Consider the following 57,671-nt stretch of genomic DNA (forward strand, 5'->3'; position numbering starts at 1 on the left):
AAATAGTTTGATTTTTTAGCTGTTGGTTATTTATGTATTAACGCATGCTATGTTTAAGGTATTAATTTAAATCATTAATGTATCATTTTTTATCGCTGTTTTGCTATTAACATTATAGTGGTTCAATTTTGTTCATTCTTATCATTAATTGTTTATCAGTAGGTTTTATATGGATCTTCATTAATAATGAGAGTTCTTGTTCAGGATTTTCTTGGTTGTAGCTATATTGAGCTAAATCAATTGAAATATTTATGTCAAAAGTCGTGAAAAACTATAAAAAATGTTACAAAAATAAGAAAATTTAAAAACTCCTAAGCTATGTAGTGAATGGTCGCTTATTAGACATTAGCTGAGGTTAGCTTTTGTGAAACCATGAGCATATTTAGGGAATATTATCCAATATTTTCTGCCACTTGTGGAGATGATTTAAGCTCATAGCTGACATTAATGTTCAAATTTTAACGTTGACTATGAGCTTTAATACATTAACTTTATAAGAGGTTCACTTCTTCAACTTTAATGATAATAAAGATGCTATCGCCACAAATAAACTTGATATCCATAAGCAGGCTTCTAGCCCGTAATTTTGATATACCCAACCTGAAAGCACAGTACCAATCAATCTCCCCATAGCATTAGCCATATAGTAGAAACCAACGTCAAGGGACACACCATCATTACCTGCATAACTTACAATTAGGTAGCTATGCAATGAAGAGTTAATAGCAAAAACAGCACCAAATATTAACAATCCTATAATGATTGAAGCTTGAATGTGAAAATTAAAGTGTAACGCTAAGGCTATCGTCGCAGGTATTACGGTTAGGTAGCTTGCCCACAAAAATGCAGATTTACCTGTTGGTACTTTTCCCTGATTTTTACCGGTAAAATAAGGCGCAAAGGATTGTACTATGCCATAGCCAATAACCCAGCTCGCCATAAATCCACCAACCCACCAATGATCCCAATTAAAGGTTACAGCTAAAAACACAGGTAATGCCACCACAAACCAAACATCCCTTGCGCCAAATAAAAACATTCGTGCCGCAGAAAGTAGGTTGATTGATGAACTTTTTGAGAAAATATCTTTAAATTTAGGTTTGTTTTTCGCTTTCCCTAAATCTTCTTTTAAAGTGATTAAACTAAATACCCATACAATGGCTAACAGTGCAGCCATTAAGATGATTGCCCCTTTAAACTCTAGTAAGGTTAATAGCAATCCACCTAAAAAGAACCCTACTCCTTTTAGTGCATTTTTAGAACCCGTAAGTATAGCAACCCACTGATAGAGCTTACTTTCAGCTCCTTCGGGCACGAGTAATTTTATAGAGCTTTTGGCACTCATTTTATTTAAATCTTTGGCAATACCCGATAACGCCTGTGCGATCATCACATAAATAACCGTTAACATTTCAGCAGGCACAGCTAACATACCAAGAGCGACTATCTGCATGGCCAAACCAATATTCATGGTTTTATTTAAGCCAAGTTTTGCACCTAACCAACCACCAACAAGGTTGGTAATTACACCAAATATTTCATAAAACAAAAACAGCATGGCAATATTTAAAGGGCTGTATCCTAATTGATGAAAATACAGCACTACCAGCATACGTAGCGCACCATCTGTTAAGGTAAAAGCCCAATAATTGCCTGTTATCACCAAGTATTGTTTAATCGCTGGAGGTAACGTTTTGAGTGATAAAAGCCCCATAAGAATTAACCTTTATCTGCCAAGCCAACCATACGTGCTAATTCTGCGGTTCTATTGGCATAACCCCATTCATTGTCATACCAAACATAAAGTTTTACTTGCGTATCATTTACGACCATTGTTGATAATGCATCAATGATGCTTGAACGTGGATCCGTTTTATAATCAATCGACACAAGTGGACGTTCCTCATATCCCATAATGTTTTTTAATTCACCTTGGGCTGCTTGTTTAAGTAATTTATTTACTTCTTCAACGCTTGTGTCACGTTCAACCTCAAAAACACAGTCAGTAATTGAAGCATTAGTTAAAGGAACTCGTATTGCATGACCATTTAATTTCCCTTTAAGTTCAGGGAAGATATGCGTAATTGCAGTAGCCGATCCTGTTGTTGTTGGTATTAAACTGATGCCACAAGAACGTGCTCTACGCAAATCTTTATGTGGTGCATCAATGATCGTTTGAGTATTGGTGATGTTATGAATGGTGGTCATTGAACCATGTTTAATGCCTATTTTTTCATGAATAACCTTAACTACTGGTGCTAAACAATTTGTGGTGCATGAAGCTGCAGTAACAATTGGATGAATAGCTTTATTGTAAAGGTTCTCATTAACTCCCATAACAATGTTCAATACACCTTCTTCTTTTACAGGAGCGGTAACCACCACACGCTTAACACCTTGGTCTAAGTAAGCCTGTAACAATGCTTTAGTTTTAATTTTTCCTGACGCTTCAATAACTACATCACAACCAGACCAATCAGTATCTTGAGTCGCTTTGTTGTGTGTACACGGTATTGCTTTACCATTAATAACGATTGAATCATTTTCATGAGTCACTTCATGGTGCCAACGGCCATGGACTGAATCAAACATCATTAAGTGTGCAAGTGTTTCAGCATTGCCTGCAGGATCATTAATGTGAACTATCTCAATATCATCCCAATCGAATGCTGCGCGCATTGATAAACGCCCCATACGGCCAAAGCCATTAATGCCAATTTTAATCGTCATAAGTGTGTCCTAAATATGTTGTTTAAATTTATAAATATGAATTAAAGTAATCGAGTTGAGCTGGATTTTTTAGAGCTTTAGGTCGTATTTTTTGAACTTCTTCAATAACCTTTTCACTAGGCCATCCAATCGCTAATAAAATCAGTCCAATCACTAAACCTGTTCTCCCAGAGCCACCTTTACAGTGGACTGCAATGGTGCCTTTGTTATTTATCACTTCTAATATGTTTGCCTTTGTGGCTGCCCATTCAGATTCAAAGGCTTGGCTTGGAGCGGCATCATCTAAAATAGGGAGTTGAACCCATGCAATGTCTTGTTTTTTACATTCTGTTGGTAAGGTGAGTGCATTGTTCTCTTCCATTTCATCATTAAACATCAAGGTAATAAGCATGCTTGTGCCTGCCTGTTTAAGTGTTGAAATAGATTGAGATAAATTAACTTCTTTCGTACCAGGGCAAGGGGTAAATATAAGTTGAGCACCGTTTTCAAGGGCTAAAATATCAAATGGATGTGTTGGCATAATATTTCCTAAAAATGAGTTTATATGGTTATGCTTTACTTAAACCAATGTTGCGTTCGATTAATAAAATAAACTAAAGAAAGCATAACAGGCACTTCAACAAGCACACCGACTACAGTGGCAAGTGCAGCTCCTGAATGTAAGCCGAAAAGTGATATAGCAACTGCAACAGCTAGTTCAAAAAAATTAGATGTACCTATTAAACATGCTGGTGCCGCAATGTTATGGGGTAGTTTCATCCATTTAGCTGCCACATAGGCAATAATAAAAATACCGTATGTTTGAAGCATTAATGGAATAGCAATTAAGCCAATGGTTTCAGGTTCAGAAATAATAGTATTTGCCTGAAAACCAAATAACAGAACTACTGTTGCTAACAAACCGATAACTGACCAAGGTTTTAATCTTGATAAAAGCTGATGTAATGACTTTTCACCGTGGCCATTATTCAATACTTTTCGAGTCAAAACGCCCGCAATTAAAGGCAGCAAAACATAAAGTACAACAGAGATTAGTAAGGTTTCCCAAGGTACTTGAATATCGCTCACGCCAAGCAATAATGCAGAGATAGGTGCAAAAGCAAAAATCATAATCACGTCATTTACTGATACTTGAATTAAGGTATAGTTCGGATCACCTTTAGTTAACTGTGACCATACAAACACCATAGCCGTACATGGGGCAACCCCTAATAAAATCATCCCTGCGATATATTCTTGAGCTGAAGCAGGATCAACTAAATCAGCAAAAAAGAAATTAAAGAACAACCAACCTAAACCGGCCATAGTAAAAGGCTTGATCAACCAGTTTATAACGATAGTTAACACAAGCCCTTTAGGGTTTTTACCCACATTTTTTATCGCTGAAAAGTCAATTTGTACCATCATGGGATAAATCATCACCCAAATAAAAACAGCGACGACAATATTTACATGTGCAATTTCAAAACCGGCAATTATTTGAAATGCATCAGGTTGCCATAAACCTAAAACCACCCCAAGCACAATGCTTAAGCCAACCCATACCGATAAATAACGTTCAAAAATTCCCATCATTAAATCCTTTATTCATTATTTATAGAAAACTTATTTACAGAAACTTGCTCGAGCAGGTCTATTTTGCATGCTAGCTAAACGCTCAAGCTCGTTACTGATCATGGGAATATTATTTTCTGTAGTTTGTGCAATAACTGACTTAGCCCATAGCGGAAGTTCAGGGGTAATACGATAAAACACCCATTGACCATGTTTTCTGTCGGTTATTACCTTAGCTTTCTTTAAAACAGCAAGGTTACGTGACATTTTAGGTTGGCTATCTTCATCCATCGCTTGCATTAGTTCGCAAACACAAAGCTCACCGTGGTAATGAGTTAACATTAATGTTTTCAGCCTAATTTCATCGGTTAGGCTTTTATAAAAAGAGAGGGGTTCAAAGCCATTAAGTTGATCATTTTCTGTGTGAACTAATGCTTCGGTAGCACCACTACTAATACTGATGTTTTTTTCTTCAACCAAAAGAAACATAGATAAGCGGTTATTAAGCTCATTTAATGTAGTAGAGAAAGGGTTACTGCCAAAGCGCTCTTTTGGATCGGGAAAATCCCATGCTAATTGCTTAACTGCATTGGGGTAGCTGCGACATTCATTATTAGCTTTGTCGCATAAAGTAATAACATAATCAAAAGCTTGACCTTCAAAGACACTCATATTTTTAGAAACTAAATTATTAGTATCTAAACCAAACTTCTCCAGTGCATTAATTGTACGAGGATCAACTATATCAGGCTGAGTACCAGCGCTATAAACATCATACTTATCACCCGCTTTATGTCTTAATATAGCTTCCGCCATTTGAGACCTAGCCGAGTTTCCAGTACATAGAAAAAGGACTTTTTGTTTACTTATTTTTTTCATGGTAATCAATAAAAATAAAATATACGAATAATTATATATATGAAAAACAATATATACAATACGGTTATTATATTTTACTAATTCATGAGGCTAGAAAAGAACGTTGAAATATTAGGTGGATTAATTTTAAGAAGTATTAGTAAATATTTTGTTAAATTTTCTTATAGGTTGAATTTCTTCTCGCGCGTCTAAAAAAGCTACACAAGTAAAAAGAAAGTTATGGTGATTATACATTAAATAATGTGAGACATGTCTTACATTGGCGTAGGACATAAAGCTTTTTTCTTAGGGGGATTTATTTGTGGTTTTTATTATCTTTATGATTTTGTTAGTTTATATTTGATTTGTTTTTTTAAAAAGTAAATGCTACTGAAGTTTTTTTAAAAGGGTATCTTCGAAAAGTAATTGATGAGCGTATCATTACCTATGTCAGGAGACACTCAGTCAGGAAGATTGATAAGTAGTAGGACTTACTGCAATGGAAGCTTAATAAAGTAGATAGACGGATCTAATGTAAAAGGATTTTTATATGGATATGTCGATATGCAGTAAAACATGGATGTAAGCATTAGGAAGATGCTAAAAATTTAATATTTAAGTAACTAAAGGGTAGTTGCTGCCATGGAAAGGTTTGAAGGACAACGAAAGATTCGTTTAAGGATTACTAAGGATAGTTATTAAGGATGATACAGGACCACTAATTGCAGGATGCAAAGGGAAGTAAGGTAAATACGGATGTGAGCATTAGGAATATGCTATAAACTTATTTGTGAGTAACTAAAGAGTAGTTACTGCCATGGAAAGGCTTGAAGGACAGCGAAAGATTCGTTTAAGGATTACTAAGGATAGTTATTAAGGATGATGCGGGACCACTAATTGCAGGACGCAATGAAAAAGCTAGTAAGAATGCGATTCATATGAATCGCATTTTTTTTGTCTGAAATTTGGGTATTAATGAATTTTGTAAGGGGGCATATTAACGCCATCAACTTTGTAGCCTCTAAGTTGCATTTCACCTAGGTATGACGATTCGCCATCACCACTAAACTCAAATTCAAAAACACTTACCCAATGTGGGCCATGTCTTTTATCAAAGCTTATTCGGCTTGATTTTCTTGCAAGTGATATGAATTGTAAATTTTCGGTATTGCAGTAGGTATTTATATGACTACGAGCGTATTCTGATATTTTTCGTAAATAAATAAAATACCAAAAAATAAGGCAGACAATCAGTAAGTAATATATGTTTTCCAATATTGTTACCTTTTATTTGTAGTTTGAAAAATATGGCCGATAGCGAGTGACAACGCTTCACTTCTTTGTGGTGCTCTCATTACTTCAAATATTTGGGGGCGTATAGAGGGAATAGCAATAAGATCTTTAAATATTTCTACAAATAATGGTAAATCATCTTTTTTAGCGATAGCTTCTAATAAATTTAATAGGGTGTTTGTATCTTCTAAAACATCCCATAAACGACCTGAAAATAAGATAATGTTGTTTGTTGATAGTATTTTTGCTTCTTCTAACTGCGCAGTTAAATATTGAATAACTAATGGGTGTTTACTTGAGCTGGCTAAACTTCTTAGTAAATTATGTTGTGTGTTTTCACTTGTATGAGTTTGTTGTAGTTGATTTAAAATGGCTTGTATTACAACTAATGGTAGTTTTTGGTTCTCTAGAGCAATACATAAAGGGGTTAAAACAGCTTCAGGTAAAAACTCAATAGCTTGAGCAAGTTTGTCAGCATTATTCGTTTCATTAATTTTGGCTGCAAAGTCGTTGATACCTTGCACACCTATATTCTGCCAATTATCCCAGCCTAAATCACCCGATATATATTGAGTAAATAATGGGTAGTGTTCACTCATTTCTCGCTTTAATTTAGTATTGATTATGCTATTTAACGCAGCTAATTTATATTGAGCTGGTGTAAAGTGATACGGGTTGTTTTTGAGTAACTCTTCCTGCTTTTCTGATGGTGTATCAGTAATGTTATTACCTAAAGCTTCAATAATAATAGCGATGTAATGGTTTCTGGCTCCTTGATTTAATAAACCTCTTTCATCAAGTGGTAACTTTATAAACCATAAAAAAGGTTGTGTTGATTCTTTTTGCCAAAAAACTACCGCTAAACAAGCATGTGATTGTGTAGGATAGGGATAAGGTAGCTGATTTAACTCTATTTTATTAAAGGTATCTTTAGATATTTTATCTATTTTTCTGCCTACATCGTAAACTCTAAATTGAGAACCGGATAAAGCGAGTAATTCTGAAATGGAAGAAATAGTAGTCATAGTTAAAATATGTATCGAATAATAAGCGCATTATAGAGATAATAGAAAGTGAACTCCACGATAAAAACTTTAGACGTACAAATTTAGATGCCTTTAGTCGCTAAGTTTTATTATCTACCTGATAAAATTCCCTTAGCATCTTGATTGGTAACGGGTATATATCTTTATTAAATAGCTTTTGAGTTGTGATAAATAAGAATGACTGAATTATTAGAAAATCACGAAGAAGATCTTGAAAAACCTGTATTAAAAATCCTTTACCAAGATGAGTTTTTAGTTGCGGTAGATAAGCCTTCTGGGCTTTTTGTACATCGTAGTTATATGAATAAAGACGAAATTTATTTTGCTTTGCAGTTGGTTAGAGATCAAATAGGGCAATACGTTTATCCTCTACATCGATTAGATAGACCAACATCAGGAGTTTTACTTTTTGGCTTGAGCGAAGAGGTTGCTCGTTTAATGGGGCAAGCATTTACCAATAAAACTATTCAAAAAACCTATTATGCGTTAACTCGTGGACATTTATTGGGTGAAGGATTAGTTGATTATCCTTTAAAAGAAAAGCTTGATAAAATTGGTGATAAGTATGTAGATCCTAATAAGGAGGCGCAAGAAGCACAAACGTATTTTGAATCGTTAGGTACAGCAACTTTAAATGAAACCGTAGGTAAATACGATTCAGTAAGATATTCCGTTGTTAAGTTAAAACCTGTAACAGGGAGAAGACACCAAATAAGGCGTCATTTAGCACATTTACGCCATCCTATTATTGGCGATATAAATTATGGCGACAATAAACAGAATCCATTTTTTAATGAGTATTTTGGTTTTAAGCGTTTAATGTTGCATGCTAAAAAGCTTAATTTTACTCATCCTATAACGCAAGAGCCTATAGAAATACAGGCTGACTTTGATGAGCAATGGAAAGGTGTATTTGAGCAACTATCGCTTAATGTAGCTGAATTAACCGATTGAGATTAAATTGGGAGTAGGTGTTGCTGGCTGTTAAGCCTTAAGGTAGTCCAGATAAGCCTGAAGTAGGCTTATTTATATTTCGTTTGATTTTAGAAGACTAGGACCTTGTATGGAAACCGCATTATTATCATTATCGATAAGTGCGCTGTAAATGTTTTGAGGTTCTGAGTTATCTATAAATTTAGGTCCTTTAATACTTACTGCGTTAACAAACATATTACTGTAATGAGTTTCTCGCTGTTGGGCAAAAGCTAACATCATTTGTTGATCTGCTGTTATGGGTCTATTGATTAATGACATCAGTAAGTAATGGTCAGATACCGCGGCTTTTTTTACAAACTTCATTTCTTTAGGTGTTGAATTACACGCGGTAATTAATAAACCTAGAATAACTGCAATAACAACATTTTTTATTTTCATGACAACAACCTAAATTAAAATCTACTTAATCTTATGATTAGGTATATCAAGTGCTGTGCCATGTTTTTAATGGATTGAATTTAAAGGAAAATATGAGAGGTTGTTGGTGTTTAATAAAGTGTTAATGTGCTGTTAACTGTTTGGGGTCAAAAAAATGACGGATATAATAATACTGCCCTAAATAAGAAATAAAAAAGCAGCGCTTATACCGCTGCTTTATTGATTTTACGTTACTATTCAATTAATCGATAGAACGTAATAAATCATTTAAACCTGTTTTACCTAATGTTTTAGCATCAACTTTTTTAACAATTACTGCACAGTATAAGCTGTAAGTTCCACATTTAGATGGCATGTTACCTGAAACTACCACAGAACCCGCAGGAACACGGCCATAAGTTACTTCGCCTGTTTCACGATCTAAAATTTTAGTTGATTGGCCAATATAAACGCCCATTGAAATAACTGAACCTTTTTCTACTATTACGCCTTCAACTATTTCTGAACGAGCACCAATAAAACAGTCGTCTTCAATAATTGTAGGGCCGGCTTGTAATGGTTCTAATACTCCACCAATACCAACGCCGCCAGATAGATGAACATTTTTACCTATTTGTGCACATGAACCAACCGTTGCCCATGTATCAACCATGGTTCCTTCGTCAACGAAAGCACCAATGTTAACGAATGAAGGCATTACTACAACATTTTTACCTATGTAACTACCGGTACGTACTGAAGCGCCAGGTACTACGCGAACGCCATCGGCTTTAAATTCTGCGTTACCGTATTCTGAGTATTTCATTGGTACTTTGTCGTAAAATTTGCTTTCAGCGCCGTCTAACGTTTCGTTATCCCAAATACGGAAAGATAAAAGTACTGCTTTTTTAAGCCATTGGTGAACGATCCACTCACCATCAATTTTTTCAGCAACACGAGCCGAACCGTTATTTAAAGCATCTAAAGCATCTAATACGGCTTTTTTTACTTCTGGTGTTACTGTTGAAGGGGTGATTTCAGCACGATTTTCAAATGCTTGTTCAATGATAGTTTGTAATTCAGACATTATATTTCCTAATGTTTTTTTTAAGGTGAATTTGGTATAGAGGTTTTGTCGCACAACATAAGCGTAAGTGCTTCTTGTTCTTCTAGAGTAAGTGCTTGTTTGTATTTGTTTGATAAAGTAAAAACATCTTCTGCTTTTTCACCAAACGTTGTTATTTTGGCCGAATGTATTTGCACTTCACATTGTTGAAATACATCAGCGATATTTGCTAGTAAACCAGGAGTATCTAACACAATAATTTCTAACATTGTGGTGTTTTTAGTTTTTGTTTCAATGAAATTAACCTGGGTGGGTATATTAAATTGTTTGAAACGTTTTACCAATGGTTTAGGCTTTATTAAACATTGAGATTCTGACAATACATTAGTTAGTGCTTCTTCAATTACACGGGTTCTATTAATATCATCAATAGGTTTACCTTGATGATCAAGTATAACAAAGGTATTTGCAGTATAACCTTTGTTACTCGTGATTATTTTTGCATCATGAATCGATAATTGTTTTGAGCCTAAAAGAGACACAATATTATAAAAGATATTGGATTGTTCTTTAGTGTAAACAAAAACTTCTGTTCCCCCCCTATAAGGAGTAGGGTTAATAATAACTAATGGTTTTTTTCTATCGTGCTTAAGTATATGTTTAGTGTGCCATGCTATTTGCGCAGGTGCATAACGTAAAAAATAATCAGCTTTAAATTCTTTCCAAACCTTAGCTGTTTGTTCTTCGGTTACATTCTGAGTTAATAGTAATTCTGTTGCTAGTTGCTGGTTTTCTCTGATTTTAGCACGCAAATCAACAGGTTTTTCTAAACCTCTTAAAAAGGCGCGCTTGGTATTATAATACAACTCTTCTAATAAGTTAGATTTCCAATTGTTCCATAAGCTTTCATTAGTTGCTCTCATATCGGCAACTGTTAAACAATATAAGTAATCTAGATGAGCTTCATCTCTAATAATATCGGCAAACTCTTTAATAACGTTTGGATCTGATATATCTCTGCGCTGTGCCGTAACTGACATTAATAAATGATGTTTAACCAACCAAGAAATTAAACGCCCGTCGTGATCGCTTAATTGGTGTAATTTAGCAAATGCTAATGCGTCTATAGCGCCTAGTTTTGCATGATCACCACCTCGACCTTTTGCTATATCGTGGAATATACCAGCGATATATAACAGCTCAGGCTTGCGAACTCGTTGAACTATTTTACTACATAGTGGAAATTCATGATTATGTTCTTTTTGACTAAATCGATATAAGTTTTTAATTAAACGATAGCTATGTTCATCAACAGAGTAGGCATGGAATAAATCAAACTGCATTTGGCCTACAATATTACGCCATTCTGGTAAATAAGCGGCTAATATTGAATGTCTGTGCATTAATGTAAAGGCTAAACCTAGACCTTTTGGGTGTTTCATTAATTGTATGAAAGTTTTTCTACAGCCTGCGTAGTCCATCATGCCCGATACTAAACGACGTCGAGCATTTCTCATTAAACGAAGTGTATTAGGGTGTAAATCAGTAATTTCATCATGTTCTGCTATTAATAAGAACATTTCCATAATTTTAACTGAGCGTGTAAAAATACGCTTGTTAGTAACTTTAATTTGACCGTCAACAATAATAAAGTCATCATTAATCGGTGTTACTTTTTTGTATTTTTTATCGTTGATAATGGCGTATTCAAAATGTTGGAGTAACATTTTGTTTAATTCAGCAACACGGCCAATAATTCTGAAGAAGCGTTTCATCATTCTTTCAACAGCGAGTTTTCCGCCATCACCAAAACCTAGTAGTTCGGCTACACTTGCTTGATGATCAAATAACAACCTGTTTTCGCTTCTGCCAGCCACAAAGTGAAGGGCACAACGCATGCGCCATAAGTAATCTTGACACTCTACAAGTTCGAAATATTCATTACTAGTGAGGTATTTATGCTCTACTAGCTCTTCTAGTGAGTCGGCAACAAAGTGACGTTTTGCTACCCAACCTATGGTTTGAATATCTCTTAATCCACCCGGATTAGCTTTTAGGTTGGGTTCAAGTGTATATGAAGCGCCATGATATTGTTGATGTCTATTGTATTGCTCATCTCGCTTTGCAATAAAAAATTTCTTAGAGGTCCAAAATACGTCTTGATTGAGTAAGGGTTGTAATTGTTCAGTTAATGCTTCGTTACCACAAACTTGACGCATTTCCATTAAGTTAGTTGCTATGGTTACGTCATTTACTGCTTGCTTTAAGCATTCTTTAACACTTCGTACGCTATGGCCAATATCAAGTTTTACATCCCATAATTGAGTAATAAAAGTTGAAATTTTATCTTCAAGCTCTTTATCTGTTTTTTCTTGAGTTAATATTAATATATCTACATCAGAATATGGGTGTAATTCAGCTCTACCATACCCACCAACAGCTAATAGGCTAATTTGGTACTCATCAAGTTCATGCTGACACCATAATTTTGTCAGGATGTTATCAACAAATTCAGCTCTTGCATTCACTATGGCGGTGATGTCTTCATCCGGAAATATTTCTCTTTGCCATTCATGAAAAGCTTTACCTAGTTGGCAGATTTCAGCACTCGATATGAAAGGGGCACTTATTGCTAACGGTTCAATAAATTGACAAGGAAGAGTAGACTCAGTATTCACTTTTTTCTTCTTATAGTAATTAATTAACTTAGAAAACATGATTAAATTGAACGCTAGTTGTGTAAAACCTTAGCTAGAGTTTCTTCCTTTCTTAAGGTGAGAATTTCACAACCTGTTTTGGTGACCACAATAGTGTGTTCCCATTGTGCCGATTTTTTACCGTCAATAGTATAAACCGTCCAGTTGTCTTCTTTATCTAAAAGGGTATTTGCTCGACCTAAGTTGATCATAGGCTCGATAGTAAAACACATGCCTTCTTCCATTTTTGTTTTATCATTATTTTTATAATGAACAATTTGAGGCTCTTCATGAAAAACTTGGCCAATACCATGTCCGCAGTATTCTTTAACAATAGAATAGCGACCTGATTTTTTAATAAACTTTTGAATCGCTGTACCTATTTCACCAAAAGTTACTCCAGGTTTTACTTTTTTAAGACCAACATAAAGGGCTTCTTGAGTAATGCGGCACAAGCGATTATCTTCTGGTGTTACATTGCCAATAAGAAACATTTTACTGGTATCGCCATGAAACCCATCTTTAATTACAGTGATGTCTATATTAAGAATATCGCCATCTTGTAATTTCGTGTCATTAGGGATGCCATGACATACTACGTGGTTTACTGATGTACAAATTGATTTAGGAAATCCGTGGTAATTTAAAGGCGCAGAAATGGCATTTTGTACTTTATCGGTATATTCAGCACAAATAGTATTCAATTCGTCAGTTGTTATACCCGCTTTTACGTGCGGTTCTATCATTTCTAGTACATCTGCAGCTAGTTGACCTGCAATACGCATTTTCTCTATTTCTTCCTGACTTTTTATATTGATTCCCATTAATGCCTCATTAATTCTTTGATGGTGTATTACTATTTAAAAATATAAATACTGATTAAAAGTTAATGCTAACTTTTAGGTTAACTATTTTGCCTAACTGCTTATATGATGTCTATCTGGATTTTTTGCTTTAACTAATTGTTTAGCTCAAGTTCTATGGCTTCTACAATAGCTTTGGGGTGTTTTAGGTATAGATTATGGTTTAATAGTATAAGCTTTTCATCAATTGCAAGTAATAGTGCGGGTATAGCTTTTGTACCCATAATATCTTGTAGTTCTTCAAGACTGCTTAATAATATTTCTGCATCTTTTGTGAATTTTTCTAATGTAAACACTTTGTTCGGTGGTGAAAGTTTAAATTCAGCGACAATATCACTAATATCATCAAATGAACGTAATTCGTTTGCTTGTTCAAAGTGAGCTTTAAATAAAGCATTTAATACTTCTAATCCTACTTGCGGAACTTTGTTTGAAACCCAAGACATCACGTTAGCGGTTAAAGTTGAGTCTTTAGCTTGCTTTAGTTGTGCTATGTAAGCATTACTAAATGTGGTTGAACTATCATCTTCAATCGTTTCAATAGTTTTTTTTGAAATATTTTCATCACCTTCATAACGAGCACAATGTAATAAGTTAAGCGTAAACTCAGGATGCGCAGCGACAATTTCATTCACCAAGGGAAGTGTTACATAGCTCCAAGGGCAGTGTGTATCGTAAATATAAAATAATTGTACAGACATAATTGTTTTCGATTGGTTATTTTGAGCTAATTTTAACGCGCAATGATCCATTAGCATAGAATATTCTTAAGCTCATCAAAAAATGATTATTGAATAAGATTATTTGCTCTAATTCCTAGTAAAAAGTGCGCCGTTATGGTATAAAGTGCGCCGCTAATAATTTGCATGGTGTTTACCATGATTTATTAAGCATTACTGAATTAACACTTAATGTTAGTTTTAAATATAAACTCACATACATCTAACAAAGATATACTGGGGTGCTCAGCTTAATCATTTTGAATGAATAAGCAATTAAAGAGTCTTGTATATTGGGTGTATGAACGCTTAACCCTCAAAGGAAAAAACATGCCAAACGTTTCAATGCGCGATATGCTTAAAGCAGGTGTACATTTCGGTCACAAAACTCGTTACTGGAATCCAAAAATGAAAAACTACATTTTTGGTGCTCGCGATAAAGTTCATATCATCAACTTAGAACAAACTGTACCTATGTTTAATGAAGCTCTTGCTTTTATTAACAACGTTTCATCTAAAAAAGGTAAAGTTTTATTTGTTGGTACTAAACGTGCTGCAAGCGATGCAATCAAAGATGCTGCGATCAAATGTGATCAATTTTACGTTAACCACCGCTGGTTAGGTGGTATGTTGACTAACTGGAAAACAGTTCGTCAATCTATCAAACGTTTAAAAGATTTAGAAGCTCAAAGCTCTGACGGTACTTTTGAAGCACTTACTAAAAAAGAAGCTTTAATGCGTACTCGTGAAATGGAAAAGCTTGAAAAAAGCCTTGGTGGTATTAAAAACATGGGTGGTTTACCTGATGTTTTATTCATCATCGATGCTGATCATGAGCATATTTCTATTAAAGAAGCTAACAACTTAGGTATTCCAGTAATCGCTGTAGTTGATACAAACTCTAATCCAGACGGTGTTGATTACATTGTACCTGGTAACGATGATGCGATTCGTGCTGTGACTTTATACTTAGATTCTGCTGCAAATGCAGTATTAGAAGGTCGTGAGAAGAATATCGTTGTTCAAGCTGAAAAAGACGGTTTTGTTGAAGCTGAATAATTAGCTCTTAACGTTTCTTTCATGTGGCGGTAATAGAGTTTCTTTATTATCGCCAACTTATTTAATACTTATGCCCAAACTGTATGGAGTGTTTATCTTAAAGGTAAGCAATCTCTTGTAACGGGGATAACTAAAAATTAGGAATTAACTCATGCAAATTACTGCTGCAATGGTTAAAGAATTACGTGAACGCACAGCTGCGGGCATGATGGATTGTAAAAAAGCTTTACAAGAAGCTGAAGGTGACATGGAACTTGCGATTGAGAATATGCGTAAGAACGGTCAAGCTAAAGCTGCTAAAAAAGCAGGTAACATCGCTGCTGAAGGTCAAATCATCATTAAAGATGGCGTATTAGTTGAAGTTAACTGTCAAACTGATTTCGTAGCAAAAGATGATAACTTTTTAGCATTTGCTAACAAAGTTGCTGATGCTGCTGCTGCTTCAAAAGTAACAATTGAAGAACTTCAAGCACAGTTCGAAGAAGAGCGTATTGCTTTAGTAACTAAAATTGGTGAAAACATCAATGTTCGTCGTGTTGCTTATGTTGAAGGTACTACTTTAGCTACTTATAAACATGGCGCTACAATTGGTGTTGTTGTTGCTGGTGAAGGTGATGTTGAATCACTTAAGCACATTGCTATGCATGTTGCTGCTAGTAAGCCTGAATTTATCAACCCTGAAGATGTACCTGCAGATGTTGTTGAAAAAGAAAAAGCTATCCAAATCGAAATTGCGATGAATGAAGGTAAACCTCAAGAAATCGCTGAGAAAATGGTTAATGGTCGTATGAAGAAATTTACAGGTGAAGTTTCTTTAACGGGTCAAGCTTTTATTATGGAGCCTAAGAAAACTGTAGGTGAAATATTAAAAGAGAAAGGCTTAACTATTTCTAACTTCGTACGTTTAGAAGTTGGTGAAGGTATCGAGAAGAAAGAAGAAGATTTTGCTGCTGAAGTTGAAGCACAAATTGCTGCTGCAAAAGCTTAATTTTTAAAAAAATTGATGTTTAATTAATTTTTGATGGTGTTATTTTGTAAATAGACTTTCGATAGTTAGCTAAACGTACTAGAATAGCCGCGACCAAATTTGGTCTCGGCTATTTTTTTATCTTCAGAAAAGTACAGGAATGTTTGTTATATGAGCGTGAACCCCAAACCTACATATCGTCGTATATTATTAAAACTTAGCGGTGAAGCCTTAATGGGCTCAGAGGGATTCGGTATTGATCCGAAAATCTTAGATCGCATGGCTCAAGAAATTAAAGAACTCATTGAAATGGGGATTCAAGTTGGCTTAGTTATCGGTGGTGGTAACTTATTCCGTGGTAAAGGATTAGCCGACGCAGGAATGAATCGAGTAGTGGGCGACCAAATGGGGATGCTAGCTACTGTAATGAATGGTTTAGCGATGCGTGATGCATTACACCGTGCATTTGTTAATACACGACTCATGTCGGCAATTGATCTTGCTGGCGTATGTGACCGTTATAACTGGGCTGAAGCGATTAGTTTATTAAAATCTGGTAGAGTGGTTATTTTTAGCGCTGGTACTGGTAACCCTTTCTTTACAACTGATTCAGCGGCTTGCTTACGTGGTATTGAAATTGAAGCGGATGTTGTTTTAAAAGCAACTAAAGTTGATGGTATTTATTCTGAAGATCCTGTAAAAAATCCTGATGCAACACTTTATAAGCATTTAACTTATGCAGAAGTACTCGATAAAGAGTTACAAGTTATGGATCTCGCTGCATTCACATTAGCACGTGATCATAGTATGCCTATTCGAGTATTTAATATGAATAAGCCGGGTTCACTTAAATCTGTTATTTTAGGTGAAGATGAAGGTACGATTATCGACCACGCAAAGAATTTAGATTAGTTTTAAGGAATATCAACGTGATTAATGAAATAAAACAAGATGCCCAAGAGCGCATGGGTAAAAGTATTGAAGCGTTAAAAAGTAGTTTAGCTAAAATAAGAACAGGCCGAGCTCATGCATCTTTACTTGATAATATTTCTGTAGATTACTACGGAATGGAAACACCTTTAAATCAAGTAGGTAATATTTCTGTTCCAGATGCTAGAAATCTTGCTATTACTGTTTTTGATAAAGGTATGATTGCTGCAGTTGAAAAAGCAATATTAAAGTCTGATTTAGGCTTAAATCCTCAATCAAACGGCACACTTATTCGTATTCCTCTTCCTCCATTAACGGAAGAGCGTCGTAAAGATTTAGTTAAAGTGGTTCGTGGTGAAGCCGAAGGTGGTAAAGTTGCTATTCGTAATATTCGTCGTGATGCGAACTCTGATTACAAGAGTCTTTTAAAAGATAAAGAAATCAGTGAAGACGAACATCATCAAGCTGAAGATGAGATCCAAAAGATCACCGATACATATATTAAGCAAGTTGATGAAATTTTGACCGCTAAAGAAGCGGAATTAATGGAAATTTAAATTTTTAATTGCTTATTAATAAACGCCGTAGATAATACCTGTTGGTAAATTTCTACGGCTTTTTTATATCGTAGAATAAGTTATACCAAACGCATTAATGAATTGACCTATTTTAGATGAGTATAAATGCTCAATGGGTTATTGCATTGGTATTATGTCAAACGGGTTAGGAAATTAGCTCTATTGGTATTAAAAGGTTAAAAGAGTAAATGTCAGAAGTTAGTCGAAAAATTCCACAGCATGTCGCTATTATTATGGATGGTAATGGACGTTGGGCTCAATCGCGTTCAAAAAATAGAGTTGCTGGACACAAAGCTGGCGTGGAAACTGTTCGTTCTTCGGTGACATCCGCAAGAAAGTTAGGTGTTAAGGCATTAACGCTTTTTGCGTTTAGTAGTGAAAATTGGTTGCGTCCTGAATCTGAAGTTAGTGTTTTGATGGAACTGTTTATGTTTGTACTGACTCGTGAAGTTAAGAGACTACATAAAAATGGTATTCGTTTTCAAATTATTGGTGATGTAACTCGTTTTTCAGATAAATTACAGAAAAAAATTAAAGTATCTGAAGAATTAACAAAAAACAACACGGATATGGTGCTATCTATTGCAGCTAATTATGGCGGGCGATGGGATATTACACAGGCAACAAAGTGTATTGCAGAAAAAGTACAAAATAAAGAATTAGCGTTAAACGATATAACAGAACAAGTTATGAATGAGCATATATCGTTAAATAACTTACCCGATTTAGATTTATTAATTCGCACCGGTGGTGATTATAGAATTAGTAATTTTTTATTATGGCAAGCTGCTTATGCTGAGTTTTATTTTACTGATATATTATGGCCTGACTTTGATAGCGAGGCTTTTGAAGAAGCTATTTATTCTTTTGATAAAAGAGAAAGGCGATTTGGTTTAACTGGCGAACAAACAAAAAATATTACCCAATAGGGAAATTAGCGATAAATATTGCTTATTAAAGCATATATTTATTTTTGTTAGTGTAATAAAGTGATTTTTAAAGCTTAATTTGTCGTAATAATTACAACAAAAAAAGCAAATAATAAGAATAAAAAATAACTTTAAAAAAAAAGGGTAAAATTTGTTAAAACATAGAATTATTACTGCACTTGTATTAGCTCCTGCAACTATAGCGAGCATTTTTTATTTACCCTTACCGTATTTTTCAGCACTAATGTTAGCTGTTATGGGAATAGGTGCTTGGGAATGGGGTCCTTTAATGGGCTTTGCAAACATAAGACGACGCTTAGCTTTTGTTATTGTTACCAGTATTTTAATCGCAACTCTTTGGTATTATTTTCCTTTATTAGAGTTATGGATAACCTCATCAAACCTTCAAAAGCCCATTATCTATATATTATGGCTTGCTGTTGCTTGGTGGTTATTATCAGCTACATTAACTTTTCTTTATCCTAGATACAGTAAATTTTGGTCTAGTCATCGTTCAATTAGAGGTGTTTTTGGTTGGTTAACGTTAGTTCCAACATGGCTTGCCTTTATTGTTATACGAAGTAGTGAATATCAAACGGATAGTTATCATGGTGCACAATTAATCATGTTCTTGTTTCTTATGGTGTGGAGTGCAGATATTGGCGCTTATTTTGTAGGTAAAGCGTTTGGTAAAAATAAGTTAATGCCTAATGTTAGTCCCGGAAAAACAATGGAAGGTTTTATTGGTGGTGTTATTGTTGCTTGTGTTTTAGTTACAATTGCTGGTGTTTCAATGAATTGGCAATCAGAACAGTTTTACTTGGTTATTCCTATTACGATATTAATTACAACGGTTTCTGTTTTAGGTGATTTGAATGAAAGTATGTTTAAAAGGCAAGCAGGTATAAAAGACAGCGGTTCAATCTTACCTGGTCACGGTGGAATTTTAGATAGGATTGATAGCTTAACGGCTACGGCTCCTATATATGCCTTATGTTACGCGTTAATAGGCTGGTAGTTAGTGTCTGATATAAAAAATGTTGTACGTCGCTTATGTATTTTAGGTGCGACAGGATCAATTGGTTTGAGTACGTTAGATGTGGTTCGCAGACACCCTAATAAATTTGATGTAGTAAGTTTATCTGCTTATTCAAATGTAGATGTATTACTAGCACAATGTGTAGAGTTTTTACCTGAATCTGTTGTTATGGTTTCAGAACCTCATGCGAAACAGTTAAAGAAACTTTTGGTTGAACAAGGCTTAGAAAGTATTCTTGTCCATTCAGGGGCTGCAGCACTAGAAGAAATTTCTAAAGAAGTAAGTACCGACACAGTAATGGCTGCTATTGTTGGCGCTTCAGGTTTAATGCCTACTATGGCTGCTGTTAATGCAGGAAAGCGTGTATTACTCGCAAATAAAGAAGCCTTAGTGACTTCAGGAGCTATTTTTATTGAGGCTGTAAAAGCGAGTGGCGCCCAACTGATCCCCATCGACAGTGAACACAATGCTATTTTTCAGTGTTTACCCATAGAAGCTCAAAATACTCCAGGTTATTGTGATCTAGCCTCAAACGGTGTCAGTAAAATTTTACTAACAGGTTCAGGTGGACCTTTTAGAACATATAATGTTGAACAATTAGAGAGCGTTACTGTAGAAGAAGCTTGTGCTCATCCTAATTGGGATATGGGACAAAAAATATCTGTAGACTCTGCCACTATGATGAATAAGGGTTTAGAACTTATTGAAGCCAAATGGTTATTTAATGTTGAGCCTGAAGATATTCAAATTGTTTTACATCCTCAAAGTACTATTCATTCAATGGTGCAATATAAAGATGGTTCTGTTCTTGCTCAGATGGGTAATCCTGATATGAGAACACCTATTGCGCATGCTTTATCTTTTCCTGAGCGCATAGAATCTGGCGTTGAACCTCTTGATTTCTTTAGTACTCCGTCATTTGATTTTCAGCCAGTAGATTTTGTTAAATACCCAAACCTAAAATTAGCTATTGAGGCTTGTAAGAATGGCCAAGGAGCATGTACAGCACTTAATGCAGCAAATGAAATAGCAGTAGATGCTTTTTTGAACAAAAAAATAAAATTTACTGATATATATAAAATAAATGAAACTTCTGTGAATAAATTTGTCTCAGAAGAGGTAACTTCAATTGATGACGTTATCAATTTAGATGGGCGAGTAAGAGAATTTACCACATCGTTGTTAGTTAATTATTCTAGAGAAGATAATCACGTGAAAGCGGATAGAGATAATCATTAGTATGTTTGAGTTTTTTTGGAATTTAGTCTCATTTGTTATTGCGTTAGGCATTTTAATTACAGTTCATGAATATGGCCACTTTTGGGTAGCTCGTAAAAATGGTGTAAAAGTTCAAAAGTTTTCAATAGGTTTTGGTAAAACCCTTTGGAGTAATGTGGGCAAAGATGGAACTGAATACGTTATTGCTTTAATTCCTCTTGGTGGTTTTGTGAAAATGTTAGATGACCGTGTTGATGACATTTCACCTGAAGATTCAGATAAAACGTTTAACAGTAAAACGGTTTATCAACGTATAGCAATTATTGCTGCAGGGCCTTTTGCTAATTTCGCCTTTGCTATTGTTGCCTTTTATTTAATGTTTTTAATTGGTGTACCTAGTATTAAGCCAATGATTGGTAATATTGAGCCAGCGTCTATTTCAGCAAAGGCAAACTTACCAGCTCAAAGTCAAATAGTTGAAGTAGCAGGGAAGAAAGTAGCCGATTGGCAAGACGTAAATCTTGCATTAGTTGGGGAGATTGGCAGTAAGGCTATTGAAATAAAAACGAAACAAGAAGACAGTGTTAATATTACTACTAGTTTATTAGACACTAACGAATGGCAGTTTTCACCTGATAAATTATCAGCTATTGAGAGTTTAGGTATAAAGCCTTTTAGCCCAAATGTTTATAATGAACTTGCTGTTATCCACCCTGATAGCCCCGCTCAAACTTCAGGATTAAAAGTTGGTGATATTTTATTAGAAGTTAATGGAATTTCTATAAAAGATGATTGGTATGATTTTTCTAATAAGATTAAAACATTAGCAGATCAATCAGTCGAAATAAAAATACAGCGTGAAGGTCTAACTCAAATAATAACAGTTACACCAAAAGCTATATCAAGAAATGGTAAAAAGATAGGCTATTTAGGTGTAACACCTAAGTCTGATAAATACCCAGAAAAATTTAAAATAAATACATCGTATGGTTTATTTGAAGCTTTAGAACAAAGTATTAATCGTACATGGAACTTGGTTGTACTGAGTTTTGATATGATAGGGAAATTATTAACAGGTGATGTTTCTGTTAAAAACTTAAGTGGGCCTATATCGATAGCACAAGGAGCAGGTGATAGTGCTAATTTCGGATTAGTATACTTTTTAGGCTTTTTAGCGCTAATTAGTATAAATCTAGGCATAATTAATTTATTACCACTACCAGTACTTGATGGTGGGCATTTACTCTATTACATTATAGAGCTCTTCACTGGGAAACCCGTACCTGAAAAAATACAAGAGGTTGGGTTTAAATTTGGTACTATTACACTATTGTGTTTAATGAGTATCGCTCTGTTTAATGATTTGTCTCGACTTTAGTAAAATTTCGACACTGACTATTTAATAAAAGAAGTAAATAAAGTTTATATTTTATGATGATAAAAAAAATTGCATTAGCTACCTTGCTTACTGGTTCAATCAACTCAGCAGTGGCAACAGAGGCGTTTCAAGTCGAAGATATCCAAGTTAAAGGATTACAACGTGTTGCCATAGGTGCGGCGTTGACTCATATTCCATTCAATATTGGAGATACACTAAACGATTATAGAATTTCTCAATCTATAAAGTCTTTATACAAGTCAGGTCATTTTAATGACATTGCAGTATATAAAGATGGCAACTCAATTATTTTCAGAGTGCAAGAAAGAGAAACTATCAGCGAAGTAACTTTTGATGGTAACAAAGATTTAAAAGACGAACAGCTAACTGAAAGCTTAGATGACAGTAATATTCGTGTCGGTGAAACGCTAGACAAAACAGTTTTATCAGGTATTGAATTAGGTCTGGAAGACTTTTATCACAGTGTTGGTAAATATAATGCTGATGTAACATCTGAGATCACCCATCTACCTCGTAATCGAGTAAAAATTGATTTTACTTTTAAAGAAGGCGATGCGGCAGCAATCGAACAAATTAATATCGTGGGTAATGAACTTTTTACCGATGAAGAATTATTAAAAAATATAGAATTAACCTTTGATTCACCTTGGTGGGATTTTATGGCGCAAGATCGCTATCAAAAACAAACCTTGCAAGGTGATATGGAAACAATAGAAAGTTTCTACCTAGATCGAGGTTATTTACAATATAAAGTTGATTCAACCCAAGTTTCAATGACTCCTGATAAAAAAGGCGTATACATTACCTTAAACATTACCGAAGGTGAAAAATACACGGTTAGTGATGTTGAATTTATGGGTGAACTTGTTGGCTTTGAAAATACAATTAAGGCTATTTCACCGTTAAAAGGAAACCAGTTGTATAATGGTGCGCTGGTTACTTATAACGAAGAAATGATCAGTAAGTTTTTTGGTCGTTTTGGTTATGCTTATCCTAAAGTAACGACGATTCCAGAAATTAATGAAGAAGATAAAACAGTTAAACTCGTTGTATCTATAGATGCAGGTAAAAGAGTATATGTTAATCGTATCAACTTTAAAGGTAATGATGTAACTGCCGATCGCGTATTACGTAGAGAAATGCGCCAAATGGAAGGTTCATGGTTATCAAATAATAATGTGGAATCTTCAAAAGCTTGGTTACAACGTTTGCCTTATATGGAAAGTGTTGAATTTGAAACAACTAAATTACCAGGTGAAGATGATTTAGTTGATGTTGACTTTAGCGTAAAAGAGCAACCATCTGGATCTTTTACTGCAGGTATTGGTTATGGTGATACAACTAAATTAAGTTTAAATGCTGGTATTCAACAAAATAACTTCTTAGGTACCGGTAACCGTCTTGCTTTGAGTCTTAATACTGTAAGTTATCAAAGTAGTGCAAGCTTATCTTATACGGACCCATATTTTACCGTTGATGGTATTTCATTGGGTGGAAGTATTTTTTATACAGAGTTTGATGCTGGAGCGGCTAACCTTGAGCAATACAACAGTAAAAAGTATGGTATTGGTGCTAACTTAGGTTTTCCTATTAACGAATATGTTCGCTTAAACTTTGGTATAAATTATAAAAATGAAACAATCACACGATTACAGTCTTATGAACAAATAGAAACTTTTTATGATTTATATGGTGATCCTAATGATCCCGGTGCAAAGCTACAATTTGAAACATATGATTTTTCGGCTGCCATTATACGTAATACGTTAAACAGAGGTACCTTTCCGTCTGACGGATCAAACCAAAGTTTATCATTTAAAATAACAACGCCAAACTCTGACTTACAATTCTTTAAAGTTAATTTAGATACAAAATGGTATTTTCCAATATCTAGAGATCAACGTTGGACGTTTTTAACACGTTTCCAAGCCGGTTATGGTAATGGCTACGGAACTATTAATGGTAACGATCAGATTTTCCCATTTCAAGAGAACTTTAGAGCAGGTGGTGCAGATACGTTACGTGGTTTTGAAACCAATATTGTAGGTCCAAGGGCTATTAATAGATATCCAAGAACTATTCCTTCTTTAGGTCAAGAGGCTTGTTGTTTTAGTGAAGATAGTGATGCTGTATTTTTGTCTCAACGTTCAGTTGGTGGTAATGCACTTGTACTAGCGGGAATAGAGTTAATTGTTCCTACTCCATTTTTAGATGAGGGATTTTCTAATAGTGTTCGTTCAAGCTTTTTTGTTGATGCGGGTAATGTATGGGATACTGAGTTTAATATAAATGATTATCGTGATTTAACGCCAATAGAGTTCAGTAAGGTAAGAGATTTTTCAGACCCTAATACATATAGAGCTTCTGCGGGTATGTCAGTACAATGGCTTTCACCAATGGGACCTATGATATTTAGTTTTGCTAAAACATTGAAATCTGAGTTTGATGATGATACTAAGTTCTTCACCTTTAATATCGGTCAAACCTTTTAAAAATAAAATTGATCCCTATATAGATATAATGATCAGTAACTAACATAAAATAAAAAGACACTTAGGAGTACACATTGAATAAATTTATGAAATCTTTAGTAATGACTACAGCAGCATCTGGAATGTTATTAGCTGGTTCAGTAATGGCAGCAGATCAAAAAATAGGCGTAGTTAATTTTCAAGAAATTATGAGTAAAATTCCACAGACTGCTATTGTTATGCAAACGTTAGAAGCGGAATTTAAAGACGAAAAAGCAGAACTTGCTCAATTAGAGAAAGACATTAAGTACTTTCAAGAAAAGCAACAACGCGATAGCTCGTTAATGAGTAAGAAAGAAAAAGAAAAGCTTGAGCTAGATATCACGACTAAATATCAAGAATATCAAACTAAAGGTAAAGTTTTTCAACAAAAAACTGGCGTTCGTCAAAACGAAGAAACAACTAAAATTATCGCATTAGTGCGTCAAGCAATAAATAGTATTGCTGACTCAGGTAAATACGATTTAATTTTAGAACAAAAAGCGGTTGTTTTTTCAAAACCTAATGCAAGTATTACTGACCAAGTTGTAGAAAAAGTTAGTAAACTTAAATAACGATGATAAAAAAAAACTTCACGCTAGCTGAAATAGCGAAAGAAATTGGTGCAACTGTTAATGGTGATGAAAATTGCGAAGTTAACAGTTTAGCCACTTTAGCAAATGCTAAAACAGGGCAAATTGCGTTTCTAGCGAATAAAAAATATCGTCAACAATTAAATCATACGCAAGCCAGTGCTGTTATTATCAATAAAGAGTGTTTAGAGGATGTACCTACAAATGCTTTAGTTATGGATAATCCTTATTTAGGATATGCACTTACAGCTCAATTACTTGATACCACGCCAAAACCTTCCTCATCCATACACTCATCTGCGGTTATTCATTCTTCTGTAACTTTAGGCGAAAATGTCTCTGTGGGCGCGAATGCGGTTATAGAAGCTGGTGTTGAACTTGCTGACAATGTAATCATTGGCGCAGGTTGCTTTATTGGTGAGAATACTTCAATTGGAAGTCATACTTCCATGTGGGCTAATGTCAGTATTTATCATAATGTTAAAATTGGTACGCATTGCTTAATTCAAGCGAATAGCGTTATCGGTTCTGACGGTTTTGGCTATGCACCTGTTAGTGGGAAGTGGCTTAAAATACCTCAACTAGGTTCTGTAATTATTGGTAATAATGTGGAAATTGGAGCAAGTACTACGATTGATCGTGGTGCTTTAGACGATACGATTATTGAAGATAATGTTATTCTCGATAATCAAATTCAAATTGCACATAACGTGGTTATAGGGGCTGGTACGGCAATGGCCGCATGTAGCGTTATTGCTGGTAGCACAACTATAGGTAAAAATTGCACTATAGCTGGCCTTGTAGGAATCAATGGACATATTGAAATTTCCGATAATTGTATTTTTACTGGTATGGCAATGGTCACTAAATCTATATCCACATCAGGAGTTTATTCTTCAGGAATGCCGGTTACTCCTAATAAAGATTGGCGCAAAATTAATGTTCATCTTCGTAGGCTAGACAGTATGTCGAAACGTCTTAGTACATTAGAATCTGAATTATTAGAAAAAAATAAGTAATTTATATCGGTTCTTTGATAAAATTATTTTAATTAAATTACTTTCATAAGGAATAATGAATTGGAATCTCAAAAAAATGAGTTAAACGTTCATGAAATTCAAGAGTTAATCCCTCATCGTTACCCAATGCTGCTTGTAGATCGTGTTCTGGATTATGAACCGGGTAAAAGTCTTCACGCAATAAAAAATGTTACTTTTAATGAACCTGTATTTACAGGGCATTTTCCTGAACTTGCTATTTTCCCTGGTGTTTTAATACTAGAAGCATTAGCACAAGCAACAGGGATTTTAGGTTTTAAATCGAGCGAAGGTCGAAAAGATGGCGAAATGTATTTATTTGCATCTATAGATAAAGCTCGCTTTAAGCAACCGGTTGTTCCCGGTGATACAATGCACTTGCATGTGGATTTCATCAAAGAGCGTCGTGGTATGTGGAAATTTTACGGTGAAGCGAAAGTGAACGGTAAAGTTGTTTGTTCTGCAGAACTGATGTGTGCCAGACGTAAGCTATAAACGATTTCAAAGTAAATAAATGGTGAAAAAATGATTCACGAACAGGCTATTATTGAGCCAGGTGCTGTTATTGGTAAAAATGTAACTATTGGACCTTGGACATATATTAGTAAAAACGTCGTTATTGGTGATGATTGTGTAATAAGCTCACACGTTGTCATTAACGGCCCTACACGAATCGGTAAAGGAAATCGTATTTTTCAGTTCGCTAGTATTGGTGAAGACTGCCAAGATTTAAAATATGCTGGTGAACCAACAGAGTTAATTATTGGTGACAATAATACCTTTAGAGAGTCGTGCACGATTCATCGCGGTACTATTCAAGATAATAGCCTGACTCAAATAGGTAGTAATAACTTATTTATGGCTTATACCCATGTCGCACATGACTGTGTGGTGGGCAATCATTGTATACTTGCCAATAATGCTTCTATTGCTGGTCATGTACATGTAGGTGATCATGCTATTTTAGGTGGTATGTCTGGCGTTCATCAATTTTGTTATATTGGTGCGCATAGCTTTATTGCTGCTAATGCCTTAGTGTTAAAAGATGTACCTCCTTATGTAATGGCTTCAGGTCAGCCGGCAAAACCTTTTGGATTAAATTCAGAAGGTTTAAAGCGTCGTGGTTTTGATAAAGATGTTATTTTAACTATTAAGCGTGCATACAAAGAAGTTTACAGAAAAGGCTTGTCAGCTGATGACGCTATTGAGTCAATGAATAAATTAGCTGATAACATGCCAGAATTAGATCTATTTTCTGATTTTATTCGAGATTCAAGCCGCGGTATTATTCGTTAGATACCGCATATTCTTTGCCTTTATCGTATAAGAAGTATTGTGATTCATCATTTAGACGAAACTTATTCAGTAGCACCTTCAACATCTAATATTCCTGTTATTGGTATTGTTGTAGGTGAACATTCTGGAGATACTTTAGGTGAAGGCCTAATTATAGCGCTAAAGCGTACTTACCCTAATGCTAAGTTTGTTGGTATTGGCGGCCCTAAAATGCTTGCACAAGGTTTTGAAAGTTTATTCGCAATGGATGAACTTTCTGTTATGGGAATTGTTGAAGTCTTAGGGCGCTTAAAGCGATTAATGTATGTGCGTAAAAGCGTTGTTAATTATTTTAAAGAGAATAAGCCGGATATATTTATTGGAATAGATGCACCTGATTTTAATTTAACCTTAGAAGAAAAATTAAAGCAGTGCGGAATTAAAACAGTTCAATATGTAAGTCCATCCGTTTGGGCTTGGCGAGAAAAGCGTATTTTTAAAATAGCGCGTGCAACTCATTTAGTCTTATCTCTACTCCCGTTCGAGAAAAAGTTTTACGATAAACATAATGTCCCTTGTACCTTTGTAGGGCATTCACTTGCTGACGATATCCCATTAGTTTCCAGCAAAACGGAAGCTAGAAAGTCTCTTAATTTACCTGAAAATGCTAAGATTTTAGCACTTATGCCAGGAAGTCGTGGTGGTGAGTTAGCTAAATTGGTAGAACCTTTTTTACAGAGTGCATTAATACTTGCTGAGCAAGATGATAATTTGTTATTTATTGCACCGATGATCAGTGAAAAAAGAGCAGAGCAATTTACTACGCTTAAAAATGAAATTGCACCTAATTTACCTGTACAAATTATTATTAACCAAACACATAAAGTGATGGCGGCAAGTGACTGCTTATTAACTGCTTCGGGCACAGTAACACTTGAAGCTGCTTTAATTAAACGGCCTATGGTGATTACATATAAGTTTAACCTTATCACTTATATGTTAGCTAAGTGGTTAGTAAAACTTAAGTGGTTCTCGTTGCCTAATTTGCTGGCGAATGAAACGCTTGTACCAGAGTTATTGCAAGATGAAGTGGTACCAGAAAAAATAGTGCCTTTACTACAGCAATTTTTAAACGAAGATCAATCTAATTTAAACGAAAAGTTTATGAAAATTCACCAAAGCCTTAAGCAAGACGCAAGTGAAAAAGCGGCTCAAGCAATTATCGGATTAATCGAATCATGAGTGAAAAATCAAACAAAGCTCTGGCTAGCAAAACTATTAAAAAGCCTAAAGTCGTTTTTCCACCCTTTGAATATCCATTAGCCTATTGTATTGCCGGTGTTGATGAAGTTGGTCGAGGCCCTTTAGTGGGAGATGTTGTTACTGCGGCAGTAATACTTGATCCCGATAATCCTATTGAAGGTTTAAAAGATTCTAAAAAATTATCGGAAAAAAAACGTCCATTATTAGCTGAAGAAATTAAACAAAAAGCCATATCTTGGGCAATAGGTAGAGCAACACCAGAAGAGATAGATACACTCAACATCTTACACGCAACGATGTTAGCTATGCAGCGTGCTGTACAAGGACTCGATGTTACACCTGATTACGTTTTAGTTGATGGTAATCGTTGCCCTGTATTTTTAGGTGAAAATGGAAATATAGAAACACAAGCGGTGGTAAAAGGTGATGATAGAGTTGCTGAAATTAGTGCAGCTTCAATTTTAGCTAAAGTTGCGCGTGATGAAGAAATGATTGCTTTAGATAAGTTATATCCCGAATACGGTTTTGCTCAACATAAAGGTTATCCAACAAAAGTTCATCTAGAAAAAATTATAGAACATGGTGTTTTAGATTGTTATCGTGCGAGCTTTAAACCTGTCGCCCAAGTTATTCAAGAACAAGGGGTTAATAAACCTTAATGTCTGATAATCAGTCTGAAGATACAAATCAACTTGTAGAAATAGCATCCGAAAGCGATGTACCTATGGCAAGAGATCCTAAATTTGTGCATTTAAGAGTACATAGCGACTATTCAATGTGCGACGGCTTAAACAAAGTTAAACCTATTGTGAGCAAAGCGGCTGATTTATCAATGCCGGCTTTAGCGCTGACAGATCAAACAAATTTATGTGGCTTAGTTAAATATTATCACGCGACTCATGGCGCTGGAATAAAACCGATTATTGGTGCTGATTTTTGGGTGAGAAGTGATGAGTTAGGAGATGAGCTTTTTCGTCTTGTGGTGTTGGCGTCTAATAACAAAGGCTATAAAAATTTAACTGAGCTTATTTCTAACGCTTACCTTCGTGGGCATATTCAAGACCGAGCAGTAATTGATAAGAGCTGGCTTGTTGATTATTCAGAAGGATTAATACTCTTATCTGGTGGTCGAGAAGGTGATATAGGAAAAGCGTTAACTAAAGGAAACATGCCTTTAGTTAACGAAATGGTGTCTTTTTACCAAGAACATTTCAATAATAACTTTTTCTTAGAGCTTATTCGTACTGGGCGAGAAAACGAAGAAACATATTTACATTTAGCGATAGACGTCGCACAAAAATATCAATTACCAGTCGTAGCTACGAATGAAGTGATGTTTTTAAAAGAAGAAAACTTTGACGCACACGAAATTCGAGTTGCGATTCATGATGGTTATACTCTTGATGACAAACGCCGGCCTAAGCGTTATAGCAAAGAACAATACTTACGTTCTGAAGAAGAAATGTGCGAGCTTTTTTCCGATATTCCTGAAGCATTAGCCAATAGTGTTGAAATTGCTAAACGATGCAACGTCACAGTAACTTTAGGTGAATATGTTTTACCTGATTTTCCCACTGAAGGTTTATCAATAGAAGATTATTTGGTTAAAGTTTCAGAAGAAGGTTTGCAAGAAAGGTTAGAGTTTTTATTTGATAAAGATGCGCCTGATTTTGCTGAAAAACGTAAACCTTATGATGAGCGTTTAGCAATTGAACTAGAAGTTATCAACAAAATGGGCTTTCCCGGTTACTTCTTGATCGTAATGGAATTTATTCAATGGAGTAAAGATAATAATATTCCAGTAGGTCCTGGTCGTGGTTCAGGCGCGGGTTCTTTAGTAGCTTATGCTCAAAAAATTACCGACTTAGATCCCCTTGAATATGATTTACTTTTCGAACGTTTCTTAAACCCTGAACGTGTATCAATGCCTGATTTTGATATCGACTTTTGTATGGATCGTCGAGATGAGGTAATAGATCATGTTGCCGAACTTTATGGTCGTGATGCTGTATCGCAAATTATTACTTTTGGTACTATGGCAGCAAAAGCGGTAATTCGAGATGTTGGCCGCGTTCTTGGCCATCCTTATGGTTTTGTTGATCGTATCTCTAAATTAATTCCTGGTGATCCGGGAATGACCTTAGCAAAAGCATTTGAAGTAGAACCCAAATTACCAGAAGTATACGCACAAGACTCTGATGTGAAAGATCTCATTGATATGTGTCGTATCTTAGAAGGTACAACCAGAAACGCCGGTAAACATGCGGGGGGTGTTGTTATTTCACCTACAACCATTACAGATTTTGCACCACTTTATTGTGATGACGAAGGCAAAAACCCCGTTACACAATTTGATAAAAATGATGTTGAAGATGCAGGTTTAGTTAAATTCGATTTTTTAGGTCTTAGAACGCTCACTATTTTGCAGTGGGCCATTGAGATGGCTGATGAGAAACTGCTAAAAGCGGGTAAAGAGCCTATTGATATAGCTAGTATCAATTTAGAAGATCCTGCTAGTTTCAAAGTGTTATTAAACGCGGAAACAACTGCAGTATTCCAATTAGAATCTAGCGGTATGAAATCACTGATCGCTAAATTAAAACCCGATTGTTTTGAAGATATTATCGCACTTGTGGCCTTATTTAGACCAGGCCCATTACAGTCAGGTATGGTTGATAACTTTATAGAGCGTAAACATGGTCGTGAAGTTGTAAGTTACCCTGATGAAACGTGGCAGCATATAGATCTTAAGCCTATATTAGAGCCTACTTACGGCATTATCTTGTATCAAGAACAAGTAATGCAGATAGCACAGGTTTTAGCGGGTTACTCTCTTGGTGGAGCTGATATGCTTCGTCGAGCTATGGGTAAGAAAAAGCCAGAAGAAATGGCGAAACAGCGTGCAGGTTTTGAGCAAGGAGCTATAAATCGTGGTGTAGATGGCGAGTTAGCCATGAAAATATTCGATTTAGTAGAAAAGTTTGCTGGTTACGGTTTCAATAAATCACATTCAGCTGCTTACGCGTTAGTTTCATACCAAACCTTATGGATGAAAACCCACTATCCAGCACCATTTATGGCGGCAGTAATGTCTGCCGATATGGATAATACCGATAAGATTGTTACCTTAGTTGACGAATGTGGAAATATGGGGATTGATATTCTTCCTCCAGATGTTAATGCCGGACATTACAAATTTACCGTAAATGAAGATAATCAAATCGTGTATGGTATTGGTGCGGTTAAAGGTGTAGGTGAAGGTCCGATTGAAGCGATTATTAACGCGCGTAAAGAAGGTGGACCTTTTGTTAATTTATTCGATTTTTGTGCCCGTTTAGATCTTAAAAAAACGAATAAGAGGGTGCTTGAAAAACTCATTAAATCAGGAGCTATGGATCATTTAGGGCCTCATCGAGCGGCATTATTTGAAACCCTACCTGAGGCTATAAAAGCAGCAGAGCAACATGCCAAAGCGCAAGCGTTGGGGCAAGACGATTTATTTGGCTTAATTAATGAAGAGCCTGAAGACACCAGACAAGCCTTTAAAGAAGTACCTAAGTGGGCTGAAGAAGTTTGGCTTAATGGTGAAAAAGAAACCTTAGGATTATACTTAACAGGCCATCCCATTAATCGATACTTATCTGAAATAAAGCACTATGCCAGTGGTCGATTAGTTAGCATGCAACCTACTAATAAAGATAAAACAACCGTAGCTGTTGGTTTAGTGTTGGGTGTTAGGGTTATGGTGAATAAACGGGGTCGTCGCTGGGCATTAGTTACCTTAGATGACAAAAGCGCGCGTATTGATATTCGACTTTTTCCTGATGATTATGATACCTTTGCCGAGCTACTTGTTACTGATGCTATTTTAGTGTGTAGTGGACAGGTCAGCTTTGATGAATATTCTGGTGGCATTACAATGACCGCCCGAGATATAATGACCATTGCTGACGCAAGAGAAAACTATGTAACATCTCTTGATATACACGTAAAAAGAGCGGCAATTAGTAATAATTTTATAGAACAATTTTCTCAGGTACTGTCTCCTTTTAAAGATGGTACTTGTCCTGTTAGAGTGTTTTACCAACGCGAAGAAGCGCAGGGAATGCTTGAACTAGGCGTACAATGGCGAGTTACTCCAGAAGATGCTTTATTGCATGAACTAAGAACACTACTTGGTGAAGAGTGCTTAGCGTTACAATTTAAATAAGAGTTGTGTACTACAGCTCAAAGACTTAGGTAAAAAATTCACATGTCATTAAATTTTTTAGACTTTGAACAGCCAATTTCAGAACTTGAAGCAAAAATTGAAGAATTAAAGTCAGTTAACTCTGGTCAAGAGCTTGATTTAGATCTTGAAGATCAAATTATGCAACTTCATGAGAAAAACAAAGAACAAACTAAAAAAATATTTGCCAACCTTGATCCTTGGCAAACGGCTCGCGTTGCTCGTCATCCACAACGTCCATATACGTTAGACTACATTGAACGTATGTTCACAGAATTTGACGAATTAGCGGGTGATCGTGCTTATGCTGACGATAAAGCTATTGTTGGTGGTACTGCTCGCTTAGATGGTATGCCTGTGATGATCATTGGTCATCAAAAAGGGCGTTCAACTAATGAAAAAGTTAGACGTAATTTTGGTATGCCACGTCCAGAAGGTTACCGTAAAGCTTTACGTTTAATGAAAATGGCTGAACGTTTTAATATGCCTATTATTACCCTTATTGACACTCCCGGTGCTTACCCTGGTATTGGTGCTGAAGAGCGAGGTCAATCAGAAGCTATCGCCACTAACTTAAAAGTTATGTCGCGATTAACTGTACCTATTGTTTGTACTGTTATAGGTGAAGGTGGTTCTGGTGGTGCTCTTGCTATTGGTGTTGGTGACAGAGTTAATATGTTGCAATATTCAACCTATTCAGTAATTTCACCAGAAGGTTGTGCTTCAATTTTATGGAAAACAGCTGAAAAAGCACCTGTAGCAGCAGAGGCTATGGGGATTACAGCAAAACGTATTAAAGAATTAGAATTAATTGATAACGTAGTTGAAGAGCCTTTAGGCGGAGCTCATAGAGATATGGATCTTATGGCCGAATGTTTAAAACAAGAACTTAAGCGTAACTTAGCTGAGTTAACTGATTTGCCTAAAGATGAACTTATTGAAAAACGTTACGATCGTTTAATGTCTTACGGTTATTGTTAATTTAGTAACCTGTTATAACTTTCCAGCGTTAAGCACTTAACGCTGGAAAATATTAAAAGAGTAAGGCTAATTTTATGTCGTTAGAATCCACTCTATTTAATTATATTACTACCTACCTTCAATCACATTCTAATACACATATTATTATCGCTTATAGTGGTGGAATAGACTCTCAAGTTTTATTACACGCATTATCAAACTTTAAAAACAACATTTTAAATAATCCTCAAAACATTAACCAAGCATTGAGTTGTTCAATAAGTGTGTGTCATGTTAATCATGGCTTAAGTAGTAACGCACTTAAATGGGAAAACTTTGCTCAACAGCAATGTAACTTGCACCAATTACCTTTAGATATTTGTAGGGTTAATGTAAAAGCTAAAGCACAACATAGTCTTGAAGAGCTTGCGAGAGATGCTAGATATGACGCGCTTAAGTCTCTCATCAAAAATAAAGAATTTAAGCACGTATTAGTGCTTACGGGCCATCATAATGATGATCAAGCTGAAACTTTTTTATTAGCTTTAAAGCGCGGTTCTGGCTTAAAAGGTTTGTCAGCCATGAAACAAGAAATGGTCTTTGGCACTTCATTATTGGGCAGACCGTTATTAGGTGTTTCAAGAAGCGAAATAGAGGCCTATGCGCAAGAGCATCAATTAACTTGGATTGATGATGAATCGAATGAAGACGTTCGATTTGATCGTAACTTTCTACGTCATCAAGTTATGCCTATTATTACCGAGCGTTGGCCGAGTTTTTTAAAAACGATGAACAGAAGCGCTGAACATTGCCAAGAAGCCGAGCTATTGTTAACTGAGTTAGCAGAGCAAGATCTGGAAAACATTCAAGTAGGTGTTAACACGTTATCGTTAGTTAAGTTACAACAATTATCTCAAGCACGATTTAATAATGTTATTCGTTATTTTTTAAGTATTCATCAATGCTTAATGCCTAGTACTGCGCAATTAATCCAATTACAAACACAGCTTTTAGCTAATAATGATAAAAGCCCTGCGGTAAAGGTAGGTAATTATTGGTTAAGGCGCTTTAAACAATGTGTTTATTTAACTCCTGACTTTAAAGACATCTCTGACTTTTATTCGTGTGTTAAGTCTGAATTAACATCTACTATAGATGAAGTTGTTAAATTGCCTGATGGTTTAGGTGATTTACTTTTTAAATATGAGGTTAAGAACAAGGATACTGAAAATCAAACTTGTCAGCTTATTTCGCCAACATGCACACAACAAGTTAGCATTCGGTTTACTCATAATAATCCAACTTGTATACCTGATTATCGACAACATTCACGCTCGTTAAAAAAGGTTTTACAAGAATTAGATATACCTACATGGCAGAGAAAACGGCTACCTTTTGTTTATTATGATGATCAGCTTGTAGCTGTAATAGGGCACTTTGTTTGTAAAGGGTTTGTGCCTAAAGATAAAGAAGATACTTTGCAGATAATATGGAATACTTGACTAAAAAAACAGCCATTTAATAATAACTAACCTGAATTCGGCTTAACAAATGCTTCTCTAGCTGCTATTTTTCCTAATTTCTGCGTTAAATTTACTTGCAATAGACCAGCTATTGACGCGAAATTTGCCTTGAATTAAGAAAAACTATCAAGCTAGAGGCTCAATGAAACTATTTTTTATATTTCAATTTATTAAACATCTCTTAAACCGAGTTCAGGTTAATCAAGTGGCTGTTTTTTTTAGTTGTATTAACGAATCTTTTTAACCAGAATTCAGGTTATTTATCCTTATCAAGATAATGAGATGCTGCAGCAGTAAACACTACATCTGTTGAGCTGTTGAGCGCTGTTTCAGCAGAATCTTGTATTACACCAATAATAAAACCTATCGCCACCACTTGCATTGCTACATCGTTAGGTACGCCAAATAAACTACAGGCTAGCGGAATAAGTAGCAATGAACCACCAGCAACCCCTGAAGACCCACAAGCTGAAATAGACGCCACTACACATAACAGTAATGCGGTAGGAAAGTCTATTTCAATGCCTAAGCTATTTGCAGTAGCAAGGGTTAAAACCGTTACCGTAATTGCAGCGCCTGCCATATTTATCGCAGATCCTAATGGGATTGAAATAGAGTAAGTGTCTTCGTGCAATTTAAGTTTCTTACATAAAGCTAAATTAATTGGAACGTTTGCTGCTGAACTTCGGGTGAAGAATGCTGTAATACCTGACTCTTTCAAACAAGTAAAAACTAAAGGGTAGGGGTTTTGTTTAGTAATAACATAAACAATTAATGGGTTAATAATTAAAGCAATGATTAACATAGAGCCAACGAGTACCGTTAATAGCTGACCATATTCAGCAAATACAGCAAAGCCAGTACTTGCAATGGTGTTAGCCACTAAACCAAATATACCAATAGGTGCAAAACGAATAACAAGCCTTACAATGCTTGTTATCGCTTCGCTAAAGTCGTGAACCATTGTTTTAGTGCTTTCATTGGAATGCTTTAGAGTGAGGCCTAAGCCAATTCCCCACGCTAATACGGCAATAAAATTACCATTAATAATCGCTTTGACAGGATTTTCTACCACTTTAAATGCGAGGGTTGTTAATACTTCACCCAGTCCTTGAGGTGGGTTTGCTACGGCACTGGCAATATTTAAAGTTAGCGTGGTTGGAAATAAAAAACTTAAGATAACTGCAACAAAGGCGGCACTTAGTGTTCCTATTAAATACAGTGCGATAATAGGTTTTAGATTAGCATCGTTGTTTGGCTTTTGATTGGCAATTGAAGACATAACTAAAACAAAAATTAGTATGGGTGCAACAGCTTTAAGTGCATTAACAAAAAGTTGGCCCAACACTGAAAACGACTGTGCTGTATCAGGGGCTATAGTCGCAAATATTGATGCAAATATAATAGCGATGATAATTTGGCTAACTAGCCCCATCGACTTTATTTTGGCGAGTAAAGAAAGGTTTTCGTTATTTGAGGTCATAAATTAAGCCTAAGTTATTGTTTTTATAATTTGAAAATTTTTTAATCATCTATAATGATGTAGACAGTTTTTCTTATTGTTAGCTTCTTGTCTACCATAATTCGACTAAGTAACGCTTTTAAGTGTTTATTCTTATTTACAATTGTTGTTTTTGCTATTGGGTCGTATAATTAGCGCACTTTTAATTTATCAATTTTGAGACATTAACATTTAGGAAAGCAAATGGTAGCGCAACAAGCATTGGAACAACGTAGTAATAACAGCTGTGAACTGTGTACAGAAAAGAATAATTTAGCTGTTTATCCCGTACCGCCGACAAGCGACTTAAGTGCGCAACAAAGTATTTTAGTGTGCAATACTTGCTTAACGCAAATTGAAGGTAATGCTGATTTAGATATTAATCACTGGCGTTGTTTAACTGACAGTATGTGGAACCAAGAACCTGCTGTTCAAGTAATGTCGTACCGTATGTTACATAAATTATCTACGGAGAGCTGGGCTCAAGATGCGTTAGATATTATTTACATGGAAGATGCTGTAAAAACATGGGCTGAACAAGGTATTGCTGCAGCAGAGCGAGCAGGGCCTACCAGAGACAGTAATGGTGCAGAATTACAAGACGGTGATGATGTTACCCTTATTAAAGATTTAAAAGTAAAAGGTGCAAACTTTACGGCTAAACAAGGTACATTGGTTAGAGGCATAACGTTAACTGACAACCCTGAGCATATTGAAGGTAAAGTTAACGGTACTCGTATTGTATTAGTGGCTGATTATCTGAAAAAAGCTTAGTTTTATTTTCTATTGATGAATTCATTTTATTATTTATGTATTGATTGAATTCATCAATATCACTTCCTTTTTATATCCAACGTCTTACCGTTAATAAGTAGTTTTGATAGTCTTCTTTAAACTTTCCTGCTAATACTTTTTCTTCTGGTTTTATTTGGTATTGAGTAATGAACCAAATAAACAATGGAATAGGTAAAAAAGCTAAAACATTTTCGTATAAAACACTTACCGCAATTAAAAAAATGAGCATAGCTAAATACATTGGGTTTCTTGAATAGGCATAAATTCCTGAATTAACAATCACTGAAGTTGTTTCAGGTTTTATAGGGTTAACCGTAGTTTGATGTTTTCTAAAAGAATATATCGCAATAAAAGCAAGCAATATTGATATTATGGTGAGTAATCCAAAAACAATAAATTTAAAGGAAAAATCAAACCTAAAGTATGGAAAAAATTTCACCATCAACTCCATTAGTATCATGGCAATGAATACCTGAAAAACAGGCAGAATTTTTTGTTCCATAAGATGTCCTTAAATTTTGCTAAATTTTAAAATGAAAATTGATCGATCTAGTTTCCCATCGAAGAAGCGCTTGAGCAAAATCACTTCTTCGTTAATCCTTTTTATAAGGGACGAAGCATTGCCTTGAATTGATATCGCTCAAGCACTCTGAAATACTCATTTGGATTGGTAACGGGTATATAAGTTAGGCTATGATCTTTTTATTTTTTAGTTCTTTCAAAATGTTATTACAATTTTCTGTTAAACATTCTCGTAGTAATCTCACTATAGGAGTAATTGATTGTTTACTTGGACATATTAGCCATAGTTCTGTCATCGTTGGTTGGTAGTCATGCATTACAGAAATCGCTTTATGGTTAATTAAATCATTTGACATATCTAAAGCTGATTTTACCGCTAAGCCCTTGCCAGAAATACACCAACGCCTGACTAAATCGCCGTCATTGGCAACTTTATTACCTTGCATTTTTATTGAATAGTGATGGGTTCTGTTGGTAAATGTCCATGTGTCGTAAACTGTGCCATTCATTTGATAAAAAAGACCATTATGGTTCGTTAAGTCTTTTGGGTGTTCTGGTGCTTTATTTTTTTGTAAATATTTTGGCGAAGCGCAAAGTAAGCGAGGTACGTCACAAATTTTAAAACCATACATGTTTGAATCTGTTGGAGCACCATACCTTAAGGCAATATCTACAGAATCACGGTAAAAGTCTAAAGCATGATCATTTAAAATTAATCTTAGGTTTAATTGGGGGTGTTGCTCGGCAAGTTCATCAAGCCATGGTGCAATAATGTTACGACCTAAATCTGAAGAGGTTGTTAAGCGTAATTCACCTGTTATAGATTCCTGATCAGTGAGTAAATCTTGTTGAGCCTTATTAAGCGTTTCTAGTGCTAATATACATTGTGGAATGTATTTTTCGCCACTAACAGATAATCTTAATTGTCGAGTTGAACGTATAAATAATTCAAACCCTAATTGTTTTTCAACACGTTTTATTGCTGCACTTGCTCTTGCTACTTGAATATCTAAATGAGTAGCCGCTGCGGTTATACTACCAAATTCAGCTGTTTTTATAATAATCTCTAAATCGGAAATTAACAATTTATGTATACTCAAATAACTATTGAAAGTGTAAGCATTATTATTAATGTTTTTACTAAATATAGCAAAGGCTTGTCAGTCTTTGCTATAACGCTCCCTCAAAATTATAGTTTATTAATATAAGCGTCTAAGCCTTTTTTAGATAAAGCTACAGCTTCTAATGAGCTTAGGTTGTTAGGGTATTCTTCTTGTTCTACTACTATCCATTTTGTGCCACCTACTGTTGAATTTGCTTTTAATAAGCTTGACCAATCAACACTATCTTGACCTATTATAGGGAGTTTTTTGTTATCTGACTTCATCGCTTCAGGTATGCGAGATTTATAATGGGTTGTTAATGTTCTTCCTGGATAACGCTTCACATATTCCACAGGATCTTTCCCAGCGTAAACTGCCCAGCCAGCGTCTAACTGCAAAATAACGTTTTGAGAGGTGTTTTGTGCAATATAATCCCAATAGGTACTGTTATTAAATGAGTTAAATTCATGATCATGGTTATGAAATCCGGTTTTCATATTATAAGGAGCAAGTTTCTTCGCTATTTCATTGAGTAAGCTAACAATTTCTTTTACTCCTTCTGGATGCCATGCGCGTTTGTCCCATCCAATAATTAAACTATCAACGCCTAATTTTTGATAAAAGCTAACGGTTTTTTGAAAATTTTCATCATTAAGGGCTTCAAATGAAACATGTGCACCACTTGCTTGTAAATTTAAAGTACTTAGGTATTGCTGGAGGTCTTCTGGTTTGTTTTTAAAAGGACCAAATTCATTAGCAAACTCTACTCCTGAAAATCCCATTGCCGATAGTTTTTTTAGTGTGCCTTTATAATCAATTTTGATTTGATCTTTGACTGACCATAATTGAACGCTTAAAGGGGGAATTATCGTTTTTTTATTTTTGCTACTACAGCTTATTTGAGACACGGTCAGTATAAACAAAGCTATTGAGACGAGTATCTTTTTCATTTTCGTTTCCTTAAATACGTTTTACTTTCATTTTTTACACAATAACCAACTTCGCGTTGTTAATGCCATACAAGTTAAAGAGAAGTTGCTACAACAGATTGATGTTACTGAAAGTGTAGCAATGGAGATTGTTTAGGGAGTAATAAATAATCGGATAATAATGCAATATTTTCGGCTTTATACCTGTTACCACTCAAGAGGCTATTTCAGAGCACTTGAGCGATATCAATTCAAGGCCGTGCTTTGTAATAATGGTTGTTCCCTTATAAAAAGCATTAACGCAGAAGTGATTTTGCTCAAGCGCTTCTTCGATGGGCCTAAAAACAATTTATGGGGCTTATTAACTTTAGTCAGGTTCCTACATGGATGTAGACCTTAGATTTCGTCTGGAACATGAAATCTGTGCCTAAATTGTTTTTAGTTCCCACTGAAACCGGCATCTTGAATGATAACGGGTATATATCATTATTTTATAAGACGTAATTAAGAGTCAGCTTATAATCATTCTGGACGTTGTTTAGTGAAAGGTTTAGTGATCCCTGCATATTCACTTGCGCCTAATCGAGCGAGAGGGTTAACCATATCAGCGTATATTTTTATTCTGTTTTTTTCATCTAGTTCGGTGACTTTATCATTGATGTAAACTTGCTTAACTTCAACAAAAATAAGGGTTTGAGGAATATCTCCAATTTCTTTTATTTCATAAAGTTCACAGCCGTAAGCAATATCGCATTGCTCTAGTCGAGGTAATGCAAAACCCTCGAAAGGCACTGTGCTTAAAAGTGAATTATCTACTGACTCATTTAAATTGATTAAATCAAGCTCTGATTCGCCATGAGGTAGTGTTGCTGCTGTTTGAGTGACTAATTCTGATTGTTGTTCAGAGGCGATATGAATGACCATTTTTTTATTTTTAAGTATATTCACCAAAGTGTCTTTAGGCTCACCTGTAGGCTTTTTACCCACAGAGATCATTAATATTGCAGGTTTACTTGAAACGGCTGTGAAGTATGAAAAAGGCGCTAGATTAAATTCACATCCATTGTCTTTTTTGGAGAGTTCATCACCAGATAAGGTGAGTGCCCATGCGATGGGGCGGGGAATAATGGTTTGAGTCATTAAATGGTAACGTTGAGTTGCTGAGTAATCTGAAAAATTTATGATCATGAAAGTATCTTATTTGGTTTAGGTTGAGTATTAAGTCAATTCAGTTGGTAAGGTTATTTTTAATCCCCACTGAAACCTGAATATAACTAACATACCTTAATCATTTTACCAACTATTGCTTGTACTCAGTAGCTTTACTTTTACAAGTTAGTTGTCTAGCTTTAGTGGTAGAAATATAAATTTATCTAACTATGTTGTCTTGTACTCAATGCGTTATTTATGTTGTGATAATTAAAATGTTATAGGCTGATTTTATGAGCGTACCCCAGAAGTTATTGGATGAAATAGCTTTATTAAAACAAGAATTAGCTCATGTGCAGCAGCTTAAGAATAATTGTGTTATTGAACACTATGATAGCAAAGGAAGGCTTATTTTTATTACGCACAACACTAATGACGGGTTGTGGGATTGGAATTTAGTGAATAATGATGTTTATTACTCTCCTAGTTGGAAAGAGATACTGGGGTACGAAGCTCACGAACTTAAAAATAATTTTGATACTTGGTCTAATAATGTTCACGTTGATGATAAAAAACTTGTTATACAGACTATAGAAAACAACTTATCAAATAATATTGACACATTTGAAATTGATATGCGCATGCTCCACAGAGAAGGATATTATCTGTACATTCGCTCTCGTATTTTACAAGTTTATCGAGATTCAAATAACAAACCTATCAGAATTATTGGTGCTCATGTTGATGTAACCCAGCGTAAACAAGCTGAATTATTTGAGCAGCGACATAGCGATATTCTAAAAATGATTGCTCAAGGCGATTCTGCTTCAAAAATTTATAATGAAATTGCTTCTCTTTATGAAGGTCGACATATAGGCATACGTTGTTCAATGCTTGAACTTGAAGGAGATACACTTATACATGGTAGTGCACCAAGTTTACCTCAAGAGTATTGTGACAGTGTTCATGGTTTAACTAATGGGCCAGAAGTGGGATCATGTGGCGCATCAACATATACAGGTAAACGTGTCGTTGTTGAAAACATAGAAACAGATCCTAAGTGGAAAAACATAAAGCATGTAGCATTGCCTTATGGTATGCGTAGTTGTTGGTCTGAACCTATCATTTCTTCTACAGGAGAAGTATTAGGCGCTTTTGGTATGTATCGAGATTATCCAGCCGTACCTAATGAAAAAGAATCAAATGATTTGACCGCAGCAGCACAGCTTACCAGCATAGTGATGGAAAGAGATAGAAACTTAAAGCGTATTCAATCTTTAGCTTATACTGATGAATTAACGAGTCTTTCGAGTCGTGCCCATTTATTTTTAAATGTAGAGCATTTGATTAAAAGTTCTGAACGTTACAAAGATCGTTTTAGCTTGTTATATATAGATTTAGACAACTTCAAAAATGTCAATGATAGCTTAGGACATGATATTGGTGATTATTTATTAAAAGAGGTTGGAGCCAGAATAGCTGATCTTAGTCGAGAAGCTGATTGCGTTGCGCGTATTGGAGGTGATGAGTTTTGTATTGTAACTAAAGAATTAAATAATAGTTATAGTGCAGCCATTATTGCCCAAAGAATTATTGATGTTGTTGCCACACCAATAGAATTATCGGGAAGAAAGTTTATACCTGCTTGCAGTATAGGTATTGCACGTTACCCAGAAGACGGTACCGATCTTAAAAGTTTATTAAAAGCTGCTGATACAGCATTATATTCAGCCAAAGATACCGGTAAAAGTTGTTATGCTTTTTATAATATTGAATTAAGTCGAATTGCAGAATACCACTTTAAAGTTGAACAACTGTTAAGAGAGGCAATTGAACAGAATCAGCTCTCATTAGTGTATCAACCTCAAATAGATATAGAAACAGGTATACTGGTAGGGGTTGAAGCTTTATCTCGCTGGTATCATCCCGAAATAGGTGAAATAGCGCCAGTAGAGTTTATCGCTATGGCAGAGCGTATAGGTATGATAAAGCCTTTAACTGAGTGGGTTTTTTATCAGGGGTGTAAACAAGCTGTAGCTTGGCGGGGAGCTGGTTTTCCAGAATTGCGTATGGCGATTAATATTTCACCTAATCACTTATTTGATCATGATTTTATTCCTTCCCTCAAATACGCCATTGAATCTACAGGGATGAACTCTCAATTCTTAGAATTAGAAATCACTGAAAGTGTTGTTCAAACCAGTGATTATGATCCTTCTATATTTAAATCACTGAAAGACTTAGGTGTGTTATTAGCCATTGATGATTTTGGTACAGGCTATTCATCTTTTGCATCACTCAAACATCTTGCGGTTGATTACCTAAAAATAGATAAATATTTTATTAACGATATGCTTAAAGATGAGAAAACTAAGTTACTCATTCGTTCAATGCTTGAGATGGGACATAACCTAGGTTACAAGATAATTGCCGAAGGAGTTGAAACGAAAGAGCAATTTATAAAGTTAAGGGTTTTTGGTTGCGATATTGCTCAAGGTTTTCTTTTCAGCAAACCCGTTAACGCTAAACACATAGAAAAGTTACTTAAAAAATCTATGAGTTTAAAACGAGTTTAACAATAAGCCTTTATTATCTATTTCAATATACTGCTATACTCCGCGCCCTAAATTGTTTGAGCTATTTGAGTCGAGGTACGCATGTCATTTTCAACACTGGGTTTATCAGAGCCCGTTTTAAAAGCAATAGCTGAGCAAGGCTATACAACACCTACCGACATACAAAAACGTGCTATTCCTATTATTTTATCTAAAAAAGATCTTATTGCTGCCGCCCAAACAGGTACAGGAAAAACTGCCAGCTTCGTATTACCCATTTTAGAGTTACTCAATACTGGTTATACATTACGAGGTAAGCGCATTAAAGCGCTTATATTGACGCCTACAAGAGAATTAGCCGTTCAAGTTGAAGCGAGTATTGCAAATTACAGTAAACACTTAGAATTAAGCTCTATGGCTATGTATGGTGGAATTGATGCTGAACCTCAAAAACAGCGTTTAATTTGGGGGATAGATATTCTTGTTGCTACACCTGGACGTTTACTTGATATGGCGCATCAACGAGCATTGCATTTTGATGAGTTGGAAGTATTAGTACTCGATGAAGCCGATAGAATGCTTGATATGGGCTTTAGAGAAGACATTAATAAAATAATTGAACGATTACCTACGCAGCGCCAAAACTTATTATTTTCTGCTACATTATCTGACGATATTCGCCAGTTAGCTAAACGAGCTATTGGTCCTCATGCGGTTGAAATTTCTATTAAACAAGACAAATCAACACAGCCTAAAATAGATCAATGGTTAGTCACTGTAGATAAAACCAATAAATCTGCTTTATTAAGTTATCTAATTAAAGAAAATGAATGGAAACAGGCGCTTATATTTATTGAAACCAAACACGGCGCTGCTAAATTAGTAAGCCAATTAGAAAAACGTGACATTAAAGCTGAGTGTATTCATAGCGGTAAAACGCAAGAAATAAGAGAAAAAATACTGGCTGATTTTAAATCGGGAAAAATTCAATTTTTAGTGGCTACTGCTGTAGCCGCCCGAGGAATTGATATTGATGATTTATCGAGAGTGATAAATTACGACTTACCTGATAAAGCTGACGATTATATACACAGAATAGGAAGAACGGGTAGAGCTGGCGCTAGTGGTGAAGCAATTTCTTTTGTGGCGAAAGACAACTTTAGAAACCTTTGTGCTATTGAAAGTAAGCTAGGGCATATTATTGAACGAAAGGAGTTCGAACAATTTCCTGTGAAAAAAGTAGTGCCTTTATCTATTTTAAATTATGTGCCTAAAAATAAACAAAGACTTTGATAGGTAAGTTTTTTAGAAAATTCAAACCGGATAAATCAGTTTTTAAGAAAGAATAACTAAACCCTAACCTCAGCATACAAGCTGAGGTTAGTAGACTTTAAGGCTAAGCTACTCAGGGGTTAGGCTTTAGATTGTTCACTTTTACGTAATGTTTTTTCTTTACGTTTTTCTTTAATAATATGTTTAACATCGCCGCCAATATGGCTTTCACCGCGTGCTTTAGCTAAATTTACTTGGCGTTCTCTTTCTCTAAAACCGGCACGTTGTGCATCCGTATATTTATCAATACAACGCGGACAGCTTACGCCTTTAACATAATGCTCACTTTGTTTTTCTTTTTCTGTAATTGGAAATCTACAAGCAAAACATTGATCGTATTGACCTTGTTCTAGGTTATGATTAACCGCAACTCGGCTATCAAAAACAAAACATTCACCTTCCCACATTGTTTCTTCTTGAGGGACTTCTTCTAGATATTTAAGAACGCCGCCTTCTAAATGATAAACTTCTTCAAAACCTTGTTCTTTTAAATAAGCTGTTGATTTTTCACAGCGAATACCGCCCGTACAAAACATAGCCACTTTCTTATGTTTATTTTTGTCTAAATTTTTTGCAACATATTCAGGAAATTCACGAAAGGTTTCGGTATCAGGATTTATCGCGTTTTTAAATGTACCTATTTCAACTTCGTAATCGTTACGAGTATCTACAAGTAGCACATCAGGATCAGAAATTAAGGCATTCCAATCTTTAGGTTTTACGTAGGTGCCAACAGTAAGCGTAGGGTCTATACCTTCAACCCCCATGGTGACTATTTCTTTTTTTAATTTAACTTTGGTACGTTGAAATGGATTTTCAGTGTTGTAAGAAACTTTAAAAGATAAAGGAGATAAACGACTGTCTTGTTCTAAAAAATTAAGTACATTATCTATACCTGCCTGAGGGCCTGCAATTGTCCCATTAATACCTTCTTCAGCTAATAATAGCGTACCTTTTACTTCGTTTTCTTCCATTGTAGAGACAAGAGAAGGTTTTAAATTTTCAAAATTTTCTAATCGAACAAACTTATATAATGCACAAACTGTAATTTGACTCATTGAGTTACCCATTGAACTAACCAGATCGTAAATCTGGTGCTGTAGATTAAAACAACATATGTAATATGTTGTTAGCTTAGTGTAATTAAAACTTCGATAGCCTTAATGACAAGGTGCGGAATTCTAGCAAATAATACGAATTAACAAAATACTTCTCGGTGTTAACTTTATGCGCTAGATCAATTTTTTTATTTAATTTCTTCAAGTTGTCATAGTTTAGTAAAGAATTAGTCATATTTTACTTTTACATTAATATCCATAAATTAAATGCTTAGCCCTATAGGTTAAGTCGTTAATTTATTACCTTATGAGCATTAATGCGATTTTAATAATACTTTTGAAGAGGCTTTGAAAATGGCTAATTATGATTTATATGAAATGGAAGAGTACTTTAACGAAGAAACAAACGTAGTCAGTAAAGTAAATATAAAAAGCACTAAAAGAAAATGGCGTGAAATAGAAAATTTTAAAGAAAAACAAAGATTACGTCGTGAACTATTAGAGTATAGCCAATATGGTTTGTAATTTTCTCATCTAGTAACTCTAATTGCTTTATTAGAGTTACTAGATACTATCCGTTACCACTCAGGTGCGTATTTCAGAGTGCTTGTTCATTCGTTCGTAGAACACTTCTTTTTCAAAAATTCGAATTAATCCTTTTTTCTTCTGTCATAGATGGGTAAGATCCTGTTTTATTTATTATTGACTTATCCCATGTTTGAACTTAAATACCATACCCCTTTTAAATGGACTGAAGCTGTTTTAGCTGATTTTGATACCTTTTTACAAGACCATGCAGCAGCAGAAAAAAAAGCTTCGGGTATGGCTATCTCTATGTTATCGCATTATCAAGACCGAACGCGCTTAGTAAAAGAAATGACGGATCTAGCACTAGAGGAACTCATTCACTTTAAACAAGTATTGAAACTTTTAACCGCTAGAAATGTCCCCTTAGCTAATGATAAAAAAGATACTTATGTAAAAGAAATACGTTCGGTATTTAGACACGGTCAAGAAGAGTTTTTTATGGACCGATTGTTAGTAGGTGCCGTTATTGAAGCAAGAGGGCATGAGCGTTTTTCATTAGTTGCAGAAGCTTTAGAAGCAGGAAAAGATAAAGATTTTTATGTCAGTATTGCTAAATCTGAAGCAAAACATAAAAACTTATTTGTAGAATTAGCTTATGAATATTTTGATAAAAATGCAGTAGATGTGCGCTTAGATGAAATTTTAGAATTTGAAGCAAAAATTTGCGCTAAACTTCCGTTTAGGGCTGCACTTCATTAGCTCATATTGTCGTGCTAATTAACCTCAACTCGGGTTAATGAATGTTAGATAATGAATTAAAATTATTATTTATCAAAACCTTAACCTGTACCGTTGTTTTCCTAAGTTATATTAGTCTCTCAACATTGATATTTTTGTGTATAACAAGGCGAATTTTTCTATCTAATAGCTAGCTATTAGTAATAAATTCAACGAAGTTAGGCATAAAAATAGCTTGTTGAGTAACTTTGCTTATTCCGAGCTGAGGTTAATTAGCCTGAAAACTGGATAAAGATTGAATTCTTTGCCCACCTTGCGATCAGAAATTTCGACTAAAAACGATTTGAAAGCAATAAATGTGGGCTAATGAATAAGTTAATAGATATATTTTTGATGTCGATGATTTTTGTCATCAATTTTTACCTGTATGGAAAACGACTTAATCGCTAACAGAACTAAAACGCGAATAAGTGTATGCCTATCGTTATAGCTTCTTATTAATAAAATACAGCTGCAAAGCGAGGCAGCTGAAGTATTTTATAAAGAGGTAATGAACAAATAAATTAATGAATTACCTCGCTAGTATTCAGTTTGTTTTACTGAGTCATATTATTTATTTTCAATTGCTTACTTTAAATCAAAAATATAACGCAGTAGGAAAATAGCCGTTATAAAGTACGTAATGCCTGATACTTCTTTCATTCTGTTTGTCCCCATCATTATGCCCACATAAGTAATAAAGCCTAATGCTATACCTTCACTAATACTAAAGGTGAGGGGCATGGCTATAAGTGCAACAGTTGCTGTGGCTAATGATGTCATGTCTGAGGTGTCTAAATGGCGAAAAGACTCCATCATAAATATGCCTACCATGATTAATGCTGGCGTAGTGGCCATTAAAGGAATAACTTTCATTAAAGGGGTTAAAAACAAAGCAAGAATAAAACAAATACCAACCACAATGGCAGTTAGACCTGTTTTTCCACCAGCAGATACACCTGCAGCTGATTCAATATATGAGGTTACGGGAGAGGTCCCTAATGAGGCACCAATAACGCTAGCACCCGCATCAGCCGTTAAAGCCGCGCCCATTTTAGGTAATTTACCGTTTTTATCAACCAAATTGGCTTTACGAGTAACGCCAATAAGGGTGCCAATAGTGTCAAACATATTAACGAACACTAACGCAAAAATAAGATCCCATGTTTGAGCTATGTTAATTATTGGGTACATAATATCCATAGCAAAAAAGGTATTACTAATACTGTCGGGGGCACCTAAAATTGATTCTGGATGAGTCGTTAAATAACCCGTTTCAGTTGGAATAAAGGCACCAATAACGGTTAATACAACCACTGAAATTAAAATTGCGCCTGTTATATTTTTAATAATTAATACAACGGTCAGTAAAACACCGAACAAAGCAAGTAAAGTGACGGGTTGCGATAAATCACCTATTGAAACAAAGGTCGCAGGATTACTTACCACTAATCCTGCGTTCTTTAAGCCAATGAAAGCGATAAATAAACCAATACCACATTGCACGCCTATTTTTAATGCTTCGGGTACTGATTCTGCAATTTTAGTTCTTATGCCTGTTAAAGAAAGAAGTAGAAATAAAATCCCATTCCAAAAAACTATACCTAAAGCAGCTTCCCAAGGAACCTCACGAGTTAAGCAAATTGTAAAAGCAAAAAAAGCATTAAGGCCCATGCCTGGCGCCATTGCTATAGGGTAATTGGTCATTAACCCCATCATTATTGTGCCGATACAAGCTGCCAGTGCGGTTACTGTAATAAGCCCTTCAATGGGCATTCCGCCAGCAGCTAATATGCTAGGGTTTACCACTAACACGTAAGACATTGCTGCAAAGGTTGTTAACCCTGCAACAATTTCTTTTCTAATGTCAGTACCGTGCTCTTGCAGTTTAAAAAGTGTTTCTAATATTTTTATCATATTATTGCTCAGTGTAAGGCTATATTTTTTATGTATGGTTTTTATGTATTGTATTTTAACGTAGTAAATAAAAAATATACTGCAAGATTGTTTTATTTATTTGGTGTTAATAAACAATAAGTTACTATTTCATTAGTCAATATTGAATACGTTTATTTTTTATCGTAAGGCATTGTAGTTCGGTACGTATCCCAATCACTTGTTAAGGTGTCGATAACTTTACTTCCTACACTATAGGCTGACTCGAGGGCTGATTGCATACCTGCGTAACCTTCAGAGCCACTTTCTTGTGCCAAGTTCTCTGCAGCGGTTAAACCATAGGGTTGAGTGGTATAGTTACTTGCTGTTCGTAAAACCATAAAGCGATTTTTATTAACTTTACCGGCATTATGTAAAAAGATCATTGCTTGGTAAGCACCTGTATCTTCCATACCAGAGCTGACAAAATTACCTTCTCCATTAGTCCAATATGTCGTCCAGTCGTTTGCCCAGTCGTTAAGTAACTTTCCGTGCCAAAATGTTGAAGATGATAGGTGTTCACCTTTTAAAACAAATGGAGGTTTTTGTGCATTTGGATATTGGCTGTACTGGTCACGTAATTTTTTCATTTTAGGGTAATCGTTAAGCTTTGTGTTTTTGGTTAGCTCATACGCCCAATTTGTAAGTTTGTGGTTCAGCTTAAACGCCTCACCATTCTTCGATTGTTGGTGATCTTCTGTGCTTGGGGGTTCTGTGTAAAAAAGTGGAAAATACCCTGTTTTCCAATCTTTAGGCATTTCTCTAGCATCAATTTGATGAGCCAAACCGCCATCTACTAACCATGTTGCCCAAGCCGCAGACCCTATCGAAGCATCTTCAGGATCAATGCCTGCAATACCTGCAACTAACCAATAGCTATGAGTTAGATCAAAGCGTTCATCAAGACCTAATGCCATAATAGCGGCAGATGCTTTTGCTATTCCCATACCTGTAACCATACCTAAAACACCTGTTTTTTCATTATAAAACAAGTCGTGGTGTCCTTGTGGGAAGTCAAACTTAGTGGAAAGGTTTTGCCCACTTTTCCATAATTGAAATTCTCCAGGTTTATCGCCACTGTCTTCGCCTATTTCAAACATAGTAACAACCACAGCCTTAACTTCGATAGGCGGTGGCGAAACACTTTGTGTAGTGTTTTTTTGTGTACAAGCGCTTACAACTATTACAGTTGTTAGTACCGATAATAGTTTTTTTATGTTAGTCATTCAAACTCCTAGGAGATTTTAAAAATGGTAAATAACGATGTTGTGCAATAATCAATTAACAAAGAGGGAACAATTAAGTTCCCATCGTATTGTTAAATGAATTTTGAAAATTTCCTCGCTTAAAATTTGTAGCTAAATTTAGCTTGAAAGTGTCGTGGCAGCTCAGGCAAGACTATTTGTCCACCGAACAAGTCAGGGAAGTTAGCACGGTAGTAATCTTCATTGGTTATATTTTTCAGGTTAATACTCGCGGTCCAAGTTTCAGCATCATAAAATACACCGGCATTAATTAAGGTATAAGCTGGTAATTCTACTGATTGAGAAAATCCTGAATATGTTGAGTCAGCTCTTACAACACTTGCATTGGCTGCAAATCCGTTAAGAAAGTCATAAGTTGCTGTTGCTGTATAGATATTTTCAGGCATGCCTGCTTTGCGAGACTCTTCTTTATTATTAACAAAGGTTAAACCTATAACGTTACCACCATAAATTAACGATGGATCAGTCAGTGATGTTAAGTCTTCTGCGCCTAAGAAACCAAATTGTGAGCCTTCTTCTAGCGCAGTTAGGTTATAGACTTTTAAGTTGGTATAACCTGCACTAATGACAAGTTGTTCGTTAACTACCCAGCGTAGTTCAAATTCAACACCTTCGTTTTGAGTTGTTGCATTGGTAATGATGGCTTGCGCATTGAAGTCGGTGCGCTTTTGTTCGTATGATGAAAGTGCGAAGTATAAACTGTCATCTAAAAAACTACCTTTAATACCAAATTCAGTTAATTCTGATGTATCAAATGCACCACCAGACGCTACTGTGCTAGCGTCTATTTCAGCACCTTGGCCTGCAATTAAGGTCGCTTGTTCAGCCTTAGTAAAATATGGAATTAAACCAAACTCTGTTTTGAATGAAATACTGGCGTTCCAAGAAATACCATCTACGGTATCTTCTTCGGTTGTTATAGGAGCTTTTACAAGTAGTTTGTCGCCTCTACTGGTCGATTTAATGTCGATACTGTCGTAACGAATACCTAACACAGCATTTAAACCAAAGTCCCATGTTAAGTCGGTCATTGCTGCTATGCCATAGTCAGTATAGTAACCCGTACTATAAGTGGTGTAATCAGAATCAATACGTGTAGATAGTAATCGTCTATCTAAAGCAGACGACGGTAGGGTTAAATCACGACGATCAAAGTATTCGTTTGTAAAATCATCACCATGCTTAAAGTTTGTATAGCGAATAGAGGGTGAAATTTGAACTTGTGCTATTAATGAATCCATTTCAAATTCGTTTGAAATAATAACTTTATCTTCAACAACGTAACTGTCATGGAATTGAGAAAAACCGTAAGCATTTTCATTTAAATTTTCGTAGGCTTCATAAAATAATTGGTTTTTAACTTCCCAATTATTGTCAGCATAATAAGTGACATCAAAATATAGTGTATCAACGGTGTTCGATAATATGTCATCAGGTGCTACAAGTACGCTACTTTTACTTAAAGTTGCTGTACCAGCATTATCAAGCATCATTTCTGGCGTTACTTGGTCATCTGTAAATGACGGTGGAAATGCGTAGAAAAAACCTGCACCTGCAAGATTAACTGCACCGTATTCTTGATGAGAGATTGAACCATCACCATCTGTATCTAGTGGTCTTGCGGTACCAGTGGTGTAAGTATTGTTGTCAATTAAGTCTTGTGTTAAACGGTTCCAGCCTGCTACTTGGTTACCATCGTATTTGTGATGCATACCACCTAATTCAATTTTAACGTTGTCGCTGATGTCTATGTCGAACGAGCCTTGTAAAATAGTTTGGTCTGTATTGGTGTTATCGTAAAAACTACCTGAATTTTCTATTTCACCATATAAGTAGAAACCAGCAGTTTTACCTGCAACAGTTGCAGGACCACCAATTTCAGCAGTCATTACACTTTTGTCCCAACTACCTGTGGTATATGAAAAAACACCTTTGTTTTCTTCTAAATAGCTACCGCCACTTGCACGTGCAGATTTTGGTGTGAAATTTAAATACCCACCAATTTTTGAAGGTCCATAAATAGGAGATGCTGGGCCACGAACAATATCTACTCGGCTAGAAGCGCCAATAGGAGTAGGGTAATTACCAGGGTTGTCTAAGCGTTTTACACCTCTGAAATAAGTTTCACCGGGAGTGCCTCGAACATCTAAAGAACCAGCAACACCGAAAAATGATTGTGTAAAAGTTCCCGGTGAGAATGCAACTAACTCATCGATATCACTTATACTAAAGCGTTCAATTTGTGCGTCAGATATTGTTGAAGCTGAACGAGGGGTTTCTAAAATTGATTTCCCAAAACCAAATACTGATTCTACATCGTTACCAGGCAAACTTCCTAGTGAACCGGTGACTTCTATTTTTTCAATATCCTTATTAGTGTTGCCAGCTTCCTCTGCCAGTACGTTAGACGAAATAGACAAGCTTAATGCTACAGCTGCGGCTAACGATGATACTTTATATTTTATTATTGGCATGATTACCCCTTGATAGTTTATAAATTTTTCGACGCTATTTTTGTAATTAGCTTTTGTATATATTTTTTTTATAAGTAAATAGTGTTTCTAAATTTAGTAACTGCAGAATTAATGCCACAATCCTGACACTGGTGTCAGGATTTGTTTTTTAATTATAAGTGGTTGTTTATTAGTCTTTTTGTTTTTGTTGATATGAGCGGGTTTATTTTTTATGCAAAAGTAATACGATAAAGTTAAGTGCTTTGTTTGTTTAATAAGCACCGTAGTGGTGCTTAATGCACCAATCAAGTTAGAGTTTTAATCTTAAAGGTAAAGTGTAGATAGCGATTTATTTGTTAGTTTGTTGATGGTTTAAGGTTTCTCCTAGAATTACGTTAATAATTCATATCTCAGGTTAATTAACATAAAGTGTGTAGTTTTTTGGCTAAATTATTATGTAATAAAAAGAGTTCTTCTTGTAATATTTTACTGTGGTTTGCATTTTCTATTACCCATTCTCCGCCTACCATCAGTTTTTCTACGTGTTGCGCACCACAAGTTACTATACTTGCGATAAAGTCACCTACACCTGAAAACCGTAATTCGTCTAACTTAAAAAAAGCAATGTCGGCTTGTTTACCCGGTGCAAGTTCACCAAGGTCACTTCTATGAAGTACGTTGGCAGAGCCTTTGGTGGCCCAGCCTAGTACTTTTTCAGCTGTAATGACTTGTGCACCATAAGTGAGTCGTTGTTGTAACAATGACTGACGTACTTCTTGTATCATATTTGAACAATCATTAGAGGCTGAACCATCAACTGCTATTCCTATGTTACAACCCGCTTTTTCGAGTGCTATGGTAGGACAAATACCTGAAGCTAACAGCATATTTGATGTTGGGCAGTGTGCTATTCCAACTTGTGCTTTACCGAGTGCATTGATTTCGTCTTGATTGAAATGAATGCCGTGTGCAAGCCATGTATTGTTAGTTAACCATCCACAATTGTTTAAATATTCAAGAGGTCTAACACCATATTGATTAACGCAGAAAGCATTTTCATCTTCTGTTTCAGCTAAGTGAGTATGAATAAGTACGTTGTTTTTGTTGGCTAGTGTTGCTGTTTCTTTCATTAATTCAGTTGTTACGGAAAACGGGGAGCAAGGCGCTAACGCTATATTCAGAAATGAGCCTTCGCTTGCGTCATGGTATGTAGAAATTAAGCGCTGGCTGTCATCTAAAATTGTTTGTTCGTTTTGTACTACGCTGTTTGGAGGTAAGCCACCGTCTTGTTCACCTAAACTCATAGAACCACGGGTTAACATAGCTCTACAGCCTAAATCATGTAATGCGTTTATTTGAATATCAATGGCATTTTCTAAACCTTTCGGGAAAACATAATGATGATCACAAACCATTGTTGTACCTGAAAGCATAAGTTCGAGCGATGCTAAGCGTGTGGCTGCATGCAACATAGGTTCATCAAGGTGTTGCCATACTTTATAGAGGGTTTTTAGCCATGGAAATAATGGTTTGTTTATCGCTTGTGGTAAGCAGCGCGTTAAGGTTTGATAAAAATGATGGTGTGTATTAATTAACCCTGGTGTTAGTACTAGATTACTGCAATCTATCACAGAGTCGTAACTACACTCGGGTTGTTTTCCTTTAGGCACACATTCTACAATTTTGTTGTTGTGAATAACTAATCCATTGCTTGCATCAAAAGTGTTAGCGGTAAATACCGCTTGAGGAGATTTAAGCCATAATTTACTTTTAGCTGTGTTTGGCTCAATCGTATTCTTTTGAATTTTTTGCATAGTTTACCTTTTAATTTTTATCTGAACTGGTATTGGTATCGAAAGCGTTTTCGTTTAGCTCAATAGTATTTTTTGGTAATAAAAGCGTAAGTGTAATGGCTGTAAACCCTGCGGTAGTTACCGGTGATGACAATATGTTTTTTAACCATAAAGGTAGCTGCGCTAATGCTTCTGGTACTAACATTGCGCCTAAGCCCATGCCAAAAGACGTTGCTATAATTAAACTGTTTCGCCTGTTAATAGGCTCGCAAGACATTATTTTTATTCCTGCAACCGCAATGGTGGCAAACATAATTAATGTTGCGCCACCCAAAACAGGTTTCGGCATAGCTTGTAAGATCCCTCCTAAAATAGGAAATAAACCTAACAAAATAAGAATGCCAGCAATGAAAAAAGCAACATATCGGCTTGCAACACCTGTTAATTGAATAACGGCATTATTTTGTCCGAACGTAGTATTAGGAAAAGTATTAAAAACCCCTGCAATTAACGAATTAATACCGTCGGCTAAAATACCGCCTTTTATTCTTTCTATATAGCTTTTACCTTTTATGGGTAAACCACAATACAAGCTATTAGCAGTAAGATCGCCAGCGGTTTCTACAGCCGTTAGCAGGTACACTAGTGCTACAGGAAGAAATATTTGCCAGTCAAACGCTAAGCCATATTTAAAAGGGAGAGGGATTGATATAACAGGTAGTTGCGACAGGTGATTAAATGAAAGTAATCCAAGCGGATAAGCGATTAATGCACCAACAAAAATGCCGATAAAAATAGACGACAATCTTAACCAAGCATTCTTGCTGGCATTTAAGGTAATTATTATGACTAGTACTGTTCCGCCTAATAACAGGTTTTGTATTGACCCGAATGATTCACTGCCAAATCCGCCAGCTAAATCTGTCATTCCTACCTTTATAAGTGACAAACCTATCGTTGTAATTACGATGCCGGTAGTTAATGGGGTAATAATTTTTTTAATTTTATCAATAAAGAAGCTAATAAAAATTTCAATAAATGAGCCAACCAGTGTTACACCAAACATCATGGCTAAAATATCATCTGCACTACCGCCACGACTTTTTACTATAAAGCCACCGGTAATTAATGCGGTAATAAAAGCAAAGCTGGTACCTTGCACTGCAATAAGCCCACAACCTATACGCCCAAACTGTTTAGCTTGAATAAAAGTCGCTATACCAGACACAATTAAAGCCATACTGATCAAATAAGGTATTTGGCTTGTTAAGCCTAAGGTTGAACCAATAATAAGTGTAGGCGTAACAATTCCTACAAAACTAGCAAGTACGTGCTGAAAAGCTGCCGTTACACTTTCAAAAAAAGGTGGTTTGTCGTTTAATGTATATAAAATATCATGATTTTTTTGCATATATTTAAACCTTAATTATTGATATTTCCCTGTTAAATAACGATAAAAAGACGGGTTCACCCAAATAGACTCTGTATTTATTTTTACAATACTCGGAGTGTTCACTAACTGTTTTTGTATATGGTTTATAACATCAGATTGTTGTGTGTTAAGTGCTAAAGTTGATGCCGTGAAATGACTAAATACGAGGTTAATGCGCGTCACTTTTTTATAGTTTTGTTCTTGAACAAGTGAGCGATAAAATGGCTGCCACCAAGCATGAATGATAAGGCCTTGTTGGTTGTTATTGTCGCGTTTAGCGTATTGGTTAATAAGGGGCATGAATTTAAGCTTTTCTTGATGGTTTTCAAAAGCTAGTTTTAAATCATATTCTTGTGCGTAACGTATTTTTTCCTGTAATTCGTTATCTGTTATGTCGTTCCAACCGGATCTAATATTAAAGGCCGATGTTTTAGGTATTAATTCCCAAGTAAATTTAACTTGATTAAGTGTTAATAAAATAATGAGCTGTTTAGCATGCGCTAGAGATGAATGCCCGTAGAGTAAGGTGTTGTTTTGTAATGAATTATTGTTATGGTTTTTGTTCTGCTTAATGTTATATCCCTGAATAATATTATTGCGTAATAATAAATTTAATGGGTTTATTATCTCTTTCGGAATAACTAAATGTTTATTGGCTAACGGGGACAGTGCTTTACATTGGATGAGTTGAGGTGGTTTAAGTTCTATTTTAGTAATACAGCCTAATTTTTTTAATAATGCGGCTGATTGACGTTCTTGGATTGTGGTTTTAAGTGTATTGATATTAAGTGTTTGTTCGCTGTCTAAGAGTATATCTTTTATCTGTGTTGGCGTAATCGTATGTGCAACTTCTGATAA

Annotated in this window: 48 protein-coding genes (1 of these 48 running past the window's edge); 24 read left to right on the top strand and 24 right to left on the bottom strand. The window is 35.4% G+C overall.

The window, feature by feature from the left end:
* Nucleotides 1–502 precede the first annotated feature (502 nt).
* From arsJ to AC0L5Q_RS20185, 7 genes are all read right to left on the bottom strand, one after another.
* Nucleotides 503–1,714 (bottom strand): organoarsenical effux MFS transporter ArsJ, encoded by a 1,212-nt coding sequence (gene arsJ / locus AC0L5Q_RS20155; RefSeq protein ID WP_473613327.1) that lies wholly within the window; start codon nt 1,712–1,714, stop codon nt 503–505.
* 5 nt (nt 1,715–1,719) lie between these two features.
* Nucleotides 1,720–2,730: an ArsJ-associated glyceraldehyde-3-phosphate dehydrogenase gene (locus AC0L5Q_RS20160; RefSeq protein ID WP_473613328.1), complete on the bottom strand. Its 1,011-nt coding sequence runs from the start codon at nt 2,728–2,730 to the stop codon at nt 1,720–1,722.
* Between the two features lie 28 nt (nt 2,731–2,758).
* Entirely contained in the window at nt 2,759–3,250 is a 492-nt protein-coding gene (locus AC0L5Q_RS20165; RefSeq protein ID WP_473613329.1) for a phosphatase domain-containing protein, read from the bottom strand.
* Between the two features lie 35 nt (nt 3,251–3,285).
* Nucleotides 3,286–4,302, bottom strand: coding sequence for an ACR3 family arsenite efflux transporter (gene arsB, locus AC0L5Q_RS20170; RefSeq protein WP_473618340.1), 1,017 nt, complete (start codon nt 4,300–4,302; stop codon nt 3,286–3,288).
* Between the two features lie 33 nt (nt 4,303–4,335).
* On the bottom strand, nt 4,336–5,100 hold the full coding sequence (locus tag AC0L5Q_RS20175) for a metalloregulator ArsR/SmtB family transcription factor (RefSeq protein WP_473613330.1): 765 nt from the start codon (nt 5,098–5,100) through the stop codon (nt 4,336–4,338).
* A 1,014-nt stretch (nt 5,101–6,114) separates the two neighbouring features.
* Entirely contained in the window at nt 6,115–6,417 is a 303-nt protein-coding gene (locus AC0L5Q_RS20180) for a DUF3301 domain-containing protein (protein ID WP_473613331.1), read from the bottom strand.
* 5 nt (nt 6,418–6,422) lie between these two features.
* Complete coding sequence (locus AC0L5Q_RS20185) at nt 6,423–7,460, bottom strand: DUF3549 family protein (protein WP_473613332.1); 1,038 nt, start codon at nt 7,458–7,460, stop codon at nt 6,423–6,425.
* 198 nt (nt 7,461–7,658) lie between these two features.
* On the opposite strand from AC0L5Q_RS20185, the gene truC reads away from it, so the two are divergent.
* On the top strand, nt 7,659–8,435 hold the full coding sequence (gene truC / locus AC0L5Q_RS20190) for a tRNA pseudouridine(65) synthase TruC (RefSeq protein WP_473613333.1): 777 nt from the start codon (nt 7,659–7,661) through the stop codon (nt 8,433–8,435).
* Nucleotides 8,436–8,507: 72 nt separating this feature from the next.
* Here truC and AC0L5Q_RS20195 read toward each other — a convergent pair whose 3' ends face one another.
* From AC0L5Q_RS20195 to AC0L5Q_RS20215, 5 genes are all read right to left on the bottom strand, one after another.
* Nucleotides 8,508–8,855, bottom strand: coding sequence for a hypothetical protein (locus AC0L5Q_RS20195; RefSeq protein WP_473613334.1), 348 nt, complete (start codon nt 8,853–8,855; stop codon nt 8,508–8,510).
* A 241-nt stretch (nt 8,856–9,096) separates the two neighbouring features.
* Entirely contained in the window at nt 9,097–9,921 is an 825-nt protein-coding gene (dapD, locus tag AC0L5Q_RS20200) for a 2,3,4,5-tetrahydropyridine-2,6-dicarboxylate N-succinyltransferase (RefSeq protein WP_473613335.1), read from the bottom strand.
* Nucleotides 9,922–9,941: 20 nt separating this feature from the next.
* The gene (glnD, locus tag AC0L5Q_RS20205; protein WP_473613336.1) at nt 9,942–12,578 is read right to left on the bottom strand and encodes a [protein-PII] uridylyltransferase; all 2,637 of its coding nucleotides are present in this window, start codon (nt 12,576–12,578) and stop codon (nt 9,942–9,944) included.
* Between the two features lie 53 nt (nt 12,579–12,631).
* Nucleotides 12,632–13,420: a type I methionyl aminopeptidase gene (gene map, locus AC0L5Q_RS20210; protein ID WP_473613337.1), complete on the bottom strand. Its 789-nt coding sequence runs from the start codon at nt 13,418–13,420 to the stop codon at nt 12,632–12,634.
* Between the two features lie 134 nt (nt 13,421–13,554).
* Nucleotides 13,555–14,160: a hypothetical protein gene (locus AC0L5Q_RS20215; protein WP_473613338.1), complete on the bottom strand. Its 606-nt coding sequence runs from the start codon at nt 14,158–14,160 to the stop codon at nt 13,555–13,557.
* A gap of 348 nt (nt 14,161–14,508) precedes the next feature.
* On the opposite strand from AC0L5Q_RS20215, the gene rpsB reads away from it, so the two are divergent.
* The 18 genes from rpsB to tilS all read left to right on the top strand — a co-directional run bounded on the left by rpsB (nt 14,509) and on the right by tilS (nt 35,665).
* The gene (rpsB, locus tag AC0L5Q_RS20220; RefSeq protein ID WP_473613339.1) at nt 14,509–15,237 is read left to right on the top strand and encodes a 30S ribosomal protein S2; all 729 of its coding nucleotides are present in this window, start codon (nt 14,509–14,511) and stop codon (nt 15,235–15,237) included.
* Between the two features lie 151 nt (nt 15,238–15,388).
* The gene (gene tsf, locus AC0L5Q_RS20225) at nt 15,389–16,225 is read left to right on the top strand and encodes a translation elongation factor Ts (RefSeq protein ID WP_473613340.1); all 837 of its coding nucleotides are present in this window, start codon (nt 15,389–15,391) and stop codon (nt 16,223–16,225) included.
* A 150-nt stretch (nt 16,226–16,375) separates the two neighbouring features.
* Complete coding sequence (gene pyrH, locus AC0L5Q_RS20230) at nt 16,376–17,116, top strand: UMP kinase (RefSeq protein WP_473613341.1); 741 nt, start codon at nt 16,376–16,378, stop codon at nt 17,114–17,116.
* A gap of 17 nt (nt 17,117–17,133) precedes the next feature.
* Nucleotides 17,134–17,691, top strand: coding sequence for a ribosome recycling factor (frr, locus tag AC0L5Q_RS20235; RefSeq protein WP_473613342.1), 558 nt, complete (start codon nt 17,134–17,136; stop codon nt 17,689–17,691).
* Nucleotides 17,692–17,900: 209 nt separating this feature from the next.
* Nucleotides 17,901–18,641, top strand: a complete 741-nt coding sequence (gene uppS / locus AC0L5Q_RS20240; protein WP_473613343.1) for a polyprenyl diphosphate synthase — start codon at nt 17,901–17,903, stop codon at nt 18,639–18,641.
* 151 nt (nt 18,642–18,792) lie between these two features.
* Nucleotides 18,793–19,659 carry a phosphatidate cytidylyltransferase gene (locus AC0L5Q_RS20245; RefSeq protein WP_473613344.1) on the top strand — a complete coding sequence of 289 codons (867 nt, stop codon included), beginning with the start codon at nt 18,793–18,795 and terminating at the stop codon, nt 19,657–19,659.
* Nucleotides 19,660–19,662: 3 nt separating this feature from the next.
* A complete protein-coding gene (gene ispC / locus AC0L5Q_RS20250) occupies nt 19,663–20,919 on the top strand; it encodes a 1-deoxy-D-xylulose-5-phosphate reductoisomerase (RefSeq protein ID WP_473613345.1) in 1,257 nt (418 codons plus the stop codon).
* 1 nt (nt 20,920) lies between these two features.
* The gene (rseP, locus tag AC0L5Q_RS20255) at nt 20,921–22,276 is read left to right on the top strand and encodes a sigma E protease regulator RseP (protein ID WP_473613346.1); all 1,356 of its coding nucleotides are present in this window, start codon (nt 20,921–20,923) and stop codon (nt 22,274–22,276) included.
* A gap of 53 nt (nt 22,277–22,329) precedes the next feature.
* A complete protein-coding gene (bamA, locus tag AC0L5Q_RS20260; RefSeq protein ID WP_473613347.1) occupies nt 22,330–24,789 on the top strand; it encodes an outer membrane protein assembly factor BamA in 2,460 nt (819 codons plus the stop codon).
* 74 nt (nt 24,790–24,863) lie between these two features.
* Nucleotides 24,864–25,382 (top strand): OmpH/Skp family outer membrane protein, encoded by a 519-nt coding sequence (locus tag AC0L5Q_RS20265; RefSeq protein WP_473613348.1) that lies wholly within the window; start codon nt 24,864–24,866, stop codon nt 25,380–25,382.
* A 2-nt stretch (nt 25,383–25,384) separates the two neighbouring features.
* Nucleotides 25,385–26,419 carry a UDP-3-O-(3-hydroxymyristoyl)glucosamine N-acyltransferase gene (gene lpxD / locus AC0L5Q_RS20270; RefSeq protein WP_473613349.1) on the top strand — a complete coding sequence of 345 codons (1,035 nt, stop codon included), beginning with the start codon at nt 25,385–25,387 and terminating at the stop codon, nt 26,417–26,419.
* A gap of 60 nt (nt 26,420–26,479) precedes the next feature.
* Nucleotides 26,480–26,932, top strand: coding sequence for a 3-hydroxyacyl-ACP dehydratase FabZ (gene fabZ, locus AC0L5Q_RS20275; RefSeq protein ID WP_473613350.1), 453 nt, complete (start codon nt 26,480–26,482; stop codon nt 26,930–26,932).
* A 30-nt stretch (nt 26,933–26,962) separates the two neighbouring features.
* The gene (gene lpxA / locus AC0L5Q_RS20280; protein WP_473613351.1) at nt 26,963–27,733 is read left to right on the top strand and encodes an acyl-ACP--UDP-N-acetylglucosamine O-acyltransferase; all 771 of its coding nucleotides are present in this window, start codon (nt 26,963–26,965) and stop codon (nt 27,731–27,733) included.
* Between the two features lie 42 nt (nt 27,734–27,775).
* A complete protein-coding gene (gene lpxB, locus AC0L5Q_RS20285; RefSeq protein WP_473618341.1) occupies nt 27,776–28,954 on the top strand; it encodes a lipid-A-disaccharide synthase in 1,179 nt (392 codons plus the stop codon).
* Nucleotides 28,951–29,634 (top strand): ribonuclease HII, encoded by a 684-nt coding sequence (gene rnhB, locus AC0L5Q_RS20290; RefSeq protein WP_473613352.1) that lies wholly within the window; start codon nt 28,951–28,953, stop codon nt 29,632–29,634. The genes lpxB and rnhB overlap by 4 nt, the downstream gene beginning before the upstream one ends.
* A gap of 65 nt (nt 29,635–29,699) precedes the next feature.
* Nucleotides 29,700–33,185, top strand: coding sequence for a DNA polymerase III subunit alpha (dnaE, locus tag AC0L5Q_RS20295; protein WP_473618342.1), 3,486 nt, complete (start codon nt 29,700–29,702; stop codon nt 33,183–33,185).
* Between the two features lie 42 nt (nt 33,186–33,227).
* On the top strand, nt 33,228–34,184 hold the full coding sequence (accA, locus tag AC0L5Q_RS20300; protein ID WP_473613353.1) for an acetyl-CoA carboxylase carboxyl transferase subunit alpha: 957 nt from the start codon (nt 33,228–33,230) through the stop codon (nt 34,182–34,184).
* A gap of 74 nt (nt 34,185–34,258) precedes the next feature.
* Nucleotides 34,259–35,665: a tRNA lysidine(34) synthetase TilS gene (tilS, locus tag AC0L5Q_RS20305; protein WP_473613354.1), complete on the top strand. Its 1,407-nt coding sequence runs from the start codon at nt 34,259–34,261 to the stop codon at nt 35,663–35,665.
* A 277-nt stretch (nt 35,666–35,942) separates the two neighbouring features.
* On the opposite strand, the gene sstT is transcribed toward tilS, so the two are convergent.
* Nucleotides 35,943–37,169, bottom strand: coding sequence for a serine/threonine transporter SstT (gene sstT, locus AC0L5Q_RS20310; protein WP_473613355.1), 1,227 nt, complete (start codon nt 37,167–37,169; stop codon nt 35,943–35,945).
* 222 nt (nt 37,170–37,391) lie between these two features.
* On the opposite strand from sstT, the gene AC0L5Q_RS20315 reads away from it, so the two are divergent.
* Nucleotides 37,392–37,961 carry a PhnA domain-containing protein gene (locus tag AC0L5Q_RS20315; RefSeq protein WP_473613356.1) on the top strand — a complete coding sequence of 190 codons (570 nt, stop codon included), beginning with the start codon at nt 37,392–37,394 and terminating at the stop codon, nt 37,959–37,961.
* Between the two features lie 70 nt (nt 37,962–38,031).
* On the opposite strand, the gene AC0L5Q_RS20320 is transcribed toward AC0L5Q_RS20315, so the two are convergent.
* From AC0L5Q_RS20320 to AC0L5Q_RS20335, 4 genes are all read right to left on the bottom strand, one after another.
* Nucleotides 38,032–38,484: a methyltransferase family protein gene (locus AC0L5Q_RS20320; protein ID WP_473613357.1), complete on the bottom strand. Its 453-nt coding sequence runs from the start codon at nt 38,482–38,484 to the stop codon at nt 38,032–38,034.
* A 184-nt stretch (nt 38,485–38,668) separates the two neighbouring features.
* Nucleotides 38,669–39,589: a LysR family transcriptional regulator gene (locus AC0L5Q_RS20325; protein WP_473613358.1), complete on the bottom strand. Its 921-nt coding sequence runs from the start codon at nt 39,587–39,589 to the stop codon at nt 38,669–38,671.
* A gap of 104 nt (nt 39,590–39,693) precedes the next feature.
* Nucleotides 39,694–40,557: a sugar phosphate isomerase/epimerase family protein gene (locus tag AC0L5Q_RS20330; protein ID WP_473613359.1), complete on the bottom strand. Its 864-nt coding sequence runs from the start codon at nt 40,555–40,557 to the stop codon at nt 39,694–39,696.
* A 501-nt stretch (nt 40,558–41,058) separates the two neighbouring features.
* Nucleotides 41,059–41,724: a flavin reductase family protein gene (locus AC0L5Q_RS20335; protein ID WP_473613360.1), complete on the bottom strand. Its 666-nt coding sequence runs from the start codon at nt 41,722–41,724 to the stop codon at nt 41,059–41,061.
* Between the two features lie 254 nt (nt 41,725–41,978).
* Here AC0L5Q_RS20335 and AC0L5Q_RS20340 point away from each other — a divergent pair, with 254 nt between their 5' ends.
* Nucleotides 41,979–44,261, top strand: a complete 2,283-nt coding sequence (locus tag AC0L5Q_RS20340; protein ID WP_473613361.1) for a bifunctional diguanylate cyclase/phosphodiesterase — start codon at nt 41,979–41,981, stop codon at nt 44,259–44,261.
* Nucleotides 44,262–44,342: 81 nt separating this feature from the next.
* A complete protein-coding gene (locus AC0L5Q_RS20345) occupies nt 44,343–45,533 on the top strand; it encodes a DEAD/DEAH box helicase (RefSeq protein WP_473613362.1) in 1,191 nt (396 codons plus the stop codon).
* A gap of 119 nt (nt 45,534–45,652) precedes the next feature.
* Here the strand turns inward: AC0L5Q_RS20345 and trhO are convergent, their stop codons facing one another.
* The gene (gene trhO / locus AC0L5Q_RS20350; RefSeq protein ID WP_473613363.1) at nt 45,653–46,630 is read right to left on the bottom strand and encodes an oxygen-dependent tRNA uridine(34) hydroxylase TrhO; all 978 of its coding nucleotides are present in this window, start codon (nt 46,628–46,630) and stop codon (nt 45,653–45,655) included.
* Between the two features lie 354 nt (nt 46,631–46,984).
* Between trhO and AC0L5Q_RS20355 the strand changes: the two genes are divergently transcribed.
* Both AC0L5Q_RS20355 and AC0L5Q_RS20360 read left to right on the top strand, forming a co-directional pair.
* Nucleotides 46,985–47,155, top strand: a complete 171-nt coding sequence (locus AC0L5Q_RS20355; RefSeq protein WP_473613364.1) for a DUF3545 family protein — start codon at nt 46,985–46,987, stop codon at nt 47,153–47,155.
* 189 nt (nt 47,156–47,344) lie between these two features.
* The gene (locus tag AC0L5Q_RS20360) at nt 47,345–47,917 is read left to right on the top strand and encodes a MiaE family protein (protein ID WP_473613365.1); all 573 of its coding nucleotides are present in this window, start codon (nt 47,345–47,347) and stop codon (nt 47,915–47,917) included.
* Between the two features lie 606 nt (nt 47,918–48,523).
* Here AC0L5Q_RS20360 and AC0L5Q_RS20365 read toward each other — a convergent pair.
* The 6 genes from AC0L5Q_RS20365 to AC0L5Q_RS20390 all read right to left on the bottom strand — a co-directional run.
* A complete protein-coding gene (locus AC0L5Q_RS20365) occupies nt 48,524–49,852 on the bottom strand; it encodes an NCS2 family permease (RefSeq protein ID WP_473613366.1) in 1,329 nt (442 codons plus the stop codon).
* Nucleotides 49,853–50,004: 152 nt separating this feature from the next.
* The gene (locus AC0L5Q_RS20370; protein ID WP_473613367.1) at nt 50,005–51,096 is read right to left on the bottom strand and encodes a purine nucleoside permease; all 1,092 of its coding nucleotides are present in this window, start codon (nt 51,094–51,096) and stop codon (nt 50,005–50,007) included.
* 119 nt (nt 51,097–51,215) lie between these two features.
* Complete coding sequence (locus tag AC0L5Q_RS20375; RefSeq protein WP_473613368.1) at nt 51,216–53,609, bottom strand: TonB-dependent siderophore receptor; 2,394 nt, start codon at nt 53,607–53,609, stop codon at nt 51,216–51,218.
* 398 nt (nt 53,610–54,007) lie between these two features.
* Nucleotides 54,008–55,402, bottom strand: a complete 1,395-nt coding sequence (locus AC0L5Q_RS20380; protein WP_473613369.1) for an 8-oxoguanine deaminase — start codon at nt 55,400–55,402, stop codon at nt 54,008–54,010.
* A 10-nt stretch (nt 55,403–55,412) separates the two neighbouring features.
* On the bottom strand, nt 55,413–56,792 hold the full coding sequence (locus AC0L5Q_RS20385; RefSeq protein WP_473613370.1) for a nucleobase:cation symporter-2 family protein: 1,380 nt from the start codon (nt 56,790–56,792) through the stop codon (nt 55,413–55,415).
* Between the two features lie 15 nt (nt 56,793–56,807).
* Nucleotides 56,808–57,671, bottom strand: partial view of a hypothetical protein gene (locus AC0L5Q_RS20390; protein ID WP_473613371.1) — the 3' portion only. It continues 159 nt past the right edge of the window; only the last 864 of its 1,023 coding nucleotides appear in the window; its start codon lies beyond the right edge, outside the window; it ends in the stop codon at nt 56,808–56,810.

It is taken from the genome of Pseudocolwellia sp. G5-9 (genome assembly GCF_055808995.1).

Coding starts and splice junctions, on each gene's coding strand:
- AC0L5Q_RS20375 (WP_473613368.1), bottom strand. CDS start 53,609: ATGCCAATAATAAAATATAAAGTATCATCGTTAGCCGCAGCTGTAGCA.
- accA (WP_473613353.1), top strand. CDS start 33,228: ATGTCATTAAATTTTTTAGACTTTGAACAGCCAATTTCAGAACTTGAA.
- AC0L5Q_RS20175 (WP_473613330.1), bottom strand. CDS start 5,100: ATGGCGGAAGCTATATTAAGACATAAAGCGGGTGATAAGTATGATGTT.
- tsf (WP_473613340.1), top strand. CDS start 15,389: ATGCAAATTACTGCTGCAATGGTTAAAGAATTACGTGAACGCACAGCT.
- AC0L5Q_RS20215 (WP_473613338.1), bottom strand. CDS start 14,160: ATGTCTGTACAATTATTTTATATTTACGATACACACTGCCCTTGGAGC.
- dnaE (WP_473618342.1), top strand. CDS start 29,700: ATGGCAAGAGATCCTAAATTTGTGCATTTAAGAGTACATAGCGACTAT.
- AC0L5Q_RS20165 (WP_473613329.1), bottom strand. CDS start 3,250: ATGCCAACACATCCATTTGATATTTTAGCCCTTGAAAACGGTGCTCAA.
- AC0L5Q_RS20365 (WP_473613366.1), bottom strand. CDS start 49,852: ATGATAAAAATATTAGAAACACTTTTTAAACTGCAAGAGCACGGTACT.
- AC0L5Q_RS20385 (WP_473613370.1), bottom strand. CDS start 56,792: ATGCAAAAAAATCATGATATTTTATATACATTAAACGACAAACCACCT.
- AC0L5Q_RS20185 (WP_473613332.1), bottom strand. CDS start 7,460: ATGACTACTATTTCTTCCATTTCAGAATTACTCGCTTTATCCGGTTCT.
- AC0L5Q_RS20355 (WP_473613364.1), top strand. CDS start 46,985: ATGGCTAATTATGATTTATATGAAATGGAAGAGTACTTTAACGAAGAA.
- AC0L5Q_RS20315 (WP_473613356.1), top strand. CDS start 37,392: ATGGTAGCGCAACAAGCATTGGAACAACGTAGTAATAACAGCTGTGAA.
- AC0L5Q_RS20380 (WP_473613369.1), bottom strand. CDS start 55,402: ATGCAAAAAATTCAAAAGAATACGATTGAGCCAAACACAGCTAAAAGT.
- rnhB (WP_473613352.1), top strand. CDS start 28,951: ATGAGTGAAAAATCAAACAAAGCTCTGGCTAGCAAAACTATTAAAAAG.
- AC0L5Q_RS20335 (WP_473613360.1), bottom strand. CDS start 41,724: ATGATCATAAATTTTTCAGATTACTCAGCAACTCAACGTTACCATTTA.
- dapD (WP_473613335.1), bottom strand. CDS start 9,921: ATGTCTGAATTACAAACTATCATTGAACAAGCATTTGAAAATCGTGCT.
- arsJ (WP_473613327.1), bottom strand. CDS start 1,714: ATGGGGCTTTTATCACTCAAAACGTTACCTCCAGCGATTAAACAATAC.
- AC0L5Q_RS20320 (WP_473613357.1), bottom strand. CDS start 38,484: ATGGAACAAAAAATTCTGCCTGTTTTTCAGGTATTCATTGCCATGATA.
- AC0L5Q_RS20340 (WP_473613361.1), top strand. CDS start 41,979: ATGAGCGTACCCCAGAAGTTATTGGATGAAATAGCTTTATTAAAACAA.
- sstT (WP_473613355.1), bottom strand. CDS start 37,169: ATGACCTCAAATAACGAAAACCTTTCTTTACTCGCCAAAATAAAGTCG.
- rseP (WP_473613346.1), top strand. CDS start 20,921: ATGTTTGAGTTTTTTTGGAATTTAGTCTCATTTGTTATTGCGTTAGGC.
- tilS (WP_473613354.1), top strand. CDS start 34,259: ATGTCGTTAGAATCCACTCTATTTAATTATATTACTACCTACCTTCAA.
- map (WP_473613337.1), bottom strand. CDS start 13,420: ATGGGAATCAATATAAAAAGTCAGGAAGAAATAGAGAAAATGCGTATT.
- uppS (WP_473613343.1), top strand. CDS start 17,901: ATGTCAGAAGTTAGTCGAAAAATTCCACAGCATGTCGCTATTATTATG.
- AC0L5Q_RS20370 (WP_473613367.1), bottom strand. CDS start 51,096: ATGACTAACATAAAAAAACTATTATCGGTACTAACAACTGTAATAGTT.
- lpxD (WP_473613349.1), top strand. CDS start 25,385: ATGATAAAAAAAAACTTCACGCTAGCTGAAATAGCGAAAGAAATTGGT.
- AC0L5Q_RS20160 (WP_473613328.1), bottom strand. CDS start 2,730: ATGACGATTAAAATTGGCATTAATGGCTTTGGCCGTATGGGGCGTTTA.
- AC0L5Q_RS20330 (WP_473613359.1), bottom strand. CDS start 40,557: ATGAAAAAGATACTCGTCTCAATAGCTTTGTTTATACTGACCGTGTCT.
- truC (WP_473613333.1), top strand. CDS start 7,659: ATGACTGAATTATTAGAAAATCACGAAGAAGATCTTGAAAAACCTGTA.
- AC0L5Q_RS20345 (WP_473613362.1), top strand. CDS start 44,343: ATGTCATTTTCAACACTGGGTTTATCAGAGCCCGTTTTAAAAGCAATA.
- arsB (WP_473618340.1), bottom strand. CDS start 4,302: ATGGGAATTTTTGAACGTTATTTATCGGTATGGGTTGGCTTAAGCATT.
- bamA (WP_473613347.1), top strand. CDS start 22,330: ATGATGATAAAAAAAATTGCATTAGCTACCTTGCTTACTGGTTCAATC.
- AC0L5Q_RS20360 (WP_473613365.1), top strand. CDS start 47,345: ATGTTTGAACTTAAATACCATACCCCTTTTAAATGGACTGAAGCTGTT.
- lpxA (WP_473613351.1), top strand. CDS start 26,963: ATGATTCACGAACAGGCTATTATTGAGCCAGGTGCTGTTATTGGTAAA.
- trhO (WP_473613363.1), bottom strand. CDS start 46,630: ATGAGTCAAATTACAGTTTGTGCATTATATAAGTTTGTTCGATTAGAA.
- AC0L5Q_RS20195 (WP_473613334.1), bottom strand. CDS start 8,855: ATGAAAATAAAAAATGTTGTTATTGCAGTTATTCTAGGTTTATTAATT.
- rpsB (WP_473613339.1), top strand. CDS start 14,509: ATGCCAAACGTTTCAATGCGCGATATGCTTAAAGCAGGTGTACATTTC.
- pyrH (WP_473613341.1), top strand. CDS start 16,376: ATGAGCGTGAACCCCAAACCTACATATCGTCGTATATTATTAAAACTT.